The following is a 55806-nucleotide window of genomic DNA, read 5'->3' as shown; positions in this document are numbered from 1 at the left end:
CGACACGTTGGCGTAGACGCCGGCAATCAGGAAAAGCATGGCGCGCACGAGGGTACTCATGCCGATGAGTGTCGATTGCGTGATGCGCATCGCCTCGACGCGCTCCAGACGGCTCGTGAGATAGATCGCGAACAGAAACCCGCCGCTGCCGAACATGGCGCCGAACAGACCGCCCAGCGCGCCGAACGGAATCGCCCACGCCTGCGAGAGTCGTGACTTCGCCTTGGGTCCGGCCAGGGAAAAGATGGCGTAGCCGCAGACGAACCATCCCAGCGCGCGCAACAGGATGTCCGGTTTCAACGTGAGCAGCAGCGCGCCCCCCACGAGGCTGCCGCCGATGATCGCCGGCACGAGGCGGCGCAGTTCGGCCATGTCGGCTGCGCGCGCATTGCGCATCACGTTGCCCGAGGCGGCGCCGAAGTCGAGCAGCGCGAGCATCGGCACGATCTGCGCCACCGGCATGGCATAGGCGAGTACAGGGCTGGCGACGAGTGCGGTGCCGAAGCCCGCGATGCCGAAGATGACGTACGCGATGACGAGTGCCGCGCTCATGAGCACCCAGTGCCCGGGGGAAGGAAGCGCGCCGAGCAGGGCGGCCATGACGGAATCGGGAAGGACATGGATCAGCGTGTCGTGCATGGCGAAGGGTGAGGGCTGGCGAGTTCGAATGGGGCGCATGCGTGCGCGGGATCGTCGCCAGCATAGGGCGGCGGGGCTGGGGCGCGCCAATATAGAATGTGGCGATGTTCGATCTCGAAACGGCATGGTCATGGTGTCGCTGCGGCAGTTGCGGTATTTCCTCGAAGTGGTCGATGCAGGCGGATTCAGCGCGGCCGCGGAGCGATTGTTCGTCGCGCAGTCGGCGCTCAGCCGACAGATCTCGGAGCTCGAGCGCGAGCTTCAGGCGGTCCTGCTCGAGCGCTCGTCGAAGGGCGTGACGCTCACGCCGGCGGGGCGCACGTTCGTGACCGAGGCGCGGCGCGTGCTCACCGACCTCGACGGTTCCGTCGCGCTCACGCGCAGCGTGGCGCGCGGCGAGCAGGGCACCGTGCGGCTCGCGCATTCCAGTTCGGTGCCCTTCACCGGCGCGCTGCCCGCCGCGCTTCATGCGCATTTGCAGGCCCATGCAGGGGTGAGCGTCGATGTCTCGACGCTGTCGTCCGAGCAGCAGCAGGACGAGATCGAAGCCGGGCGCGTCGATCTGGGGCTCGTACGGCTGCCGGTGCTGCGTCCCGCGCCGTCGATCGTGTGCGAGGTCGTTGCCCGGGAACGTCTGCAACTGCTCGTGCCGCCGCAGCATGCGCTCGCCGGGAAAACCTCGGTGAGCGTGGCGGCGCTGGCGGCCGAACCCTTCGTCTCCGTGCCGCACCGCGAGCGCGGCGGACTCAGCTATCGCGTGGCACAGCTGTGCCAGCAGCATGGCTTCTTCCCTCGGGCGGCTGCCGCCACGTCTCGCAAGGCGACGCTCGTGCATCTGGTGGCCGCCGGCTTCGGCGTGGCCATCGTGCCGGACAGCCTCGGTGCGCTTGCGGGTGCTCAAGTGCGCCGCGTGGCGCTCGATGACGAGGGCGCGGACAGCGAAGTCGCACTGCTGCATCGCCGCGATGCCGGCGCGCTCGTGCGCGCCGTGGGCGACGCGCTGCGCGCCGGCATCGGTGCGTCAATGGGACGCAGCGCTCAGTAAGTTTGCTCAGTAAGTCCGGCGTAAGCCGTGCATGAGAGGGTGCGCGGACAATGTCGAAAAGTGCCTGAGCGCGCAGGTGTGGCCGTTGTCCGGCACCAGGGCGAGCGGGCGCGCGGGGGGCACGCGAGGCCGGGAAAACGAGAGGAAACCCTCAAGTCGGCCGTTTTTTCTCCCGTTATACTTTTCGACACTCGGCGCAAGAAAGCGCCGGCGTGCGGCGCAGACGTCTATCCGGGGTGCCTGGCGGTTCTCGCCGTACCGGCGGCGCTCGCGCCCTCGTCATTACAAGCAGATCAGAGACGCGAGGAGACTGACGATGGGGCTATTCACGCGCACGAGGGGAGCCGCGCAGACCGTCAATATCATGAACGAGGTGGCCACCAACGCCGGTACGCTCGGCGTGGAACTCTGCGATATCGCGGGGAATGTCGACGAGATCTCGGTTCGCATCAAACGGCAAGCCGAAGTGTTCCAGGAATTGCGTCGCGCTGCCGCCGACACCAGCGAGGGGAACCAACGCATCGCCGCCGCCGCGCGAGAGGCTCGCGATGTCGCGGATCGCGCCAGTGCCGAGATCGCGGCGTCGCGTGACACCGCGCACGCGTCGCTGGCATCGATCCACGGTCTCGTGGAGGGCGTCTCGGGCATGGCGGACGAAATCGCCGGGCTGCGCGAAGCGCTCGATCACGTCGGGAAGGTGGCCGAAGGGATCTCGGTCATCGCCAGGCAAACCAATCTGCTGGCGCTCAATGCCGCCATCGAAGCGGCGCGCGCGGGATTGGCCGGCCGCAGCTTCGCGGTCGTGGCCACCGAGGTCAAGCTGCTCGCCAGCAAGACTGCCGAAGCGACGCAGCAAATCGAACACACGCTCGCCGCACTGGGCGAGCGCACCGAGCGGCTCATGCGCGAGAGCAACGCCAATGTCGCCCGCGCGAACGAGGCCCGAGAAGGCACGCGCGCCATCGCGAGCGTGATCGAGACGGCGGGCACGGCGCTCGACACGTTCGATCGTCAGGCGGGACAGATCGCACAGGTCAGCGAAGCCATCGAAACGGAGTGCACGACCCTGGCTTCCCATGTCGATGAAATGGCCGACGGCGTCTCGCATTCGGCCGAACACGTCGAGAGCGCGCGCGAGCGAATCAACGGCTTGCTGTCGGTCTCGGAGCACCTGATCGGACTCATTGCCGAAGCCGACGTCGAGACGGAAGACACGCCGTTCATCCGGGCCGTGCGTCGCGCCGCGCGGCAGGTCGGCGAGAGTTTCGAGGCCGCGCTGGCCAAGGGGCGGATCAGCGAGCAGGAGTTGTTCGACCGCAGCTACGAACCGATTCCCGGCTCCAATCCGCAGCAGTTGATGGCCCGTTTCACGCGCTTTACCGACGAGACGCTGCCTGCCATTCAGGAACCATTGCTCGCCCTGAACGAGCGTATTGCCTTTTGCGCGGCCGTCGACGAGAACGGCTACCTGCCAACGCACAACCGCAAGTTCTCGCAGACCCCGACCAACGATCCCGTGTGGAATGCCGCGCATTGCCGCAACCGACGGTTGTTCAACGACCGCACCGGCTCCGCGGCCGGTCGCAATACCAAGCCACTGCTGCTGCAGACGTATCGGCGCGATATGGGCGGCGGAGAGTTCGTGGTGATGAAGGACGCGTCGGCGCCGATCTACGTGAACGGCCGCCACTGGGGAGGTTTTCGTATCGCGTACCGCGTGGCACGCTAGGCGCCACTGCGTGCCGCGTTCGCCTCAATGGCAAAGCGCCACCGATCGCGAAATCGGTGGCGCTTTGCTTTTCGGCAACCGGCCGCCAGGCCGGTCATGGTTGGTCTCAGCGATGCCAGCGGCCGTGGCGCCAGTAGCCGTGGCCGTAGCCGTAGTAAGGGCGACCGTAATACACCGGCGGTGCACCGTAGTAGACCGGCGCGGGGGCCACATAGACGGGCGGAGGCGCCACATAGACCGGCGGAGGCGGCGCAACGTACACCGGGGCCGGAGCGTAGACCGGTGCCGGCGCGATCAGCGGCAAGCCGATGCCGATACCGACCGAGACGTGTGCCTGCGCCGTCCCGATCGCGCCCGCGGCGAGCGCGATCCCGGCGATGGCAAGGGCGGCAAACTTGGTTTTCATGACATTTCTCCTGCGGTCTTGGCAGCGTACTGTTGACGGCACCCGAGCGGCACCATGCCGTTCGACGCGCCCGGTGCCCGCCGGCACCCTGATTCGTCACATTTCCTGACTTCACTTTACTGAAGTTCCGAAATCCGGGGTGGGCACAATTGTTGCAAAGTATGCGCGCCGACCCTAGGCAAGGAACGTCCAGATGATGAAAAGCCGCTGCCAAACGTGTTGATTACGATGCTATTTTATTCATAATCAACGGTTTGCGCTCGTTTCGGTTGACGGCGGCGCTGGCGGAAGGGGGGACGGACACCCCCGAATACGCGACACTTGTTACATTCATTTACACCGATGACACCCCGGTGTGGCGCAAAAACAGCGGCGGATGCCGCTTTCGCAACATCCGCCGCCGACGACGAAGTGGGCCAATCGCGGCCTCACGCCGTCTCCTCCCTGCCAGACCGATACTAGCGCCCGCCCCCGGGGCAGGGCGCCGGATACGATTACTGATGAAAGCGTGCCTTGGCGTCGGCCACGCACGCGTCCTTGCTGTCGCCCGTCATGCTGTCGCAGCGTTCGACCGCCGCCTTGTACTGGGCCTTGTTCGCGTCGGCGTTGGCGTCCTGACGCGCCTCGACAGTGTCTTTCCTGGACGACTCGCGGCTCGTGCGCATGACCTTGGCGTCGCCATAAGCTTTTGTCTTCGCGGCTTCGGCATCCTTCACGCAAACGTCCTTGTCGTTGCCCTTCTTGTCGTCACAGCGAAGCTTGGCGACGCTGTAGTCGGCGTCGGCTTTGGTGATGGCGGCGTCGTAACGGGCCTTGGGGGTTTGCTTGTAGTCGGCTTTCGCGTTGGCCTTGGCCACCTTTTCATTGCCCTTGGCCGTGTCCACGCAGATCTTCTTCGCGTTGTCCTTGAGGTCGTCGCATCGCGCCGCTGCCGCCTTGTAATCGGCCTCGGCGGATTTCTCCGCGGCCTCGTAGCGATCCTTGGCGGCGGCGTCTGCCGCGTTGGCGGCCGCCGCGCCGAGCATGCCGGTAGCGAGGCAGGCGCAGGTCAGAACCTTCATGGCGAATCGATGTGACATCTCGTCCTCCTGTTAAGCGGATGTTTGGGCTTTGGGGGGCGATATAAGCCGAGGTCGTCGGACGGCGTCGACATCGTCGAAACCGCCCGGCGCTATCTCAAGCCGCAGGCGACTTACTTGTTGCGCTCCGCAGCACCCTGGATGGCCTCGCCGCCGCGTTCGACGTCCTTGCCGGCGCCCTGTATCGTGTTGCAGCCCGCGAGGCCCAGTGCAAAGCCCGAAAGCAGTGCGATGGCGATCAGTCGTTTCATTTTGATTTCTCCTTGAGGAAAGATGTCGTCTGTCGCGCGAGCGCGGCGCGATGGCAGCACGAAGAGGGGGAGGCCGCCTCCCGGCGGATGGGAGACCCGCCTCGCGGCGGGCTCGGACAGGCCCGGTTACCAGAGCTTGTGATGGTTGTTCCAGGTGTCGACTTCGCGTTCAGCGTCTTCCTTGGCCTTGCCGTAGCGCTCCTGAAGCACGCCCACGAACTTGTCGCGGTTGCCTTCGATCTTGAGCAGATCGTCGTCGGTCAGGTTGCCCCACTGCTTTTTCGCCTCGCCCTTGAGTTGATTCCACTTGCCCTTCATTTGATCCGAGTTCATGACAACTCCCTTTTGTCGGGTTGGAAAAGGTGCCACTGCACGGCGGGTGCCGTCGGTGGCAGTGATTCCATGTTAGGGAGTGCGAAATGTCGGCGCTGTCAGCCGCGACAGCGTCGCGGTGTAGGCGGAATCGGGTTGCGCTGTCAGCGTATTCCGACGCGGGAGGCGGATGTGCCAGGGTGCGGTGGCGTGTCCGTGGAGGTATCCGACGGCGTGTCGCCGGCGGGGGCGGTTGCCGCCGCGCTCGCAGAGGAAGTCGCCGGGGCCGCCGGCACGGCAGTGCTTTCCGTGACTTCCGTGGCGATTTCGGGGGCGTCCGCCGGATTGCATAGCGGGAGCACGACCTGGATTTCGGTGCCCATACGCTGCGGCAGCGAATGGATGTCGATTCGCCCCCCCTTGGCCGAAACACGTTGCCGCATGCCGAACAGTCCGTGCGTCTTGGGCTTGTTGAACTGGTCGCGCGTCAGGCCGATGCCGTTGTCGATGACTTCGAGTCGCAGGCGCTGATCGTCGTACGCGAGGGCCACACGCACTTGCGTGGCACGCGCATACTTGCCCGCGTTCGTGAGCGCCTCCTGCGCCACGCGGAACAGTACGATCGCGGTGGACTCGGGCAGCGCGAAATCCTCTTCCGGCAAATCGAGATCGAGCTGCCAGTGCTGCTGGTCGGCGGTCTCCTCGGCAAGCGAGCGCAATGCCGTGACGAGCCCGAAATTGATCAACACCGTCGGCCGCAGGTTCTCGATGATGCGGCGTTTGATCTGGATGCCGGCGTCGAGGTTGCGCTGGGCACGCGCCAGCTTTTCCGCGATCACGGGATCGGTGTTGCGCAATTTGTGATGTGCCCATGTCACATCCATCTTGCACGCGGTAAGGATGGCGCCGAGTTCGTCGTGCAGTTCGCGAGACAGCCGTGTCTTCTCGTCCTCGCTCACGTTTTGCAAGTGGGTCGCCAACTCGTCGAGCTGTTCGGTGCGCTCTCGCACGAGCCGATCCAGATGGGCTTGTTGCTCGTGCAGTTGATCGCGCGCGAGTTGCTCCTGCCGCATCTGCTTGCCCAATGAGCGGAACAACATCACGAACAGCAGGATGGTGAGCACGGAAAGCGCGCCCGCGCTCACTGCGGAAATCGCCTGATCGAATCGGCCGTCGCTTTGCGCCGTGCGCGCGCGCGCCACTTCCCGGTTGTAAAGATCGGTAATGCCGTTTTGCACCGGCTCCATGGTGCCTAGGCCGAGATTACTCGGGGAGAGGGCTTCTTCAAGGCTCATGGTGCCTTGCCTGACGCTGGCGCGCGCGGCTTCCATGGCGGCGATGCGCTGCGAGAAGAGCGTCATGACGCGCGCAAAGTCCTCGGTCGCCTGGGTGTCGCCCACGGCTTCGTAATGCGCGATGACGACCGCAGCCAGGTCGCGAATGCGCCGCACGGCAGTCAGGTAGGGGTCGAGGTAGACAGGATCGTTGGTGAGCAGGTAGCCCCGTTGACTCGAAACCACGGTCGATGTGCGCGCCATGATCTCATTGAGCTCGTTGGCCGCGATCATGCTCTGCAGTGCCGCCTCATACGTGGAAGCCAGTCGTCGGTGCGCGGACTCCAGTCCGACCAGACTGCCGACCGTGATCACGATCGCGGCGATCATGGCAATGATCCAGCTTCGGCGACGCAGCCAGGACGTGAACAATCGGGGCATGAGAGGGTGACCGGAGGTAAGACGCGGTTCGATCATACGGCGAAATACGCGACTTTTCCCAAATTGTCAGCCAATTCCTACGTAAAAACCAGCGCCGTCCCGGCAGTTTCGTCGGCGGCGTTTTCCTACCATACATCCAGCGCCCAGGAATTGGCTTGCGCTGCATCCGCCAGCGTCGCCAATTCCCGGGAGCGAGGAAACTCTCCGGGAAACGCTGCTTTGACCAAGGAGAACGCTATGTTGAAGTGGGCTTTGTTGTTCGCACTGATCTCGCTCGTGGCGGGCCTGCTGGGCTTCACGGGAATTGCTGCCGGCGCCGCCGGGATCGCGAAGATATTGTTCGTGTTGTTCCTGGTGCTGTTCGTGATCTTCCTGTTGCTTGGCCTGACCATCGCCAAGAAGATCGTCGACTAGAGCGGTGCGTTGCGGCGGCGCGCTTGCGCCGCGGCGACGCCGTGCAGCGGTGCCGGCACGTCCGGCGTGTCGAGCGCGAGCCGCTCACTTGATAGGAGGTTGCGATGCTTCACTACGCCGTCGTATTTTTCGTGATCGCATTGATCGCCGCGGTTTTCGGCTTTACCGGCATTGCCGCGGGCGCTGCCGAGATCGCCAAGATCCTGTTCTTCATCTTCCTGGTGATTTTCCTGGTCACGCTGCTTTTCGGCGTGGTTCGACGATGAGCCGCGCCTGACCCCGGCATGATCCGGACCTGAGCCGGCCCTGAGCCGGACCCGTCCCTGACGAGCGCCCGGCCTTTGTCGGGCCGCTCCCCCCAAAACACTGACAGGAGGAATCGCTCATGCATACCGCCAAGCACGCCAAGCAGCAGACCGCAACGTCTGGCACACACGCGATGAAAGGCAACGGACACAGCGAGCACGCGGGCGAAGACTTCGAGATCGACGTACGCGCGCTGCGCGAGCGGGCGCGTGAGCATCTCGACGAAGGTGCCGTCACGGAGGACTACCGTGCGGATCGCGACGCGGTCGTGCACATGCTCAACGACGCACTCGCCACGGAGCTGGTTTGCGTACTGCGCTACAAGCGCCACCACTTCATGGCCACGGGCATCCACGCCGAGCCGGTGGCGGCCGAGTTCGCGGAACACGCGGCGCAGGAGCAGGATCATGCGGATCGCATCGCGGCGCGTATCGTGCAACTCGGCGGCGAGCCGGACTTCTCTCCCGACAGCCTCTCCGCGCGAAGCCACGCGGAGTATGTGCCTGCCGCCAACCTGCGCGACATGATCCGCGAAAATCTGGTGGCGGAACGCATTGCGATTGAGAGTTATCGCGAGATGATTCATTATTTGGGCGACCGGGATACCACGACGCGTCGCATGCTCGAGGAGATCCTGGCGGTCGAGGAGGAGCATGCCGACGATATGCGTGACCTGCTCGAGCGCGAGTGACGGTGAGTAGCGGCCATGGCAAGCGCGTCGAGACCACGCAAGCGCTGCCATCCGGCCGATGGGGATAGTTTCTGGAGCTTAGATGTCGCTGACAACAATAAAAATCCTGATTGCCGACGACCACGCGATCGTACGCACTGGCTTCAAGCAGTTCATTGCCGACGAGGCGGACATGGAAGTGCTGGGCGAGGCGGCGAGTGGCGACGAAGTGATCCGTGCCGTTCGCGATACCGCGTTCGATGTCGTGCTGCTGGATATCGCCATGCCTGACAAGAACGGAATCGACACCCTGCGCGTGATCAAGCAGTTGCGTCCCGAGCAGGGCGTGCTGTTCCTTTCCACGTATCCGGAAGCGCAGTACGCGGTCAACCTGCTGCGCGCCGGCGCCAACGGCTATCTGATGAAGGATGCGGCGCCCGAGGAAATCATTCGGGCGATCCGCACGGTGGCGCGCGGCCATCGCTATGTCAGCGAGGTAACCGCCGACCTGCTCGCGCAAAAGCTCGATCAGCCGGTCGACGAGCCGATGCACGAACAGCTCTCGGAGCGCGAATTCCAGGTGTTCTGCAAGCTCGCACAAGGACGTACCCCAACGGAAATCGCCGATGAATTGCACCTGTCGGTCAAGACCGTCAGCACGTATCGCGCGCGCGTGCTGGAAAAGATGCGTTTGAAAACCAACGCCGATCTGACGCTATATGCGCTGAAGAACGGCTTGATCAGTTAAGAGAGAGGCTGTCATGTCAACCGGGAACGCGGCAACGCATACGGGGTCCCGCTTGCCCCTCAAGGTCCTGTTGATCGAGGACTCTGCCGTCATTCGCGAGAGCCTGTCGGAGGCGCTCGGCTCGACCGGCATGCTTCAGGTGACGGGCGTGGCGGAAACCGCGGACGATGCGGTGCGCACACTCCAGGAAGACTCGTTCGATGCGGTCATCGTCGATATTCAGTTGCGGCGGGGCTCCGGCATGGACGTGCTTTCCTACCTGCACCATGCGGGACTGCTCTCGCAGCTCATGGCCATCGTGTTGACGAACTACGCGCTCGCCACCTATCGCAAGCGGTGCCAGCAACTGGGCGTGAAATACTTCTTCGACAAATCGCTCGAGTTCGATCGCGTGATCGAAGTGCTCGACGAGTTCGCCACCAGCCGCCAGGCCTGAGCGCACCCGCATACCCCACCGGGACCTTTGCCCCGTCGTCCCCGTCGGCTATGTCGTCTATGACGTCTATGACGTCCCGTTGCCTCGCCACCCCCGTCATTCCCGGAATGTGGGAATGAAACGCCCGATTAGCGAAATCACCTCATCTTTTCTCGTTTGAGAGGGCAGGCCGGCTGCCTTGGGCGCGTTTCGTGCTGCAATGCGATACGCCGATGGCGCCACTCGCTCTCCGGGCGCAACTTAAGCGGAATTTCCGTATAAAGAGATCAAGTTTTATTATTTTCAACTATTTAGGTGCATGGGCTAGAATGTCGCCTTCACGCTAAATACCGAGTCTCGGCGGCGCACTGCGGGCAGTTTCCGGCAGTGGGGCTGCTATTTTTTTGCATGATCGAACTCCAGAACATTACCCAGCGATTTGCTGGGCCCAAGGGGCCGATCGACGCGCTTTCCAACATCAGCCTGTCGATCGAGCGTGGCGAAGTCTTCGGCATCATCGGCCGAAGCGGCGCCGGCAAGAGCACGCTCGTGCGTGTGATCAACCTGCTCAACCGTCCGAGCGACGGCACCGTGCGCGTCGACGGGCAGGATCTCACGTCGATGGCAGCCGACGATCTGCGCCAGGCGCGCCGTCGCATCGGCATGATCTTCCAGCATTTCAATCTCCTGAGCTCGCGTACCGTCTACGAAAACGTGGCGCTGCCGTTGGAACTCGCGGGCATGCCGAGCGCCGACATTCGCGCCAAGGTGCTGCCGTTGCTCGAATTGGTCGGGCTGACGGCACAAAAGGATCGTTACCCGTCCCAGATTTCAGGCGGCCAGAAGCAGCGGGTGGGTATTGCCCGAGCGCTCGCGAGCGAGCCGCAGGTACTGCTCTCGGACGAGGCGACGTCCGCGCTCGATCCCGAGACCACGCGCTCGATTCTCGATCTGCTCAAGCGCATCAATCGCGAACTGGGGCTGACCGTCGTGCTGATCACGCACCAGATGGAAGTCATCAAGCAGGTTTGCGATCGCGTTGCCGTACTCGACGCCGGTCGCGTGGTCGAGCAGGGTCGAGTGATCGATGTATTCCTGCGTCCGCGCCACGAAGTCACGCGTGCGCTCATCGGCGACGTGATCTCGCAGGAACTGCCTGCCGGCGTTCGTGAGCGTGTCGCCTCGCGCATCGGCAACGGTCACGATCATCTCTATCGTCTGGCCTTCTCGGGCGCGGGGGTGGACCAGCCGCTGTTGTCCGAGGCGATTCGACGCTACGAGCTCGATTTCAATATCCTGCACGGCCAGATCGACGAGATCCAGGGGCAGGCCTTCGGATCGCTCGCCGTGCTGGCGGGCGGTTCCCCGGCCCGCGTGGCCGAAGCCATGGCGTTCCTCGCCAGTCAGGGCGTTGTCGTCGAGGAGCTCAGCCATGTGGAGTGAAATGTTCGATCTGTTCGTCTCGTCGTTCTGGGAGACGCTCGTCATGGTGGGCATCTCGGGCGTCATCGGTGCTGTCGTGGGCGTGCCGCTGGGCGTGCTGCTCTATCTGACGGACCGCAATGGCGTGTTGCAGAACCTGCCGGTCAATCGCATCGTCGGTATCCTCGTCAACGCCGTGCGCTCGACACCGTTCATTATTCTGCTGGTCGCCGTGATCCCGTTCACGCGGCTGATCGTCGGCTCGTCGATCGGCACGATGGCCGCCGTCGTGCCGCTCACGATCGCCGCCGCTCCCTTCGTGGCGCGCCTGGTCGAAACGGCGCTGCGCGAAGTGGATCGCGGGCTGATCGAAGCGGCCCAGTCGATGGGCGCCACGACCGGCCAGATCGTCATGAAGGTGCTGCTGCCCGAGGCGCTGCCCGGCATCGTGGCGGGCCTGACGATCACGTTCGTGAGCCTGGTGGGCTATTCGGCGATGGCCGGCGCCATCGGCGGCGGCGGTTTGGGCGATCTGGGCATTCGCTATGGCTATCAGCGCTTCCTGCCGGAGGTCATGATCACGGTGGTGCTGATCCTGATCGTGTTCGTGCAACTGGTACAGACGTTCGGCGACTGGCTGGTGCGGCGTCTGAGTCACAAGTAATTTTCCGATAACGATATCGCCGGCGTTTGCGTCCGGCATTTCTCACACACGCGAGGTTTTCCATGCAACGTCGTACGCTCTTCAAGCTGCTGGCCGGTGTCGGTGCCGCCACGGTTCTTGCCACGCAATTCGCCGCGCCCGCCGCAGCGGCCGATGCCGTCAATCTGAAGGTGGGTGTCACGGGCGGCCCGCACGCGCAGATCTTCGACGAAGTGAAGAAGGTCGCCGCCAAGGACGGCCTGAACATCAAGGTCATCGAGTTCAGCGACTACGTGCAGCCGAACGCGGCGCTCGCGTCGGGCGATCTCGACGTGAACAGCTATCAGCACCAGCCGTATCTCGATGCGCAGGTGAAGGACCGCGGCTACAAGCTCGAGTCGATCGCCAAGACCGTGATCTTCCCGATGGGCATTTACTCGAAGAAGCTCAAGTCGCTCGCGGATCTGAAGACCGGCGACAAGGTCTCGCTGCCCAACGATCCGACCAATGGCGGCCGTGCCTTGCTGCTGCTGCAAAAGCAGGGCCTGCTCAAGCTGCGCGCCGACGCGGGCCTTAAGGCCACGCCGCTGGACGTGGTCGAGAACCCGAAGAAGCTGAAGTTCGTGGAGCTGGACGCCGCGCAGCTGCCGCGCTCGCTCGACGACGTGGCCGTGGCGGTCATCAATACCAACTTCGCGATGGAAGCCGGCCTGAATCCGAAGCGCGACTCGCTCGCGATCGAGGACGCAAACGGCCCCTACGCCAACGTGCTCGTCATCCGCTCGGCCGACAAGAACAAGCCGTGGGTGGCCAAGCTGATCAAGGCCTACCACTCGCCGGAAGTGAAGGCCTTCATCGAGAAGAAATTCGGCGGCTCGGTGGTCACGGCCTGGTAAATTCCGGTCGTTCGGGACACACCCCGAAAACGGCAGCGCCTCGCGGCGTTGCCGTTTTTTTTCGTCCCGCCGACGGCAAGTCGGCCCACGGCGCGTCGGCATGGCGGGCGCGACCGGTGTGTGGCAATTCCGACACTGTCACGGATTTGTCAAATCCCGGCGATAGCCTGACCGTCAGTAAAAGAGGGCGCCCACGGGCGTCGTCTCCAGACGCGGGCATGGGCCAAAGAGCAGCAACCGCACGTGAAACACGGGGAACTCGGGCGAGACACTTCATCGGAAGCGGCCTCTTGCCTTAGGGGCGCAGGGTTGCGTCCGACATGTGCCCGCACGGCGTAACGCTGCTTGCACGATGGCGACGCACCGCACCGACTTACGGAGCCTCAGTTGAACCCTCTCCCGCCTGTCGCGATACGTCCGCCGGAGCGATTTGCCGCGCCCGCGACTACACGCGACGCGAACGTCGTGTCTCCCGACGCCGCGGTGTCGGCCTCTTCGCCTGTGTCGTACGCGGGCGCTGGCAGGGGGGGCACGGGCCCCCAAAGTGTCGAATCCGACGAGCGGATGCTGCTCGCGCAGTTGTGCGAGGGCATCGGGCTCACCTGCGTGTTTCAGCCGATCGTCGATTTCCGGACCTCGGAAGTGGCCGGTTATGAAGGGCTGGTACGCGGGCCGGCCGGGACGTCGATCCATTCGCCGTTGGCCCTCTTCGCGGCGGCGCGTCGCCACGGCCTGAGCGGCCCGCTCGAACTCGCGTGCCGCCGTGCCGTGTTGCGCGGCTTCGCCGAGCAGGCACTGCCCGAGCGCCTGTTCCTGAACATCGGCCCGGTCACGCGGGCCCAGCCTGGCGGTGGCGTGACCGAATCGCTCGGGCTCGACGAGACGTTTGCCATGCTCGAGTCGTTCCAGCTCACCCCAGAGCGCGTCGTGTTGGAACTCACGGAGCATGCGCCCACGCTGGATCTCGCGAGCACGCGCGCTTCGCTTACGGCGTATCGCGCGCTCGGCTTCGAAGTGGCGCTCGACGACATGGGTGAAGGCTACGCGAGCCTGCGCCTGTGGTCCGAGCTGCGACCCGATTACGTCAAGATCGACCGTCACTTTGTCGATGGGATCGACACCGATACCGTCAAGCTCCAGTTCGTGCGCTCGATGCGGCAGATCGCCGAGACGAGCGGCACGCGTGTGATCGCCGAAGGTATCGAGCACGCTGAAGAGCTTCAGGTCGTGCGCGATCTCGGCATCTTTCTCGGGCAAGGCTATTTCATTGCGCGTCCCGAGGCTCGGCCGCAGCGTGCCATCACGGCGCAGGTGCAGGAAGTGGTGAACGAGCGTCGCGCCTATGTCCACCAGCAGCCCAGCCAGCTGGGCGCGGGCAACGTCACGTTGGAACGCATTGCGTCCTACGTGCAGCCGGTGTCGCCCGACACGCGCAGTGAAGATGTGGTGGCGCGTTTCGAGAGCGATCCCGCACTCGAAGTGCTGCCGGTGGTGGAGCGTGATCGCGCGGTGGGGCTGATTGGGCGTGCGTCGCTCATTGGCCGGTTCGCGCGGCCGTTCACGCGGGAACTGTACGGACGCAAGCCGTGTTCGGCCGTGATGGAGCCGCGCCCGCTCACGTTCGACAAGGGCGCGCGCGTGGAAGAGCTGAGTCGCATGATCGCGGAAGGCGCGAGCCGCCAGATCGCGGCAGGGTTCATCGTGACCGACCAGGGGCGATATTTCGGTGTCGCGCAGGGGCATGCGCTGATGCGCCACATCACCGACATGCAGCTCGACGCGGCGCGCTACGCCAACCCGCTCACGCTGCTGCCGGGGAACGTGCCGATCGACGATTACATGGATCGCATGATCGGCGAGCGACAGTCGTTTCATGCCTGCTACGTCGATCTGGACAACTTCAAGCCATTCAACGACGTGTTCGGCTATCGGCGCGGCGACGACTTGATTCAACTGGTCGCGCGCGTGCTCATGGCGGTGCGCAATCCCGAGCGGGACTTCCTCGGACATATCGGCGGCGACGACTTCCTGATTCTGTTTCGCAGTCCCGACTGGGAAGCGCGCTGCCGCGAAGCCTTGACGCGCTTTGGCGAAGCCGTGACGGAGTACTTTCATCCCGACCAGATCGCGGCAGGCGGATTCGAGGCCGAAGACCGGCGCGGCATGGTCATCTTCCACCCGATCACGAGCCTGTCCATCGGCGTGGTCGCGGTCACGCCCGAGAGCTTTCCCTCGCATGTGGAAGTCTCTGCGGCCGCGGCGGAGGCCAAGAAAATGGCCAAGCGCGCGCTGGGAAACAGTCTGTTCATCGAGCGCCGGCGGGCGCACCGGTAGCGCGTGAGGCAAAAAAAACCCGCCGGATCGGCGGGCTTTTCACATTCGGGCGCCGGGCGACGCCAGACGCTCAGTGCGAGAGCGCGGGCATGCCTTCCATGCCGGCAACGTCCTGCTCGCGTTCTTCCGACAGGTACGGCGTGCGCCAGCCTGCTTTCACGCCCCAGTGATAGAACCCGAGCGACAGGAGGGCGACCACCGCCATGTCCCAGCCGTACGGCAACAGGCCGAGACCGCCGAATTCCTTGCTGCCGAGGTACGAACACAACGCCATGACCGGGAGGTAGCCGATCAGCCACCACGACGCCTTGAGGTCACGCCCGAACCCTTGCCACTTGTCTTTTGCCTGATAGTAGAAGTAGACGGGCAGCGCCACGACGACCAGCACGATGATCTGGCCGGTCAGCGGCCAGCGCGCCCAGTACAGGATCAGCGAAGCACACACGAATGCGAACGGCGCGATGAGCGACAGGCCGGGCAAACGCAGCGGGCGCTCCATTTCCGGTGCCGAGCGGCGCAGCGCCATCACGCTGATCGGGCCGGTCAGGTACGAGATCACGGTCGCGACGGAAATCACCGCGGCAAGCGAATCCCAGCCGCGGAAGAAGAACATGAAGATGAACGAGATGGCGAGGTTGAACCACATCGCCGGGCGCGGCACGCCGTACAACGGGTGCACGCGGCCGAAAATCGCGGGCAGGGTGCGGTTGCGCTCCATGGCGTAGATCATGCGGCTTGTGGTGGCCATGTACGTCGTGCCCGTGCCGCTCGGGCTGAGGAAGGCGTCAAAGTACAGCACGATGGCGAGCCAGTTCAGGCCGAGTGCGATCGCCAGTTCGGCGAACGGCGAGCTGAAGCTCACCATGTGCCATCCGCCGGCGAGTTGCTCGGGCGAGAGCGCGCCAATGTAGGCGACCTGAAGCAGCAGGTAGATGACCGTGGCAAGCAGGATCGAGCCGACCACCGCAAACGGAATGCTGCGGCCCGGATCCCGCGCCTCGCCCGCGAGGTTCACCGGGCTCTGAAACCCGTTGAAGGCGAACACGATGCCCGACGTGGCCACGGCCGTGAGCACGGCCGACATGCCGTTGGGCGCGAAGCCGCCGTGCTCGGCGAGGTTGAAGTTACCCGGGTGGAAGCCCGCGATGATCAGGCCCGCGACCGTCAGGGCGGGGATCGCGAACTTGAACAGCGTAATGGCCGTGTTGGCGCGTGCAAACAGCTTCACGCCCCAGTAGTTCAGCAGGAAGTACACGACGACGAGCAACGCCGAGAGTGTGAGACCGCTCGCGGTGAGCGTGCCGTCCACGAACAGGTTGTGCGCCCATTCGTAGGGCCATGTGCTCATGTACTGAATCGAGGCTTCGGCTTCGATCGGGATCACGGAGACGATGGCGATCCAGTTGGCCCAGGCGGCGATGAAGCCGACCAGGCTGCCGTGCGAGTAACGGGAATAGCGAACCATGCCGCCCGACTCGGGGAACATGGCGCCAAGCTCGGCATAGGTGAGGGCAATGGCCAGAATGACCACGGCGCCGATGACCCAGGCCAGCAGCGCGGCGGGGCCGGCGATCTTCGCGGCTTTCCAGGCGCCGAACAGCCAGCCGGAGCCGATGATCGAGCCGAGACCGGTCAACATCAGGGCGAACGGCCCGATGTTGCGCATGAGAGATTGATTGTTATCCATTCGATGTCTTCTCCACGCCCGGGGGGGACAGGCGCCACCCCGATGAGGGCAGGGCGGCAGACTGCGCGAGGGCGGACAAACTGCCGGCAGGCCGGTCGCCATCACAAGCAGCATGACGGCGCGGGGGCGGCGCTGACGGACACGACTTCTGTTGATCGGCTTCGCGAATCCGGGGCGGTCTCCGGCCTGACGACGCAAACGGGCACACGGGTGAGCGTGTAATCCCGAATTGGGGTCGGAGTCCGGGTTTCGCGAAAAAAGCGCGATTCTACCCGAGCCGGCCCGCGTGTGTGGGACTTTGTAACACTTTTGCAATGGCATCCGGTTCGGCGATGTTAGGCAAAAATGCGTACAACCCAGTCCGGGCGCGGCTCATGGCGTGGGAATCCAACTATTACAAATTATTAAAGGGTCAGATGTGATGGGCGGTGTCGATACCCTGTGGCCCCCACCGGTCGACCCCTGTCAGCCCATGCCGGCCAGGCAGAGATACTTCAACTCGAGATACTCGTCGATGCCGTACTTCGAGCCTTCCCGCCCGAGGCCCGATTGTTTGACGCCGCCGAATGGGGCGACCTCGTTGGAGATCAGGCCGGTATTGATGCCGACCATGCCGGCTTCGATGCCTTCGGCGACGCGCCAGACGCGTCCGACGTCGCGAGCGAAGAAATATGACGCCAGGCCGAAGTCGGTCGCGTTGGCCAGGCGGATGCCCTCGGCTTCATCCTTGAAGCGGAAGACCGGTGCCACCGGTCCGAAGGTTTCTTCCTGCGCGACGAGCATGTCCGCGCTCGCATCGGCCACGACGGTCGGCTCGAAGAATCGACCGTGCAGGACCTTGCCGCCAACCGTCACACGTCCGCCCTTGGCGACGGCGTCGGCCACGTGGCGCTCGACTTTTTCGACGGCGGCGTCTTCGATGAGCGGGCCGATCGCCACACCCGGTTCGAAGCCGTTGCCCACGCGCAGTCGGCTCACGGCGGCGGTGAGTTTTTCGACGAAAGCGTCGTAGATGCCGTCCTGCGCGTAGATGCGGTTCGCGCATACGCATGTTTGCCCGGCATTGCGGAATTTCGAGGCGATGCACCCTTCGACGGCGGCATCGACGTCGGCGTCGTCGAATACGAGGAACGGTGCGAGACCGCCCAGCTCGAGCGCGACCTTCTTGATGGTCGGCGCGCACTGCTCCATGAGTCGGGCGCCCACCGGCGTCGAGCCGGTAAAGGACAGGTGCCGCACGCGCGGGCTGCCGGTGAGCACGTCGCCCACGTCGGACGAGTTTTTCGACGTCACCACGTTGAAGACACCTCGCGGCAGCCCGGCGCGCTCGGCCAGTTCGGCCAGGGCCAGCGCCGAGAGCGGCGTGAGGCGGGCGGGCTTGACCACGATGGTGCAGCCGGCCGCGATGGCCGGCGCGATTTTGCGCGTGATCATCGCGATCGGGAAATTCCAGGGGGTGATCGACGCACATACGCCGATCGGCTGCTTGAGCACCAGCAAGCGCTTGCCGCCCTCGGGGGAACTGAGAACGTCGCCATCCACCCGCTTGGCCTCTTCGGCGAACCACTCGATGAACGAGGCGCCGTAGGCGACCTCGCCCTTGGCTTCGGCGAGTGGCTTGCCTTGCTCGGCGGTCATGATGGCGCCCAGGTCGTCCTGTGCCTGCATGATGAGGTCGTACCAGCGTCGCATGATGCGCGCCCGATCCTTGCCGGTACGGGCGCGCCACTCGGGCAGGGCAGCTTCGGCGGCGACCAGGGCGCGCTCGGTTTCCTTGGCGCCCAGATCGGCGACGCGGGCGATCTCGGCGTCGGTCGCCGGGTCGTTGACCGCGAATGTCGCCTGCGAATCGGCCTGCGTCCAGGCGCCGTCGATGTACGCGTCGAACCTGAGCAGTGCAGGATCCTTCAGACGGGCCAGTGCAGGGTGGGCCTTGGCGGGGGCGGATGGGCGGGGTGTTGACACGATCGGCTCTCCTCTCGATGACCGAGCGAAGCGGCGGGACGCCGCGCCGCGCGGGGACGGAAACGGATACGGCTTGTCGGTGTGTCGGGCCAGCTTACTCCAATGCGGCGAGCGTTTCGTGACGCGCGGCATTGAGCCGCATGATGCGATGCGCCGCGTCGTTCGGCAGGCGAGTGTTGCGCTTGCCGGCAGCCCGTTGGCGGCCGGCGAACGACGCGATCTTCTACAGCGATGAGGGCAGCGCGGTGCACGGGATGGCCGGTTTTACAGGCCGAGATCCCGGTAAAGCGCCGCCATGCGCGCGTCGACGTCGGCAGTCATTTCGATGGGACGTCCCCACTCGCGCGAAGTTTCTCCGGGCCACTTGTTGGTCGCATCGATCCCCATCTTCGACCCCAGCCCGGCCTTGGGCGACGCGAAATCGAGATAGTCGATCGGCGTTTGATCGACGAGCGTGGTATCGCGCGTCGGATCGACGCGCGTGGTGATCGCCCAGATGACTTCCTTCCAGTCGCGAATGTCGACGTCTTCATCGACCACGACGATGAACTTCGTATACATGAACTGGCGAAGGAAGCTCCAGACCCCGAACATCACCCGCTTGGCGTGACCCGGATAGGCCTTTTTCATCTGCACGATCGCCATGCGGTAGCTGCATCCTTCCGGCGGCAGGTAGAAGTCGGTGATCTCCGGAAATTGCTTTTGCAGCAACGGCACGAAGACTTCGTTGAGCGCCACACCGAGCACCGCCGGCTCGTCGGGCGGTTTTCCGGTGTATGTCGAGTGATAGACCGCATTGCGCCGCAGCGTGATGCGCTCGACGGTAAAGACCGGAAACCACTCCTGTTCGTTGTAATAGCCCGTGTGGTCGCCGTAAGGTCCCTCGAGCGCGTGCGCGTATCCTGCGGTCGCACCCCGCGAGGGCGGAGGCGGCACGCCGTCGGGCACGGCCGGTGGCTGGTCGGCGGGGTAAATGAAGCCTTCCAGCACGATCTCGGCGCGTGCCGGCACCCGCAACGACTCGAGGCCCGGCGTGAGGCATTTGGCCAGTTCGGTTCGGCTGCCGCGCAGCAGACCGGCAAACTGGTATTCGGACAAGGTGTCGGGAACCGGCGTCACGGCCCCGAGCATGGTCGCCGGGTCCGCGCCGAGCGCCACGGCGATCGGGAATGGCTTGCCGGGATTGGCCTGCGCAAACTCGCGGAAGTCGAGCGCGCCGCCGCGATGCGCGAGCCAGCGCATGATCACCTGATTGCGACCCATGACCTGCTGTCGATAGATGCCCAGGTTCTGGCGTTTGCGATTCGGGCCTTTGGTGATGACCAGGCCCCAGGTGATGAGCGGTGCGGCGTCGCCGGGCCAGCACGTCTGGATCGGCAGGCGCCCGAGGTCGACGTCCTCGCCTTCCCATACGATCTCCTGACACACCGGGGCACTCACCTCCTTCGGTGCCATGTCCCACACCGCCTTGGCCATGCCGAGCAGCTTGCCCGCATCCTTGAGGCCGCGCGGCGGTTCCGGTTCCTTGAGCGTCGAAAGCAGCCGACCAATGTCGCGCAGCGAGCTCAGGGCGTTTTCGCCCTTCTCGACGCCCATGCCGAGGGCCACTCGTTCAGGGGTGCCAAACAAGTTGGCAAGTACGGGCATGTCGTAGCCCGTCGGCCGCTCGAACCACAGTGCCGGCCCCGCCGCTTTGAGCACGCGGTCGGCGAGCGCGGTCATCTCAAGTACCGGCGAGACCGGCACGTCTACGCGACGAAGCTGGCCGGATCGCTCCAGTTGCGCGGTGAAGTCACGAAGATCGAGATATTTCATGAAACAAACAGTTACCAAAAATTTTTACAAAATTCATACGGGGGATACGAACGACCGTTTGAATCGCATGTAAGACCGGAGAACGCCCTTGTAAACGCGGGGCGCGGCAGGGCATTTTACCGGGCAAGGGGGGCGAACGGCACGGCAAAACGGCTGTTACAAATTACTTTTAGTAATCATTTTGCTGTGAAATAGTATTGACGGTTTATATATCGCTGCTACAATCCGCCCGTTGAATCCAGAAAGGCGGCTTCGCAGACGGGTAGGCCGACCCGCTCGAGCTTAGCGACAACTACAACATCGACGTGGATTTTCAGTGGCTGGTTTTCTCACCGAGGTCGGGAAGCCAGTGTTTTAGGAAGCAGCGCGAGCGATAGCTCGTCAGCGCCGGACACCTGAACAGGTCGGCGCGCTGCGGCGGTAGCGGCATCGTCCATGACAAACACGATGCACCGCCTCGTTCCATATGCCGTAAATAAGCGTTTCACGGGGATGCCTGGCGGGCATACCGGCTTATTTCCTTACGCCCCGGGGCCACCCCGTGGTGACGGCGTAACCGGAGTACGTAGTATGAAGAAGTCTGGTTTATCACCCTGGCTACTGGCCGCGATCCATGCGCTCCGTGCGCGCGGCGCAGCAACGGTAGCCGCGGCTCGCCGCGATTGGCGTCGCCTTGCATGGCATGGCGGTCGTGTCGGACTGTATACGTCCAGCGCGGTCGGTCTGGTTGCCGTGGTCGGTACGCTCGCGTTGTGGGCCCGACCGACGTGGCGCGCCGATCTGGCGTCGCGCGTGGGTCCGCTGCTCGAGGCAGCGACCGGCACGGCCAATGCGGCCGGCCAGAGCGCCAATGGCGCTCCCAATGCAAAGCTTTCGCCGTCCGACTCGGCGATGATGGCCCAGGCGGCGCAGCACGTGCCCTCGGCAGCCGTTCTCGCCGCTTATATCCCGAACCAGCGCGTGGCAGCGGATGCACGCGCGAACAAGGTGCTGGACACGCGCGAGCAGATTGCCGTGGCTGACTACCTCGCTCGCCGCTACCGCGTGGCCGGCGACGTGACGGGTAACCTCGTTCGCGCGGCGTACTCGACCGGCAAGGAAGTCGGCCTCGATCCGCTGCTGTTGCTCGCCGTGATGGCTATCGAATCGGGCTTCAACCCGTATGCCGAGAGCACCGTGGGCGCGCAAGGCCTGATGCAGGTCATGTCGAAGGTGCACCAGGACAAGCTGGAGTACTTCGGCGGACCCGAAGCGGCGCTGCATCCGCTGGCCAACATCAAGGTGGGTGCACTGATTCTTAAGGAATGCATCGCGCGTGGTGGCTCGCTCGCCGGAGGTCTTCGCCTTTACGTGGGCTCGACCAGCGCGGGTGACGGTGGCTACGGCGCCAAGGTGCTCGCCGAGCGCGACCGCCTGCGCGGCGTCGCCATGGGCCGCAAGATCTCGCCGTACGCGCCGCAGGCGCCGGTGATCGTCAGCTCGGCCAAGCCTGTCACCAAGCCGGTCTCGGCAGGCAAGTCGTCGGACGACACTGCGGAATCGACGTCTGCGCCCGCCGCTTCCACGTCGACGGGCAAGGCTGCCGCCGCCGGCAAGTCGATGGAAGCCGACGACAGCACCGCGGCCTGATCCCTTCGGCGGCCGATCTGGCCGCTCCCAGGCATGCGCGATGCGTTCGGCTGACGCATCGACGTGATGCTTCTCTATATATATAGAAGGGCATCGCATAGCCAAGAAAAAACCCATCGAAGCGATTCGATGGGTTTTTTGTTTTTCGCGGGCACCTTGCCCGGCTGGCGAGTCGGCTCGGCGACTCAGCCGTTGGCGAAGACTTTCCCGATCCGGTCCATGGCTTCTTGCAACTGGGCCAGCGAGGTTGCGTACGACAACCGAATGTACTTGCGGGGTTCGGCGAAGCCGAAGTCGAGACCGGGCACGAGTACGACGTCTGCCTGTTGCAGCAACGACTGGGTCAGGCGGTCGCTGTCCGCGGCATCCGGGTGCGACACGCCGGTGCAATCGGCATAGACGTAGAAGGCGCCGTCGGGCATTACCGGTACCTCGAAGCCCAGGCGCTCGAGCGCCGGCACAATATAGTCGCGTCGCTCGCGAAACGCCGCCTTCCGGGTCTCGTAGAGGGCGATCGTCTCCGGAAGAAAACAAGCGGTTGCCGCGTACTGCGCGACCGCCGATGGGCAGATGAACAGGTTCTGGGCGAGCTTCTCGAACGTCGGCACCATCGACGGCGGTACCACGAGCCAGCCGAGCCGCCAGCCCGTCATGTTGAAATACTTCGAGAAACTGCTCACGACGAGCACGTCGTCGCCGAATGTCAGGGCGGTGGTCGGCTTGCCGTCATACGACAGGCCTTGATAGATCTCGTCGACGAGCGTGAAACCACCGCGTGCGCGCACCGTCTTCACGATGCGCGATAGCTCGTCGGGCGCGATCGACGTGCCAGTCGGATTTGACGGCGAGGCGAGCAGCACTCCCTTGGTGGCCTCGCGCCAGTGCGCCTCGATGCGCTCGGCCGTAAGCTGGAACCGCTCGGCCGGGCCGGAGGGGATCAGTACCGGTTTGCCGTCGAAGGTCGACACGAAATGACGGTTGCACGGATAGCACGGATCCGGCATCAGCACTTCGTCGCCCACACCCACGAGTGCCGCACACGCGAGGACGAGGGCAGCCGACGCCCCGGCAGTCACGACGATGCGCGACGGATCGACCTCCACGCCGTAAAAATTGCGGTAGTAATCGGCAATGGCATGGCGCAGCGCTGGAATTCCCATCGCGCCGGTGTACTGCGTACGCCCGTCGCGCATGGCCTTCGCGGCGGCCTCGATCACTGCCTCAGGGGCGGTGAAGTCCGGCTCCCCGATCCCCATGTGAATCACGCGATGTCCGGCCTTCTCGCGCAGTGCCGCCTGCTTCGCCAGCTCCATGACGTGGAACGGTGCGATGTCGTCGACACGTTGTGCCAGTTTCAGCGCGGCGGGCGCGAGTTCGGGGGTGCGGTCCATGATGTCGGGGGGGATGTTTGCAGGTCGGGGGAAACTCGCAGGACGGAACAAACACGAGCCGCTGGGCCCATGCAGGGAGGGCGGTCCGACAAGCGCCGGCATCGTCGGGCCGAAAAGCCCGGGATGCCGGGGGGGCGCGTCGGTCGCCCCAGTCGCTTGCGTTACTTCAGGCGCTCTTGTCGCGCCCGGCGTTGCGGCGATTGGCCGCGACTTCGTCCGGACGAACCTCGGCGGCGAACTTGTCGAGCACGCCGTTCACAAAGCGATGACCGTCGACACCGCCAAAGGTTTTGACAACCTCGACGGCTTCATTGATCACCACGCGGTACGGCACGTCCTGCAGGTGAATCAGCTCGTAGGCGCCGATGATCAATGCAGCGTGTTCGATCGGCGACAGCTGGGCCGCCGGCCGGTCCAGGTAAGGCTGGAGTTGCTTCGACAAGGCGTCCGCCTCGCGAATGCTGCCATGCAGAACCGCATCCAGGTGGGCGTGGTCAGCCTTGTCGTAGCCGGGGGTAGTGCGCAAATGCGCATCGATCTCACCCGCGTGACCGCGCGAAAGCAGCCATTGATACAACCCTTGAAGCGCAAATTCGCGCGCGCGGCGGCGAGCACTCTTCATTACCGATCTTCCTCTTCGTCTTCGTCTTCATCCGATCCGTCGTCGCCGCCGAGCATGTCGATGGCTTCGAGCAGATTGGCCATTTCCACCGCCACGCGGGCTGCGTCGCGGCCCTTCTCGGCGGCGCGCACTTCGGCCTGTTCGTCGTTTTCGGTCGTGAGCACCGCGTTGGCGATGGGGATGCCGAAATCCAGGCCGATGCGCGTGATGCCGGCCCCGCTTTCGTTCGAGACGAGCTCAAAATGATACGTCTCGCCTCGGATCACCGCGCCGAGCGCGATGAGCGCGTCGAACTGACCGCATTCGGCCATCTTTTGCAATGCCAGCGGGATTTCCAGTGCGCCGGGGACCGTCACGAGCAGCACATCTTCGCCTTCGACGCCGAGACGTTCGAGCTCCGCCACGGCAGCGGTGCGCAGCGCCGCGCAAACGGCGTCGTTGAATCGTGCTTGCACGATACCTACGCGCAGGCCTTCACCGTCGAGTTCCGGCTGGTATTGTCCGATGTCCATAATGGGCTTCCTCAAAAAAAAGTACCGTCCAGGCGGTGCGGCCAACGTTGTGCCTGGCATGCCTCATACAGGCAATGCTCGGCTTTGCGACGCCCCGTCGTCGTTGTCCGGCGAGGCATCGATACTTCCAGTCGTCCCGGAATTCGCAACACTTGCGGCAACCACCGCGCGTGCGCAACGGGTCATGCCGGCGACCCGGCTGAATTTCACCGGATCAGACGGTCTCGGCGCCGGGCATCGGTTGGAAACCGGTGACTTCGAGGCCATAACCTGCCATGTTCGGAATCTTGCGCGGATTCGACAGCACTCGCATTTTACCGACGCCGAGTTCCCGGAGGATCTGCGCACCGACGCCATGCGTACGGAAGTCAACCGGGCGACGTTTCGCGCGGGCCGCTTTCTCGGTCTCGTCGAGGGCTTCGAACTGGCTGAAAAGATGCTCCGGCGTTTCCACGCAGTTCAGCATCACCACCACGCCCTTGCCGGCCTCGGCAATCGCCTGCATTGCGCCGGCCAGCGTCCACGAGTGGGTCGACACGCCGGTCTCGAGCAGGTCGAGCACCGACAGGGGTTCGTGCACGCGCACGAGCGTCTCGTCGTCGGGGGTGGGCGTGCCGCGCACCAGCGCCAGATGCGGCGCGCCGCTCGGCTTGTCGCGATACAGCGTGGCCTGGAATGAACCCCAAGCCGTTTGCATTTCGCGCGTCGCGACCGTCTCGATCATCGATTCGGTGCGGCTGCGATAGTGGATCAGGTCGACGATGGTGCCGATCTTGATGTTGTGCTGTTCGGCGAACTCGAGCAACTGCGGCAGGCGTGCCATCGTGCCGTCGTCGTTCATGATTTCACAGATGACGGCCGCCGGCGTCAGTCCCGCCATCGCCGTCAGGTCGCAACCGGCTTCGGTGTGACCCGCGCGCACCAGCACGCCGCCGGGCTGCGCCATGATCGGGAACACGTGCCCCGGCTGGACAATGTCTTCCGGACGCGCGTCGCGCGCGATGGCGGTCTGGACCGTGTGGGCACGATCGGCGGCGGAGATGCCCGTGGTGACCCCTTCGGCCGCCTCGATCGACAGCGTGAACGCCGTGCCGTACTGCGTGCCGTTGCGATAGGTCATCAGCGGCAGGTTGAGCTGCTTGCAACGCGCTTGCGTGAGCGTCAGGCAAATCAGGCCCCGGCCGTACTTCGCCATGAAGTTGATGGCTTCGGGCGTCGCGAATTCGGCCGCCATGACCAGATCGCCTTCGTTTTCACGATCTTCCTCGTCGACGAGGACAACCATGCGGCCGGCCTTCAGCTCGGCAATGATTTCTTCTGTAGTGGCCAACGGCATAGGGGACAACGCGGGGCTGAATTTGGAAAGGCTCTATTCTACGCCAAGCCGGTGCACGGCTGCGCCCGAATCTCGCGCGGTATGGCCCGGAAAATCGATTGACGATGACATTTTGAGGACCGTCCGAATCGGTCGACGGACAAATCTTGCGAGGCCCAGCCCGACGCCCGCCATCGTCGTCGGAAAATGCTCAATATAAAGGTGTTGACCTTAGTGTTTGAGCTGCCTATAGTTAGGCATATGGCTAACCAATCCATTCCTCTCGACCGGATCTTCCAGGCGCTGTCGGATCCCACGCGACGCGCGGTCGTCGAGCGACTCACGCTCGGCCCGGCATCGGTGAGCGAGCTGGCGCGTCCGTTCTCGATGGCGTTGCCGTCGTTCTCGCAGCATCTGAACGTGCTGGAGGAGAGCGGTCTCGTGGTCTCGCGCAAGACCGGACGCGTGCGAACCTATGCCCTCGAGACGGAGACATTGGCGGGGGCGCAGGATTGGCTCCAGTTGCAGCGCGACAAATGGACGCGCCGCCTCGATCAACTCGACAGCTACTTGCTGCAAATGAAGGAGACGTGAACATGAGTCGTGCCAACCTTTTCTCCGTCGACCCGAAGCTGGATCTGGTACTCGAGCGTTATGTCGACGTGCCTTGCGAGCGCGTGTGGGCGGCCTGGACGCAGCCGGAGCACATCAAGAAGTGGTTCACGCCCGCGCCGTGGCAGACCGTGGAGTGCGAAATCGATCTGCGCCCGGGCGGCTTGTTCCGCACCGTGATGCGCTCGCCCGAAGGGCAGCAATTTCCGAACGTGGGCTGCTACCTGGAAGTGGTCGAGAACACACGCCTCGTCTGGACGAACGCGGTGCTGCCCGGCTTTCGTCCGGCGCCGGCACCGGTCGAGGAGCACGGCGGCTTTCAGTTCACCGCCGCCGTGCTGATGGAGGCGCAGGGCAAGGGGACACGTTACACGGCCATCGCGATTCACGGGAACGAAGCGACGCGCGCGCAGCATGAAGCCATGGGCTTCCATGATGGCTGGGGCAAGGCGCTCGATCAGTTGGTGGCATTGATGAAGTGAGCGGCGTCAGTCGCACCGGTGCGGACCGAAGCGTACTCGTCTGACCGTATCCGGTCGCGGTGACCGGACCGGACCTCGATGGTGCCTTGACGGTGCCGCGAACGGCATTTCGCCCCGCCCCCCAGAACGAACAAAGGACGCACCTGCCGAACTTGTCCTCCGAAATTCGTGGAGGGCAGCGTTCGGGGTGCGTCCTTCTTGCGGCCTCGAGCCGCGGCGCCGGGCGCCACGACGGGAGGGCTTCAGGCGCCGAGATAGGCGCGCTTGATATCGTCGTTCGCCAGCAGATTCGCGGCCGAGTCGGCGAGCACGACGCGACCGGTCTCGAGCACGTATCCGCGGTCGGCCACGTGCAGGGCCTTGTTCGCGTTCTGCTCCACCAGAAACACGGTCACGCCTTCCTCGCGGATCGCGCGAATGATGTCGAAGATCTGCGCGATAACGAGCGGCGCGAGGCCGAGCGTGGGTTCGTCGAGCAACAACAGTCGCGGACGGCTCATCAGCGCTCGCCCGATCGCCAGCATCTGCTGCTCGCCGCCCGACATCGTGCCGGCGCGCTGCTTGCCCCGTTGCGCGAGTCTCGGAAACAACTTGAAGACGTGGTCCATGCCGGCTTCGATGTCGTCCTTCGACGCAAAGAAGCCGCCCATCTTCAGGTTTTCGATGACGGTCAGGCTCGGGAACACGCGACGGCCCTCCGGCGAGATCGCCAGGCCCATGCGCATGATCTCGTGCGTGGGGCAGCCGGTGATGTCGTTGCCTTCGAACATCACGCGTCCACTCGAGGCACGCGGCGTGCCGCACACGGTCATCATCAGTGTCGTCTTGCCGGCGCCGTTGCTGCCGATGAGCGTAACGATCTCGCCCTTGTTCACTTCGATCGACACGCCCGAGAGCGCCTCGACGGCCCCATAGTGGGTGTGGATCTGTTCCAGCTTGAGCATTATTCCTCCCCGAGGTAGGCCTTGATGACGCGAGGATCGTTGCGCACCTCGTCGGGCTTGCCGGTCATGATCGGCTTGCCGTGCTCCATCACGAGGATCCGGTCCGAGACGCCCATCACGAGACTCATGTCATGTTCGATGAGCAGCACCGAGATACCGAACTCGTGACGCAGATTGTCGACGAGTTGCTGCAGTTCGACCTTCTCCTGCGGGTTCAGACCGGCGGCCGGTTCGTCGAGCATGAGCAGCCGCGGTTCGGTGATCATGCAGCGCGCGATCTCGAGGCGTCGCTGATGACCATAGGACAGCGTGCCCGCTTCCCGGTTGGCGACCGCGGTCAGCCCCAGCCGGTCGAGCCACTGTTTGGCACGCTCCAGGGCCGTGCGCTCGGCGCGGCGAAACGCGCCCGTCGAGAGCAGTCCTTGCAGAAAGCCGCTGTGCACGCGCATGTGCTGTGCAACGAGCAGGTTTTCCACGACGGTCAACTGACGGAACAGACGAATGTTCTGGAACGTGCGCACCAGGCCGCGACGCGCGACCATATGACTCGGCAAGCCCGTGATGTTCTCGCCGTCGAGCGTGATCGAACCGCCGGTCGGGCGGTAGAAGCCGCCCACGCAGTTGAAGACGGTCGTCTTGCCGGCCCCGTTCGGGCCGATGATCGCGAAGACTTCGTTCTTGCGGACGTCGAACTCGACGCCGTCGACTGCCAGCAGACCGCCGAAGCGCATCTGAAGGCCGGAGAGTTTCAACAGTTCTGCACTCATTGCGGCAACTCCACATGCGGGCGGGTGGCGGGCAGCAGCCCTTGCGGACGCCACATCATCATCAGCACCATCACGAGACCGAAGATCAGCATGCGGTACTCGGCGAAGTCGCGGGCGACTTCGGGCAGCACCGTGAGCAGCACGGCCGCGAGGATCACGCCGATCTGCGAACCCATGCCGCCGAGCACCACCACCGCGAGAATCAGCGCCGACTCGATGAACGTGAACGACTCGGGCGTGACCAGCCCCTGACGCGCAGCGAAGAACGCGCCGGCAAGTCCGGCGAACGACGCCCCCAGCGTGAACGCCGAGAGCTTGATTCGGGTGGGATTCAGGCCGAGCGAGCGGCAGGCGATTTCGTCTTCGCGCAGCGCTTCCCATGCGCGGCCGATCGGCATGCGGATCAGACGGCTGGTGACGAACAGGGTGAAACCGACGAGCGCGAAAGCAAGCAGGTACAGCCAGATCACCATGTGCGAACCGCTGTAGTCGAGCCCGATCAGCTCGTGAAAGGTCTTCGCGCCTTCCACGCTTGACGAGCGCGCCATCTCGAAGCCGAATACGCTCGGTTTCGGAATGCCCGATACGCCGTCCGGGCCGCCGGTGAGACTCGTCAGGTTGTTGAGCAGCAGCCGGATGATTTCACCGAAGCCAAGCGTCACGATCGCCAGATAGTCGCCGCGCAAGCGCAGCACCGGGAAGCCGAGCAGGAAGCCGAACGTGGCCGACATCAGCGCGGCAATCGGCAGGCATTCCCAGAACGTGAGTCCGAAATACTGGTTGAGCAGCGCGTATGTATAGCCGCCGACCGCATAAAAGCCGACGTAGCCCAGATCGAGCAGCCCCGCGAACCCCACCACGATGTTGAGGCCGAGGCCCAGCACGCAGTAGATGAGCGCGAGCGTGGCCACGTCCACCGCGCCGCGCGAGCCGACGAACGGCCATACGAGACCGACGGCGAGCAACACCCACATGGCAGTGAGTTGCTGGCGACGTCCCATCGTAGGCATGGCGGGTAACCTGATGGCGCGCCGTGAGCGCACGAGCATTGGCTTGATCAACTGGAACACGAACACGATGGCGGTCGCGATCCAGACCGGACGCCAATGCTGTTCGAGCACGACCTTGTAGCCGTCGAGCTTCAGTTGCAGGCCCAGGATGGGGGCCGTCAGAATGATCGTCACGATCGCGGCGATGACCGCGCCCTTGAGCGTTTCGCCCGCCGGTGAGCGGTTCGCCGCACCGGACTTGAGAGTGAGTTGTTGTGTCATGGTCAACCTCAGACTTTCTCGACGTCGGGCTTGCCCAGCAGGCCGGTCGGTCGGAACAGCAGCACGAGCACCAACAGGCAGAACGCCACGATGTCCTTGTACTCGGAGGGCATGTAGCCGGACGCGAGCGTCTCCGCCAGGCCCAGCAGCACGCCGCCCAGCATGGCGCCGGGAATGCTGCCGATGCCGCCCAGCACGGCGGCGGTGAAGGCCTTGATGCCCGCGATGAAGCCGATGTACGGGTTGAGCTTCCCGATGGTCAGCCCGATCAGCACGCCGCCCACGGCGGCGAGCATGGCGCCGAGCACGAACGTGAACGAGATCACGCGGTTCGTGTCGATGCCGAGCAGGTTGGCCATGCGCATGTCCTCGGCGCAGGCGCGGCAGGCGCGTCCCATGCGCGAGTTGGCGATGAACAGCGTGAGCAGGATCATCAGCGCGACGGTGACGCCGACGATCAGCATGCGGGCGTAGGGAATCGTCACGGTGAAGTCGCCCATCGGAATGTCGATGGCACCGGAGATCAGCATCGGCACGGAAACGTCACGCGCGCCCTGGCCGATCTGCACGTAGTTCTGCAGAAAAATGGACATGCCGATCGCGGAGATCAGCGGTCCCAGGCGAGGTCCGCCGCGCAGCGGGCGATAAGCGACCCGCTCGATCGCGAAGCCGTAAAGGCCCGTGATCAGCACCGATACCAGCAGCGCCGCGCCCAGCACGAGCGGCAGGGGGTAACCCGCCGCCGTTCCGATCGCAGTCAGAGTGACGAGCCCGACGTACGCGCCGATCATGTAGATCTCGCCGTGGGCAAAGTTGATCATGCCGATGATGCCGTAGACCATTGTGTAGCCAATGGCGATCAGCGCATAGATCGCACCCAGCGTCAGGCCATTGACCAGTTGCTGGGCGAACTGTGGGAAAAATTCGTTCATGCGGGAAGCCTCGCGACGAGCGGGGGCCGAGCGCGAATGCGAGCCGCCCGCCGGGAGCGGCGGGCGGCTGGGGGAGATTCGCTGGCCGGTAAAGCGTCAGGGAATCAGTTGGCGGCGGTCTTGGTGGCGTCCTTGTGCCAGGTGTAGACGACGAACTTGAACGACTTCAGATCGCCGGCAGCGTTATAGGCCACCTGGCCGATCGGCGTGTCGAACGTGTTCGCGTGCAGGTAATTGGCCACCTTTTCCGGGTCGGTGCTCTTCGCGCCGGCAATGCTCTTGGCGATCAGTTGCACGCCCGTGTAGGCCGGCATCTGGAACGGACCGTTCGGGTCGCGCTTGGCGTCGGCGAACGCCTTCACCAGCTTGGCGTTGGCCGGGTCGGCGGCGAAGTCGGCCGGCAGCGTGACCAGCATGCCTTCCGAGGCCGGGCCGGCAATGGCCGTCACGTCCTTGTTACCCACGCCTTCCGGTCCCATGAACGTCGCCTTCACGCCCTGCTCGCGCGCCTGACGCAGCAGCAGGCCCATTTCCGGGTGGTAGCCGCCGAAGTACACGAAGTCCACGCCCTGCGACTTGAGCTTGGTAATGACCGCCGAGTAGTCCGAGTCACCGGCGTTGATGCCCTCGAACAGCACCACCGGGATCTTGGCGGCGTCGAGATCCTTCTTCACCGAGGTGGCGATGCCCTGGCCGTACGACTGCTTGTCGTGAAGCACGGCAACCTTCTTCGGCTTGACCTTGTTGATGATGTACTGGGCGGCCGCCGGACCTTGCTGATCGTCGCGACCGATGGTGCGGAAGATGAAGTGGCGCTTCTTGCCTTCGGTCAGTTGCGGGGCGGTGGCCGACGGCGTGATCATCACCACGCCTTCGTTTTCGTAGATGTCCGATGCCGGGATCGTCGAACCCGAGCACACGTGACCGATCACATACTTGATCTTCTGGCTGACGATCTTGTTGGCGACGGCGACGGCCTGCTTCGGTTCGCATGCATCGTCCATCATCACGGCTTCCAGCTTGTTGCCGTTCGCGCCGCCTGCTGCGTTGATTTGTTCGATGGCGGTCAGCGCACCGGCCTTGACCATGTCGCCGTACTGGGCCACCGAGCCGCTGAACGGGCCGGCGATGGCGATCTTGACGGTCTCGGCGTTGGCCGCCGTACCGATGAAGGCGAGGGCAGCGGCGACGAACAGGGATTTGTGACGGAACTGCATTGTGGACATCTCCTTGATTTGTATTTTTTGACGACCCGGGCGTGCGGGACGCCTCAATCGACTGCTGGACCTGGTCGGTATTGGATCATTCTGCCGTGGCCGGCGAGAACGATGCGCCATAGTAGCGTAATAAGGCGTCAAATTGGAACAGCAATGCGCGGACCCATCAAAACCCGCATGGATAAAGGATTTCAAAAGGGTCGGAAGATGGAAATAAGAGTCGTCACATCGATACTCCGTAGTACTACGCAGATGATGTGAGGGAGGAAAACGGTGCGATTGCCGGAATCGGGGCCATGATGACCGGCGGCTTTGGATTACGCGTCTGTACATTTTGGATACAATTTTTTGGGAATTGAAATCCAATCAATTGCCATTGCATCCGATCCGATAGTTCGATGCCCATGCCCGCGAGATCCTCGCCTTGGGGGGGCGTGGCGCCGCAAAGGATGCGAATGCATCCTCGACGGTGCCGTGGTCGAAAGGAGTTACATCGCGAGCGCGTGACGACGGGTGCGCGAGTGCCGGATCAGCGCGAGAAACGCGGCGAGGATCGGTGATTCGTCGTCGCGTCGGTACATGCAGTTCAGTTCGATGGCACGCAACCGCCGCGACTTGAGCGGTCGGTAAACCACGCCGGGCAGGCGCAGATTCGCTGCCGACTCGGTCGTCACGCAAATGCCGAACCGGCTCGCCACGAGCGCCATCGACGTCACGACATCCTCCACCTCCTGTTCGACCCGCAGCGTTACGCCTTCATCGCGAAACGCGGCCGCGACCTCTTCGGCAAGGCCCGGCACCGGAGCGTTCGGATAGAGGATCATGCGTTCGTTGTCGAGGTCGGCGAGCGTGAGCGATGCACGCGTGCACAGCGGGTGACCTTCATACAGCGCGACGAGATACGGTTCCCGATGAATCCAGTCGACGATGAGGTCGGGCTCGTCCGGGATCAGCCGGTTGAAGCCGATGGCGATGCGACGCTCGCGCAGCGCCGCGATCTGCTCGGTCTTCGACAGATTGTGCAACCCGATCTTGACCTCCGGACGCTCGGTGTGAAAGCTCGCCAGCAACCTGGGAATCGCATTGAGAATGCCCGAGCTGAAAATGCCGACGTCGAGTCGCCCGATATAGCCGGCACCCGCCAGGCGCGTCTGCTCCTCGGCACGGCGCGTGAGCGACAGAATGTTCGGCACCTCGTCGAGCAGCGTTTGCCCGGCGGCCGTCAGCGTCGCCCCTTTGGGCGTGCGCACGAACAGCGCGGTGCCCAACTGTGCCTCGAGTGCATGAATGTGCCGCGTGAGCGGTGGCTGGGCCATGTTCAGCCGCTGGGCGGCCCGCCCGAAATGACCTTCCTGCGCCACGGCAAGGAAGTAGCGCATCTGTTTGATGTCCATGAAAGCCTCGTCCGATGCTGAACGGGCGCCGCGCACGCCCGTCACTCAATACCGGAATGGTATCGGAATCTGGAAATTTGGTATTGGACGGTATCTTATCGAGCGCGCATCATAAGGCACGACGCCGCTCAATCCGGCATTTTCAGGGGACAGCCTCATGCCAATCGTACATATCAATCTGGTGGAAGGTCGCGACGACGCCACCGTCAAGGCCTGCGTGAAGGCCGTGGCACGCACCGTGCATGAAACGCTCGGTGCACCGCTCGAATCGATTCGTGTCTATGCTACGCAAGTGCCGGCCGCCCACTGGGCAGTGGGCGAGCGCACCAAGGACGAGCCGGCGGCGCCGGCCAAGGCTGGCGCGTGATGAGCTCGATCGAACGACACGACGAGGCGACGCGCGCGCGTCTGCAGCAGGCCGCCGACGCGTTGCACGAAGCCGAGCGCTCGCATCGGTTCATCGCCCCGTTGCGCGAGACATATGCGCCCTTGAGCATCGACGAGGCCTACGCGATTCAGCGCATCAACACCGAGCGCCGTCTGGCCGCGGGGCGCCGCATCGTGGGCTGCAAGATCGGCCTGACGTCGGTCGCGGTGCAAAAGCAACTGGGCGTGGACCAGCCGGACTTCGGCATGCTTTTCGACGACATGGGGTATGGCGACGGCGAGCCGATTCCCGCCTCGATCCTCACGCAGCCGAAGATCGAAGCCGAGATTGCGTTCGTGATTGGCCGCGACCTGAACCTCGACAATCCCGGACAGCTCGACGTGCTCAACGCGATCGACTACGCCTTGCCGGCGCTGGAGATCGTGGGCAGCCGCGTGGCCGACTGGAACATTCGGATTACCGACACGATCGCCGACAACGCGTCTTCGTCGGCTTTCGTCATCGGCAACACGCCGAAGAAGCTCTCCGAGTTCGACGTGCGCATGTGCGGCATGGTCATGGAGCGTCGCGGCGAGCCGGTGTCGGTGGGGGCCGGCGCCGCGTGCCTGGGCAGTCCGATCAACGCCGTGGTGTGGCTCGCCCGCACGATGGCGGCCGTGGGCACGCCGCTCAAGGCCGGCGACCTGGTGCTCTCCGGCGCGCTCGGCCCAATGGCGGCCGTGACGCCCGGCGATATTTTCGAGACCCGTATCAATGGCCTGGGTTCGGTGCGCGCCGTCTTCGCCCCGGCCGACTCTGCCAGCGAGGCTGCACGATGAGCCACATTCAAGACTACGCCAAGCTGCTCGACGACGCGGCGCACTTCGCCCACGAAGTCGAACAGTTCGATACCGACAATCGTCTGTCGCTCGACGACGCCTACGCCATCCAGGCCGCCTCGCTCGCCCGGCGTGCCGAACGCGGCGAGACGCGCGTGGGTGTGAAGATGGGGTTCACCAGCCGCGCGAAGATGATCCAGATGGGGCTGTCCGACGTGATCTGGGGGCGCCTGACGTCCGGCATGCAGGTCGAGGAAGGTACGACGATCGACTTCAAGCGCTACGTGCATCCGCGAGTCGAACCGGAAATCGCGTTCATTTTGAAGAAGCCGCTCGAAGGCAACGTCACGGGCCCGCAGGCGCTCGCGGCGGTCGAAGCCATCGCGCCGGCCATCGAGATCATCGATTCGCGCTACAAGGATTTCAAGTTCACGCTGCCCGAAGTGATCGCGGACAATGCGTCGTCCAGCGGCTTCGTGATCGGTGCGTGGCACGATCCGCACGTCGACTTCTCGAACCTCGGGCTGGCGATGACGCTCAACGGCCGCACGGTGCAGGTCGGGTCGACGGCGGCGCTGCTGGGGCATCCACTGCGTTCGCTGGTGGCGGCGGCGCGTTTGTCCGCGGCGGCCGGCGAACCGCTGCAGGCGGGCTGGATCGTGATGGCCGGCGGCGCCACGCCGGCCGAGTACATCCAGCCGGGGCAGTACGTCTCGGTCGAGATGGAAACGCTCGGTCGCGTGGGATTCCACGTCTGAGTCCGGCGGCGGGCAACGCGGCGGCGCCATGCGCCGATGCGACGCTCGCGCGGCATGGAAAAACACGGGGCGCACCTCAACGGGCGCCCCGTGTTTTTCCGGGCAATTCGAATCGTGGGGCGACGAAGGTGCAATGCACCGCTGCGTCGCGCTTCAGTGCCGCACGAGGCGGGCCATGACCCGCAGATCGTCGTCGATCGTGCGCACATCGGTGAAGCGGAACGTCAGCTTGTCGTCGAGCGACGACAGCGCCGGCAGATGGAACATGCCTTGCGCATCGCCGAGAACACAGGGTGCGAAATAGGCGAGCAGTTCGTCGACACAGTGCTCGCGCAACAGCGAGCCGTTGAGCTTGTACCCGGCTTCCACGTGGATTTCGTTGAGCTGACGCTCGCCTAGCACGCGCAGTAGCGCAGGCAGCGAGACTTTGCCGTTTGCGTTCGGCAAATCGAGCACTTCCACCCCGAGATCGCGCAGGCGCGCCACTCGCGCGGCGTCGCCGTTGGCGCACACCACGAGAGCGTTGCCGTCGGCGAGCACTCTCGCGGCCGGAGAAATGTCCAGATGCGAGTCGACGACGATGCGCAGCGGCTGGCGCGTGGTCTGCACCTCGCGCACGGTCAGCGAGGGATCGTCTTCGCGCACCGTACCGATACCCGTCAGGATGGCGCAGGCGCGTGCGCGCCACGCATGCCCGTCGGCGCGCGCGGCCGCACCGGTGATCCACTGACTCACGCCGTTGTTGAGCGCCGTCTTGCCGTCGAGGCTCGCGGCCACTTTCAGACGTACCCACGGCGTGCCGCGCGTCATGCGGGCGACGAAGCCGATGTTCATTTCGCGGGCTTCCTGTTCGAGCAGGCCGCAGCGCACGTCGACGCCGGCGTCGCGCAGCATGGCCAGTCCCCGCCCTGCGACGACGGGATTCGGATCTTCCATCGCGGCGATCACGCGCTTGACGCCGGCCTCGATGAGTCCTTTCGCGCAGGGCGGCGTGCGCCCGTAATGGCTGCACGGTTCGAGTGTGACGTAGGCGGTGGCGCCGCGGAGCGATTCGCCGCGTGCGCGAGCGTCTTTCATCGCCTGCACCTCGGCGTGGTCCTGTCCGGCGGGCTGGGTGAAGCCCTGGCCGATGACACGCCCGTCCTGCACGATCACACAGCCCACGCGCGGGTTCGGCGTGGTCGTGAACATGGCTTGCTCGGCAAGGGCGAGCGCGCGGCGCATGTAGGCGAAATCCTGTTCGGAAAACATGAGGCGTCAGAGCATCAATGGGCGGTCGGTCAAGGCATTGGCCGACGCAGCGCCGGCGTGCGCCGGCAGGGATTCGCGCGCGATCGCGCGCAGGGTCTCCAGGGCGTCGAGCACGCTCTGGACGTATCGTTCTTCGCGAAAACCGCCGCTCATCCGGGTCACGACGGCCTCCCACGTGCTCGCGGGCACCAGCGCGTTGACGCCCTTGTCGGCGATGAGCTCGATGTCGTGATCGGCGAGGTTGATGTACAGCAGAATACCCGTGCGCTCGTGCGTGTGCGCGATCCCGAGCTGGCGGAACAGATGCACCGCGCGTTGCCGGCACGTTTGACCGTGCCAGACGGCCGCGAGCGGCATGGCGGCTTCGATGACGAGCCGGATCTCGCAGCGGTGCTCCGATTCCGACGCCCGGATCGCGGCCTCGAGTGTGTCGAGCGCCTTGTCCGGGAAGATCCAGCGGGCATGAGCGCGCCACGTGCCGAGGTGTCGTAGCCAGCGCGAGAGGTTGTGCGCGCCGTTCGCGTCGGACGCCGGCGCGCACGCCCGATCGGGAGACGCGTCGCCGTGGTGAGGGTCTCTCGCGTGCGTGGGGGCAGTCGAGTGCGTTTCGTGTGCCATGGTGATCACCAGTTCCCCGACGAGCCACCGCCGTCGAATCCGCCGCCTCCGCCACCGCCGAAGCCGCCGCCACCGCCGCCGCCAAAGTCGCCACCGTCATTGCGGCCCCAGCCGCCGCCGAGTCCGCCACCCAGCCCGCCGCCGAGAACGCCGCCGAAACCGCCGGGGCCAATGCGGCCACCGCGGCCGCCGGTGAGCACGCGCGAGCGCGGATCGTTCACGTCGGCGCCGGGCAGGCCGGGGCCGCGGAAGCGCCGGCGGCTTTCCATGAGCACGACCATGCCGATGATGAACACGATGAATAGCAGTGGCAGGAAGTCGGACAGATCCGAGTGCGGCGCGCGCGTCGATGGCAGGTTCGGCGCAGGTAACGGCTCGTTGTTCATGGCGGCTTCCACGGCGGCCACGCCGGCGGCCAGGCCGCCGAAGAAGTCGCCGCTGCGGAAGTGGGGCGCCATCACGTCGCGCAGAATGCGACCGGAGATCGCGTCGGTGAGCGAGCCCTGCACGCCACGCCCGACTTCGATGCGCATCTTGCGCAGGTCGTTTGGATTTTCCTTGGCGATGAGCAGGATCACGCCGTCGTCGACACCCTTACGGCCCGCTTTCCACGCATCCGCCACGCGAATACTGTATTGATCGATGGTCTCCGGCGCTGTGGTGGGCACCATCAGGATGAAGATCTGACTGCCGCGCTGCTGTTCGTACTGCGCCAGTTGTGTCTCCAGAGCGTTTCGCTGCTCAGGCGTGAGCGTACCGGTAAGATCGGTCACGCGTGCCGTGAGCGCGGGCACGGCCACCAGGTCTTGCGCGTCGGCGGGCAGCGCGAGCCAGCACAGGCAAACGAGCGTCAGCGCCAGCAGGGCCCGGAACGCGCGCGCCGCCCGGCCATGGGCAGCACGCGGGGCATCCGGCCCGGGGAGGAATGCATGCCGGGCGGAATGCACCGACCGCGCCGAATTTGCCGCAATCGCCCGGATGGCCGGAACAGTCGCCATGACGGGCTCCTTAGAACTTGACCGCCGGCGCCGTCGAAATGGCCTTTTCGTTCTCGACCGTGAAGTTCGGTTTCGGGCCGTAGCCGAACATCTTCGCCGTCAGGTTGTTCGGGAACTGGCGCACGTAGACGTTGTAGTCCTGTACCGCCTGAATGTAGCGATTGCGTGCCACCGTAATGCGGTTCTCGGTGCCTTCGAGCTGCGACTGGAGGTCGCGGAACAGGCCATCGGCCTTCAGGTTCGGATAGTTCTCCGAGACGGCCATCAGTCGCGAGAGTGCACCGGAGAGCTCACCCTGCGCCTGCTGGAATCGCTTGAATGCCTCGGGGTCGTTCAGCGTCTCCGGCGTGACCGTGATGCTCGTGGCCTTCGCGCGCGCGTTGATCACTTCGGTCAGTGTCGATTGCTCGTGCGCGGCGTAGCCCTTGACCGTGTTCACCAGGTTGGGGACCAGATCGGCGCGGCGCTGGTACTGGTTCACGACCTCGCTCCAGGCCGCCTTGACGGCCTCGTCCTTGACCTGAATCTCGTTGTATCCGCAGGCGGAGAGCAGCGACGTGAGCAGCCCGAGGGCGAGCCAGCGCAGGAACGACTGACGAAGCTTGGTCGGCAGCGGCATTTGCATGATGTTTCCCCTTGTAATGTTCGAACAGGACGATGGGCGGCGCGCGGACGCCACGACGCAAAGCGTACGCCACCGACCCCGGGCGCTCACGCGAGCGTCCCAAACGCCTCGCGGGCGGCGGCGATCGTCGCGTCGATGATCGTGTCGTCGTGCGTGGCGGAGACGAAACCTGCCTCGAAGGCGCTCGGGGCGAGATAGACGCCGCGATCGAGCATGCCATGGAAGAATTTGTTGAAGCGGGCGACGTCCGACGTGGTCACTTCGGCGAAGCTCTGCGGTACGTTGGCGCGGAAGTACAGACCGAACATGCCGCCCACGCTGTCGGCCGAGAACGGCACGCCGGCCGCCTGCGCCGCGTCGACGAGGCCCTTCACCAGCCGCGACGTGCGGGTGGCCAGGTCTTCGTAGAAGCCCGGCGCCTGGATCAGTCTGAGCGTGGCGAGTCCGGCCGCCACGGCCAGCGGGTTGCCCGAGAGCGTGCCGGCCTGATAGACACCGCCCAGCGGCGCGAGATGCGACATGATGTCGCGTCGTCCGCCGAAGGCCGCCGCCGGCATGCCGCCGCCGATGACCTTGCCCAGGCAGGTGAGGTCGGCCGTGATGCCGTAGAGCGCCTGCGCGCCGCCCAGCCCCACGCGGAAGCCGCACATCACCTCGTCGAAAATGAGCACCGCGCCGTGCGCGGTGCACAGCTCGCGAAGCGATTGCAGAAAGTGTCGCGAGCCGCGCACGAGATTCATGTTGCCGGCGACCGGCTCGACGATCACCGCGGCGATTTCGCTACCCTGACCGGCAAAGAGCTCGCGCAGTTGCTCGACATTGTTGTACTCGAGCACGAGCGTGTCGCGCGTGACTTCGGGCGGCACGCCGGCCGAGGACGGCGCATTGCGCGTCGAATCGGCAAACGTGAGCAGACCGGAGCCGGCTTTCACGAGCAGGCTGTCGGCATGGCCGTGGTAGCAGCCTTCGAACTTCACGATCTTGGTGCGGCCCGTGAAGCCGCGCGCGAGACGCAGTGCGCTCATGGTCGCCTCGGTGCCCGAGGACACCAGTCGCACCTGTTCGATGGACGGCACGAGACGGCAGATTTCCTCGGCCATGACCACTTCGGCTTCGGTCGGCGCGCCGAAGCTGAAGCCTTGCGACATCGCGGTCTGCACGGCGGCAACGACGTCGGGATGCAGATGGCCGACGATCATTGGCCCCCACGAGCCGATGTAGTCGATATAGCGCGTGCCCTCGGCGTCCCACATGTAGGGACCCTGGGCGCGGGCGATGAAACGCGGGGTGCCGCCGACGGAGCGGAAAGCGCGAACGGGCGAGTTGACCCCGCCGGGAATGGTTTGCTGGGCGCGCTCGAAAAGGGCGGCGTTGGTGGTGGAATCGGACATGACTTCAGTTAGGCGGCGTTGACGGGCACACGGGCCCCAATGCGTCGATTCTAGCGGATGCCGCCCGGCAGCGGGACTTCTCGCGGGGCGGGGCATCTGTTAGATTGGGGGCAACTTTCTCAACGTCAAGGAAAAACAGGCCCGTCGACATGTCCACCGTGAACTCCCAACGTCCCTCGATCACCGTCTCGACGCTAGATGTCGAACGCCTCGAATCGCTCATGGCGCAGGCGCCGCGCGCGGCATTGCCGTATGTGGAGGCACTCGAAACAGAGCTTGCCCGGGCGAGTGTCGTTGACCCGGAGCAAATGCCGGCCGACATCGCCACCATGAATTCGGTGGTGCGCTATCGTGATCTGGCCACGCAGCAGGCCCACCGTGTGACGCTCGTGTATCCGCAGCATCTTGCAAGCACGGAGAACGGCCTGTCGGTGCTCGCGCCGGTGGGCAGCGCGCTGCTCGGACTGCGCGTCGGGCAGTCGATCCACTGGCAGGTGCCGGGCGGACGCCTGATCGAGCTCGAACTGCTAGGCATCGACTACCAGCCGGAAGCGGCTGGCGATTATCACCGCTGATTCACGTCTTCCGCAGCATCATTGGGAGATTCGGATCTCCCGAGTCTCCCAAACATCCCCCGTCGCACACAACGTCTTCCTCGGGCTCGACTGTCGGCTCGTCGTTCCGCGCAGTCTCGGCCACGCCGAAACTTCCCGCTTGCTCCCCGGCGCCTTTCCCCTGGCGATGTCCACGGTCGTTCGAAGCGTTACGCGCGACACGTAGCCGCGCCTCGTTCACCGACGCAGCCAGCCGCGCGCGATCGGCCATGCCAGCAGGCGTCGATAGATGCCTTCGAACACCGCGGTCACGATGCGGCTGGTCTCGCGCGCGCCGGCGCTGCGCATGATCAGCGCGACCACGATCGAGACGACGAGCCCGCCGAGCATGTCGACGGGCCAATGCACGCCCAGGTAGACACGCGCCCAGCACACGGGCAGGGCACAGAGCAGCAGCAGCTTGCCGAGCAGTCGCGGCGTGCGTGCGACCGTGCCCATCAACACGAACGCGGACGTGAACATGATCGAGGCGTGATTGCTGGGAAATGCACTGGTGGCAGCGTGCGGGAGCAGGTTAGTGCCCAGTCCGGCAACGAAGGGGCGCGGCTCGAACCAGGCCAGCCCGATGACGAAGTTGACCAGCAGCACCAGGCCTACGCCCAGCAGGCCGTGCACGGCCCCTTCGCGGTCGCGTCCGCCCGCGAGCCAAAGCGTCGCCAGACCGACGGGCAAGAGCAGAATCAGGTACTTGGCGAGAAAGACGGCGACGGCCAGTTCGCCTTCGCTGACGTTGGGCGACGCGTTGATGGCCAGAAAGAGAGCGCGATTGATCGAATCCATTGAGTCCGGAGGGCGAAAAAATAGCCGCCGGCCCCCACGACCCCACCGGACTGCCCCGGGGGGCGGTGCCAGCGCATCGACGGCCGCCGGCAGGCGGATTATGACGAAAACATGACGGATTCTGACTGAGCCGCCGGCCGGTGGAAAGTTTCCATTGTCATCATTTTGTAACACGTTGAATTGTCACTTTTCTTTCGACGCTCTCGGGGGTAGAATCGCGCCGTCTTAGTTCTCAGGAGGTCCTTCCGTGGACAGTAGTTCCAGTGGTAGTTGCCGGTCGACGCAGGTCGACGCCAATATCGCGAGTTAGTCCCCGGGATCTTCCCCGCCGCTGACTCGCATCGTCGGGTCGGCGCGCTCCTCAGACATTCCTCTTGATTGCCCATCATTCCTGGCCGTCGCGCCGGGGGACCGGTTTGGGCTATATCGATGGCGGGTGTCTTTCGTAGCACGCTCCCTAGCAAGTTTTACGTATGCCGTTCGGGCTGTCCTGCCGTGCGCGTGCGTTCGCGTTTCGTTTCCACCGCCTCGCGGGCGGAGAACGCGAACCCGGCGCCCGCGCGGGTCGGATCGCCGCGCGGCCGGGGGATTTAACGTGTCCCGCTACTCCATGACCCTTCGCGGAGGCAATCCGCAAGCCCTGATGCTGCCGTCGCAGTGTCTGCATCACTTTCACGTCGATCCGCATGCCGAGAGCGCTGGCGTTGCCCGACCGGGCGCGCGAGCACGCGTCGTGCAGTGGTTGCGCGCGGTGATGCGCCGGGGGTGAAAAGCACGCGGGCTGATCCGCGCTGATGACGTTTCCGGGGCGCCGGCGATCCGCCGGCGCGCCCAATGGCTCTCCAAGGATGTATCCGATGCAACAAGCTCTCACGCTCAGCGAGCGTCTGATTGCGGTGCTTGGCGCGCGCCTCGGCCTGCGCTTCTTCCGCCGTCGCGACATGCTCGAAACCCTCGATGCGCCCGCCCATGGCCACGAGGCACCGCCAGGTCTGGCCGACGCCGCGCGCGACGCGGGGCCGGACCTGCTCGCGCGTCTGCACACCACTCGCGACGGCCTGTCCGACGACGAAGCGGCGACCGTGCGCGAGCATGTGGGCGCCAACGAAGTCGAGCACGAGAAGCCGCTGCCCTGGTGGCGCCATCTCTTCAACTGCTACCGCAATCCGTTCAATCTGCTGCTCTCGGCCCTGGCCGCGGTCTCGTACGCGACCGACGACACCGAGGGAACGATCATCATCGCAACGATGGTGATCATTTCCACGGTGTTGCGATTCGTGCAGGAAGCGCGTTCGAACAAGGCGGCCGAGAAGCTCAAGGCCATGGTCCGCACCACGGCCACCGTGCTGCGTCGCGACACCGCGATCGACGCGGCGAATGTGCGCCCGCTGGGCCGCATGGGCCGCGAGATCCCGCTCGCCGACCTCGTGCCGGGCGATATCGTGCTGCTCGCGGCGGGCGACATGATTCCGGCGGACGTGCGCATCCTTAGCGCCAAGGACCTGTTCGTCTCGCAGTCGGCGCTCACGGGCGAGGCGCTTCCGGTCGAGAAGTTCGCGCACGCTTGCGAATCCGGCGGCAGCAACCCGCTCGCTTACGACAATCTCGCGTTCATGGGCACGAACGTGGTGAGCGGCTCGGCCACGGCCGTCGTGGTTGCGACGGGTGCGCGCACGTTCTTCGGGTCGCTCGCGCAGCGCGTCACCGCGCAGCAGCCCACGGTCACGTCGTTCCAGCAGGGCGTGAACCGCGTCTCGTGGGTGCTCATCCGCTTCATGATGGTCATGACGCCCATCGTGCTGCTCATCAACGGCTTTACCAAGCATGACTGGCTCGAAGCCTCGCTCTTCGCGCTGTCGGTGGCCGTTGGCCTCACGCCCGAAATGCTGCCGATGATCGTGACGGCCACGCTCGCCAAGGGTGCGGTAGTCCTCTCGCGCAAGAAAGTCATCGTCAAGCGCCTCGACGCGATCCAGAACTTCGGCGCCATGGACGTGCTGTGCACCGACAAGACAGGCACGCTCACGCAGGACAGGATCTGCCTGGAGCGCCACACCGACGTCTGGGGCCACGCCTCGGAAGATGTGCTCGAGTACGCGTACCTCAACAGCTTCTATCAGACGGGGCTCAAGAACCTGCTCGACGTAGCCGTGCTCGACCATGCCGAATTGCACCAGCGGCTCGACGTGGTCAACCGCTATCGCAAGATCGACGAAATCCCGTTCGACTTCCAGCGCCGTCGCATGTCGGTGGTGGTGAGCGAGAACGGCGAGCATCACGAGTTGATCTGCAAGGGGGCGGTGGAAGAAGTGCTGGCCGTGTGCGACCGGGTGCAGCACGGCGCGAATGTGGAGCCGCTCACGCCCGACGTGCTCGCACGCCTGCGCCGCGTGACGGCGGACCTGAATGCCGAGGGGCTGCGCGTCGTGGCGGTGGCCACGCGCCATCTGCCGCCGGTGCGCGAGCGCTACGGCATTGCCGACGAGAGCGCCCTGGTGCTGGTCGGCTACATCGCGTTTCTCGATCCGCCCAAGGAGTCGACGGCCCCGGCACTGAGCGCGCTCGCCGCGTCGGGCGTCGACGTCAAGGTGCTGACCGGCGACAACGATCTCGTGACGGCCAAGGTCTGCCGGGAGGTCGGCCTGAAGGTGACCGGCTGCGTGCTGGGCGACGACATCGAATCGATGAGCGACGCCGAACTGGCGCAGTCGGTCGAGCGGGCCAACGTCTTCGCGAAGCTCACGCCGGCGCACAAGGAGCGCCTGGTGCGCACGCTGCGCGCGAACGGCCACGTGGTCGGCTTCATGGGCGACGGCATCAACGACGCGCCCGCGCTGCGCGCGGCCGACATCGGCATTTCGGTGGACACCGCCGTGGATATTGCCAAGGAGGCCGCCGACCTCATCCTGCTGGAAAAGAGCCTCATGATGCTCGAGCAGGGCGTGATCGAAGGGCGGCGTACGTTCGCGAACATGCTCAAGTACATCAAGATGACCGCCAGTTCGAACTTCGGCAATGTTTTCTCGGTGCTGATCGCAAGTGCGTTCCTGCCGTTCCTGCCGATGCTCCCGCTGCAGCTGCTCACGCAGAACCTGCTCTACGATCTGTCGCAGACCACGATTCCGTTCGACAACGTCGACGACGAGCAACTGACGAAGCCGCAACAGTGGAATCCGGCGGATCTGTCGCGCTTCATGGTGTTCTTCGGCCCGATCAGCTCAATTTTCGACGTGCTGACGTTCGTCGCGATGTGGCACCTGTTCGGCGCGAACAGTGCGGAACATCAGTCGCTGTTCCAGTCGGGATGGTTCGTCGAGGGGCTGCTCTCGCAGACGCTCATCGTGCACCTGATCCGCACGCGCCGTCTGCCCTTCATTCAGAGCCGCGCCGCCTGGCCGCTGATGCTGATGACGGGCGCGGTCATGCTGATCGGCCTGATGCTGCCGATGTCGCCGTTTGCCGACACGTTCAGGATGCAGGCGCTGCCCCTCGCGTATTTCCCGATGCTCGCCGCGATCCTGCTCGCCTACGCCGTGCTCACGCAGATGATGAAGGGCATGTTTGCACGCCGCTTCGGCTGGCAGTGATACGGCACGCCCTGCGCACCGATCCGATTCAGTTGGCGCGTGGGCGCAACGTGTGCGAGGGCCAGGCGGACGCGCCGAGTTCCGCCTCAAAACGATCCGGACGAGCTGGACGGCCCGCATGCGTCGACGGCGCCAGGCGACGTCTGGGCGGTACCGAGATGTCAAGTTCGGCATACAGCTCGTCCAGCGCTTCGCGCGTGCCCACGAGCAGGGCGGTCGTGCAACCCGTCACATCGGTGACGACGCTGACGAGCGTGCGGCCCTGGCAGGTTTCGCGCGCGGCCACGAACCGTGTCGAGGTCAGTGCGGCGAGGGTGGCGAACCGTTCGGCCTGCAAGATGCCGGTGATCTGAAACATCGGCTGCGACGCGCCGGTCGCGCGCGCCGCCAGGCGCACATTCGTGCCGTCGGTGCGTGCGCCGAGCGCGGCGAAGAGTCGGTCGCGGCGCTGTGCACCAAGGGCGCAACCGTCGCCGTGCACCCAGCGGGAAATCGTGCCGGCGGCGATGCCGGTCGCGTAAGCGAGCCGGGCGAGCGTGGTGCCGGAGAGCTTGATGAGCAGACGTGCAACGGTGCGGTGATGGCGTTCGAGGTCGTCCATGGCGATGGGTGTGTGGGTGAGAGGGGCGACGTCGAGCCGCGTCAGAAGGCCATGGTCACTTCGAGTTGCGCATCGAGTTCCTTGCGCAGCGACGTCGTGCACGGCATCAGGGGGCGGCGCACCGTCTGCGCGCACAGTCCGAGCGAGGCGAGCGCGGCCTTGATCGCCACCGGATTGGGCTCGGCAAACAGCCGCCGCATGAGGGGCTTCATGCCGTTGAACAGTGCCGTCGCGTGCACCATGTCGCCGTCGCGCGCATAGCGCAGGAGCTTGAGGAACAGGTCCGGCCGCACATGAGCGGCGGCCGAAATGCAGCCCGTCGCACCGGCCTGCAATGCGGGCAGCAGTTGCAGGTCGTCGCCGCACAGCACCGGCAGGTCGACTTGCGACGGCAGACGCACAAGCGCATCGGCGTCGCACTCCTTGATGGCCGCGAAGCGCTCGTGCGACGCCAGTTCGCGGATCGTTTCGACGTCGAGCGCCACACCGGTGCGCAACGGCACGTCGTAGAGCACGATCGGCTTGCGCGTGCCGGCGGCGAGCGCGCGGTAGTGCCAGAGGATGCCCTCCTGCGACGGACGCAGATAGTAGGGCGGCGAGACGAGATACCCCGAGAGGGGCAAATCGTCGAGCTGGCGCATCTGCCGCGCGGCGTGGCTCGTGTCGGCCGCGCCGATACCCGCGAGTATCGGCGCGTGACCGCGAGCGAGATGGCAGGCGGCTTCGACGAGCCAGCGGCGCTCCTCGTCGTCGAGCAGCGCGCCTTCGCCGGTGGTGCCGGCCACCACGAGGCCGTCGACGCCCGCGGCGAGGTAGTAGTCCACGAGGCGTGCGAACGCGTGGCGATCGATCCGGTCGCCGTTGGCGCCGGTCATGGGCGTGACGAGCGGAATCCACACGCCGAGAAAGCGGGTTGAATGCATAGGATGGGTGGCGAATTAAGGGGACGGCTGGCGCAATGGCACAGGATCGTTACAGGCGGTCCGCGCCGGACGTCAGGCGGCGGGGCGCAGTCGCAGCACGCCGAATTCGGCCTCGGGCAGCGACTGCATCACCGCATGCATGGCGTGCGAGGCTTCGACGCGCGGCAAGGCAATCGACACCACGGCGGCCGTATCGCGCCGGATCGGGCGAATCGTCTCGACGCGCCAGGGCGGGGGCAGGCGCATGGCGAGCGTGACCGCCAGCGTCGAGACAGCGGTGCGGCTGAGTGTGATGTCGAGCGTCGCGTCGAGGCGAACGCGGGGGCTGTGGCGATTGCGTTGACGCGCGATGTTGCGCTTGGCCGCGATGCCGGGCATGCCGCCGATGCGCGGCATCGCGGCGTTGGCAGCGGGAGGTTCGAGGTTGGCGGGCTGGGCAAGCGTGGGCATGGCAACGTGTCGGATGACGACGGAAGTGACGACGAAGCCAGTCTAGGGACGCACGAATAAAAAAGGCGTCAAGATTTCCTGACGCCCTGGTGCGGCGAATGCGACGCGACGCGAAGGCGTCGTCGTCAACTGTCCTTCGGATACTCGGCGTCGTCGAAGAGCACGCAGGCGCCGTGCGGCGCGGCGCCGACATTGCGGCGGAACAGCGAGAAGACGTTGCGCCAGGGATCGAACGGGCGTTGCGGCGGCGACGCCGGGCGGCGTGCGGCGAGTGTGGCGTCGTCGATTTCGCAATGAAGGAGGTTCTTTTCGCAGTCGATGGTGATGATGTCGCCATCCTGCACGCGCGCGAGCATGCCGCCCTGCTCGGCTTCGGGCGACAGATGAATGGCGGCGGGTACCTTGCCGGACGCGCCCGACATCCGGCCGTCGGTCACGAGCGCCACATGGTGACCTTCGTCCTGCAGCAGGCCGAGCATCGGCATGAGCTTGTGCAGCTCCGGCATGCCGTTCGCGCGGGGCCCCTGAAAGCGCACCACCACGACCACGTCGCGCGTCAGTTCACCCGCCTTGAACGCGGCCTGGGCGGACTCCTGATCCGAGAACACACGTGCCGGTGCGCGCACTTTCTGGTGCTCGGGTTTGACGGCCGACGACTTGATGACGGCACGTCCGAGATTGCCGGCGAGCATGCGCAGGCCGCCCTCGGGCGCAAACGGACGCGAGGCCGGACGCACGATGTTCTCGTCAAGCGATTCGGCGGGGGCGTCCTGCCAGCACAGCACGTCGTCGCGCAGGCAGGCTTCCTGTGTGTACGCGCGCAGACCGTGCCCCATGACCGTGGTCACGTCGTTGTGCAGGAAGCCGGCGTCGAGCAGTTCGCGAATCAGGAAATTCAGCCCACCCGCCGCCTGGAACTGGTTCACGTCGGCCTTGCCGCTCGGGTAGATGTGAGCGAGTAGCGGCGTGACGTCGGAGAGATCCGCGAAGTCCTGCCAGTCGAGCAGGATGCCGCCCGCGTGCGCCATCGCGACCAGGTGCAGTGAGTGGTTGGTCGAGCCGCCGGTCGCGAGAAGGCCGACCACGCCGTTGACGAAAGCGCGCTCGTCGAGAATCTGCGACGTGGTGATGCCCGATTTCGCGAGGGCCACCGCGCGCGCCGTGGCGGCTTGCGTGAGCGCATGACGCAGCGGCGTATGCGGGTTGACGAATGACGCGCCTGGCAGATGCAGGCCCATGAATTCCATGAGCATCTGGTTGCTGTTCGCCGTGCCGTAGAACGTGCAGGTGCCTTCGGCGTGATAGGCCGCGAGTTCGGCGTCGAGCAGCGCGGCGCGCGTGACGCGCCCCGCGGCGTACTCCTGGCGGATGCGCGACTTCTCGTCGTTGGGCAGTCCCGAGGGCATGGGGCCGGCCGGACTGAACACGGCGGGCAGGTGGCCGAACGCCTGTGCAGCAATCACGAGACCCGGCACGATCTTGTCGCATACGCCGAGGAACATGGCCGCGTCGAACATCTGGTGCGAGAGCGCGACCACCGACGCCATGGCGATCACGTCACGGGAGAAGAGCGACAGTTCCATGCCGGCATAGCCTTGCGTCACGCCGTCGCACATGGCGGGCACGCCGCCGGCCACCTGGGCGCTTGCGCCATGCGAGCGCGCCGCCGACTTGATGATGTCGGGGAACTCGGCGAACGGCGCGTGCGCCGAAAGCATATCGTTGTAGGCGGTGACGATGCCGATGTTGGGGGTGCGTTCGGAGCGGATCCTGAGACGGTCGTCGGCGGGCGCCGCGGCCAACGCATGAGCGAGGTTGGCGCATCCGATCCTCTCCCGTCCGGGCTGTCCCTGCGCGGCGCGGTCCACGCCCTCCAGATAGGCCTGACGGGACGTCCGGCTACGCTCGATCAGGCGCGCTGTCACGCGCTTGACCACCGGATGCAGCGACACGTTGTGCGAAGACTGGGTCATGTTGATTCCGGGACGTTGTGGGGCTTGTGGGGATTCCGATGTTTCGGGTCTTCCGTGGATGCCTGGCCTTCCGGGGATTGCGGGGCTTTCGAGCCTTTCGCGTGTTTCGGCCACTCGAGCCTCAAGTTCACCCACGCGGGACGTGCGCCGGCGGCGTCTGCTTCGGGCGGGCTCATCCCGCGCCGCCGGGCCTCGTCATGCTGGCCTCGAGGCGTAGTCAAAGCACGAGATTTGGTTGATTTGCAGTGTAGTTAAACTACAATGCAGTGTCAAAGTTGCGCTCTTTCGGTGCCATCCTCTCTGCCATGCATACGCCTTCACCCTATACCTTTGTGTTGTTCGGTGCCACCGGCGATTTGTCGCTGCGCAAGGTGCTCCCTTCGCTGTTCCGGGCGTTCCGCACGGGGCAGCTCGGTTCCGACGCTCCGGTCGATGACCCGGACGCGAGCGCCACCGGCCGCATTCTGGCCGTCTCCCGCAAACCGATGGATGCCGCCGGTTACCACGCCTGGTGCGAGGCGCACGTGCGCAGCCATATCAAGCCCGACGTGTGGGACGAGGCGGCGTGGAAGCGGTTTCTGGCGACGATCGATTACATGCCGCTCGATCTCGGGCGCCAGGCGGAATTCGACGTGCTGGCCGCACGGCTGGCGAAACGACCCGGCGTGCGCATCTTCTATCTGGCCACCGGGCCATCGTTGTTCATTCCGATTTGCGAAGGGCTGCGGAGCGTGGGGCTCAACGAGAACGGGCGCATCGTGCTGGAGAAGCCGCTGGGCCACGATCTCGCATCGTCCGAGGCGATCAACGACGCCGTGGGTGGGATCTTCCGCGAAGACCAGATTTACCGCATCGACCATTACCTCGGAAAGGAGGCGGTGCAGAACCTGCTCGCGCTGCGTTTCGGCAACGCCATTTTCGAACCGCTGTGGCGGCGTGACCTGATCGAGAACATTCAGATCACGATTGCGGAGGAGATCGGGGTGGAGGGGCGCGGCGAGTTCTATGAGCAGACGGGCGCGCTGCGCGATATGGTGCAGAACCACTTGCTGCAACTGCTGGCCATCGTGGCGATGGAGCCGCCGTTGTCGATGGACGCCGATGCCGTGCGCGACGAGAAGCTGCGCGTGCTGCGTTCGCTGCGCCGGCTCGACGACGAGTCCGTGGCCCGCAACGTGGTGCGCGGGCAATACGGCGGCGGGGCCATCGGCAAGTCGGCCGTATCCGCTTACCTGGACGAGCCGGGTGTGCCCGCCGACAGCCAGACCGAAACGTTCGTGGCCCTGAAGGCGGACATCGACAACTGGCGCTGGGCCGGCGTGCCGTTTTTCCTGCGTACGGGCAAGCGCCTGGGCGAGCGCGTGGCGGAGATCGTCGTCAACTATCGCGCCACGCCGTATCCGCTGCTCGGCGAGGCAACGACGCACCCCGGCGTGAACCGTCTCGTCATTCGTCTGCAACCGAACGAATCGATCCGCCTCTACTGCCTGGCGAAGCAGCCGGGCGAGGGAATGAACCTGCAATCGGTTCACCTCGATCTCGCGTTCGATCAGTTCTTCAAGGGGCACCGCATGGATGCCTACGAGCGCTTGTTGCTCGACGTCATCAACGGACGTCTGGCGCTGTTCGTGCGACGCGACGAACAGGAGCAGGCCTGGCGCTGGGTCGCGCCGATCCAGGCGTACTGGGCGCGCCAGCACAAGGGGCCGAAGCGCTATGCCGCCGGTACCTGGGGGCCGCCTGCCGCGAGCGCGCTGCTCACGCAGTACGGCACGAGCTGGGTGGAAGAAGACAACTGAGACGGATCGCGGCGCGCGGTGGCGGCCGCCCGGCGCTGTTGCGTGCAGCGCGTTGCGTCCACCGCCAACGCAAACGGAGGTAGACACCCATGATCCACTGGCGAATTTTCCCATCCCGCGAAGCGCAGGCCCAGGCACTCGCGAACGCGGTCGTCGCCGGACTCGACGAAGCCTTGACGATCCGCCCGCGTGCGCTGCTCGCCGTGTCTGGCGGCACAAGCCCGCGGCCCTTTCTCACACAACTCGCCCGGCTCCCGGTGGCATGGCGCGATGTCGACATCACGCTGGTCGACGACCGCTGGCTGCCGTCCACGCACGACGAGAGCAACGCACGGCTCGTGGCCGAGACGCTGCTGCCCCATGCGAGCGGCGCGCATTGGTTGCCGCTCGTCGACACGCGCACGGACGCCTCGTTGCAGGTGCGCACGCTCAACGACACCTGGACGCACGGCGTGCCGCAGGTGTGTGTGCTGGGCATGGGCGAAGACGGGCATACGGCGTCACTCTTCGCCGATGCTCCGCAGTGGCGCGAAGCGATCACCACCCGTGAGAAGTTCGTGCTCGTGCATCCGCAACGCGCGCCGCACGTGCGGGTGTCATGGTCGCTGGCGGCGCTCGCGGCCAGCGATCGGCTCATGCTGCAGATTCAGGGCCCGGCCAAGCGGGCCGTACTGGAAGCGGCGCAGGACGAGGTGCAGGACAACGCCATTTCCCGGCTGATCCACCATGAAGGAGTGAGTCTCGATGTCTTCTGGAGTGAGGAATAATCCGCCGCATCTGAGCGGGCCGCGTCTGCTTGCCGACATCGGCGGCACCAACGCTCGCTTTGCCCTGGAAATTTCGCCGGGCGACCTCGTCGAAATTCGCGATTACGCGTGCGACGATTACGCCGGCGTTCCCGAAGTCATTCGCGCCTATCTCGACGATGCCGATCACGCCGAGCCCGTGCGGCATGCGGCGATCGCCATCGCCAACCCGATCGAAGGCGACGAAGTGCGCATGACGAACCGCGACTGGCACTTCTCGATCGAAGCCACGCGACGTGCGCTGCGTTTCGAAACGCTCCTGGTGGTCAACGATTTCACCGCGCTGGCCATGGCGCTTCCGTATCTTAGCGACGCGCAAAAGCACCAGATCGGGGGCGGCGAGCCGCGTCCGAACGGCGTCATCGGTTTGCTGGGGCCGGGCACGGGCGTGGGCGTATCGGGACTGATCCCGGCCGCGGACCGGTGGATCGCGCTGGGCAGCGAGGGCGGCCACACGACGTTCGCGCCGGTCGACGAGCGTGAAATCGACGTCCTGCGCTACGCGTGGACGCATTTTCCGCATGTGTCTTTCGAGCGCCTCGTGGCGGGGCCGGGCATGGCGCTCGTCTATCAGGCGCTGGCCGCGCGTGAGGGCCGCGAGGTGCCGGCGATCGAGACCCCCGAGATTGCGAAACTCGCGCATGCGGGCGACCCGCTTGCGCGCGAGACCGTCGACTGCTTCTGCGCGATGCTCGGTACCCTCGCGGGCAATGTGGCGGTGACGCTGGGGGCGGTCGGCGGCGTCTATCTCGGCGGCGGCGTGATCCCCAAGCTCGGCAAGCTGTTCGAGGACTCCCCGTTTCGCCGGCGCTTCGAAGCCAAGGGGCGCTTCGAGGCCTATCTGAAGAAGATTCCGACGTACGTGATCACGGCCGATCATCCGGCGTTTCTCGGCACGTCCGCGATTCTCGCCGAACAACTCGGCACGCACGCGGCGGGCGCGGGGGCATTGATCGACCGACTGCATCGTCTGCGTGACCGGCTGAGTCCGGCGGAGCAGCGCGTTGCCGAACTCACGTTGAAGCAACCGCGTGCGTTGCTGGCGGAACCGGTGGCCGAGATCGCCCGACTGGCGCGAGTGAGTCAACCCACGGTAATCCGATTTTGCCGCAAGCTCGGCTGCCAGGGCCTGTCGGACTTCAAGCTCAAGCTGGCGAGCGCCCTTACCGGCACGTTGCCGGTGCGCCACGGGCAGGTGCACGTGGGCGACTCGGCGGCGGAGTTCAGCGCCAAGGTACTCGACAACACCGTCTCGTCGATTCTGCAGATGCGCGAGCACCTCGACGCCCGGACGGTCGAGTCCGCTGTCACATTGCTCGACGGGGCGCGTCGCATCGAGTTCTACGGCCTGGGAAATTCGGGCGTGATCGCGCAGGATGCGCACTACAAGTTCTTCCGCTTCGGCATGCCAACCATCGCCTACGGTGACCCGTATCTGTTGCAGGCCGCCGCGGGTTTGCTGGGTGAGGGCGACGTGGTGGTGGCAATTTCCGCGTCGGGCCGCTCGGCGGATCTCAATCGTGCCGTGGATATTGCCGTGGGGCGCGGGGCGAAGGTCATCGCGCTCACGGCGCGAAACTCGCCGCTGGCGCGCAAGGCCACGCTGGTGCTGCCGAACGATCACGTCGAGACGATGGGCGCGCACGTGACGATGATCGCCCGGATACTGCATCTGGCGGCCATCGACGTGCTGGCCGTCGGTGTGGCGATCCGGCGCGCCGGTCCGGGCGGGCAGGCCGGGGGCGAGGGCGCACTCGACTGGCTCGGTCACGGCAGCGGACAGGATACCGACAGCAAGCAGACCGCAAGCCGACAGGAACCTGCCAGGAAGCTCGCATGATGCGGCTCGGGGCCTCAACGCGCCGAGGGGCACTGCGCAGGATTCGGTTTCAGACGGCGGCCGGCGGACGTCGCTTGAAATTCCTAAACCTGTTTATCATAATGCGGCATATGAAAATGTCCGATTCCGCCCGACGATTCGGTTTTCTCGTGGCAGACGTCCAGCGTCTGTTCGGACGCCGCTTCGAACAGCTCGCGCAGCGCACGCTGCCGCTCACGCGCGCGCAGTGCCGCTTGCTGGTCTATCTCGCCGACAATCGCGGCGTGAGCCAGACGGTGCTGGCCGACATCCTGGAGACCCCCATGCAGACGCTCGCTCGTACGCTCGAGCGCATGGAGGAGGCGGGGTGGGTACGGCGCCGGCCGGACGCGCGCGATCCTCGCATCGAACGTTTGTTCGTCACGCGCGCGGCGGTGGCGCAGCTCGAAGTCGCCCGCGCGCTCTCGGACGAAGTGCGCAACGAGGCGATGCAGGGTCTCACGGCATTCGAATGCGTCCAACTGACGCAGTTGTTGCAGAAGGTGCGTCGAAATCTCGCCAATGTCGTGCCGATGCCGCTCGACACCGTGGTGCCTGCGGCGTTGCGCCGCGAGGGGCCGAGCGATGGGCCGCATCGCGAACCGGCGGCCTCGAACGCTGCCGTCTGCCCGAGTGCGCACCGTCTCGACGGTCCCGACGACGGGCCGTCGGAATGCACCGACTTGCGGCCGCGGTAGGACGCGCCTAGCATGGGAGTCTCCTAACCCGACGCCGGAGACTGACATGTCGAATCACGTGTACAAGCAGATCGAGCTGACCGGCTCGTCGACGCAATCGATCGACGATGCCGTCAAATGTGCCATCGAGCGCGCGAGCAAGACGTTGCGCAACCTGAACTGGTTCGAAATCACGGAAACCCGAGGCCACATCGAGGACGGCAAGGTCGCTCACTGGCAAGTCACGCTCAAGGTCGGCGTGCGACTGGAAGACTGATCGGGCGAGGTTCGCAGGCATCGGAGCCACCGACCGGATGCGTGTCCCGCGACTGCCCCCAGACCCCGCGTGTTCTGCCTTTTCCCGTGTCGATGCGAAGCGGATCGTCACGGGAATTCGCCTCGTCGCAGGCATACGCTGGTGCCGTATAGTCGTGTCACAATAGGCGCATACTCGAGATCATGAAAAAGACAGAAGAGGTTTGCGCATGTCCGAACAAGAACCGGTCCATGCCACCCGATCGATTGCGGATCCGGTGGAAGCCGTCGCCTACCTGAAGACGATTTACGACGCCAACACGGCGTACCTTCGCGCCGCGTTCGAGCGCTTTTCGACGCAGAAAGATACCGCGCGGCGGGTGAGCGCGCATTACCCGTTCATTCGCATCACCACCGAAGACATCACTCAGCTCGACAAGCGCCTGTCCTACGGCTTCGTGTCGGGGCCGGGCACCTACCAGACGACCGTCACGCGTCCCGACCTGTTCGAGAATTACTACATCGAGCAGCTTCGCCGCCTCGCGCACAACCACGGCGTGGCATTCGAAGTGGGGGTGTCGGACGAGCCGATTCCCGTTCACTTCGCCTATCAGGACGGTGTGTACCTCGAGGGCGATCTCGACCAGACTCACCTGCGTGCCATGCGCACCGTGTTCGACGTGCCCGATCTGGCGGCGATGGATGACAGTATCGTGAACGGCACGCGCGACCCGCTGCCCGACGAGATTCTGCCGCTCGCGCTGTTCACGGCGCCGCGCGTGGACTATTCGCTGCACCGCCTGCGTCACTACACGGCGACCTCACCCGAGCATTTCCAGAACTACGTGCTCTTCACCAACTACCAGTTCTATATCGACGAGTTCGTCGAATTGGGACGGGAATTGATGAGCGAGACCGACGATCCGGCGCTGCGCGAATACCGCAGCCAATACACGGCGTTCGTCGAACCCGGCAATGTCACGCACTGGAACCAGAACATCGGGGCGCGCCCGCCCGAGGGCACTTCGCCTTCGCGGTTGCCGCAGATGCCGGCCTA

Annotated in this window: 55 protein-coding genes (2 of these 55 running past the window's edge); 26 read left to right on the top strand and 29 right to left on the bottom strand. The window is 65.0% G+C overall.

All coding sequences use genetic code 11. The annotated features are described in order from the left end of the window. Positions 1–678 carry the 5' portion of a sulfite exporter TauE/SafE family protein gene (locus PMO31116_RS14935; protein WP_246185305.1) on the bottom strand. The gene continues 153 nt to the left of window position 1, outside the view, so the window shows 678 of its 831 coding nt (coding positions 1–678); its start codon is at positions 676–678; the stop codon falls past the left edge of the window. A gap of 85 nt (positions 679–763) precedes the next feature. Here PMO31116_RS14935 and PMO31116_RS14930 point away from each other — a divergent pair, with 85 nt between their 5' ends. Then, entirely contained in the window at positions 764–1684 is a 921-nt protein-coding gene (locus PMO31116_RS14930; RefSeq protein WP_246185304.1) for a LysR family transcriptional regulator, read from the top strand. A gap of 316 nt (positions 1685–2000) precedes the next feature. Next, positions 2001–3413 (top strand): methyl-accepting chemotaxis protein, encoded by a 1413-nt coding sequence (locus PMO31116_RS14925; protein WP_150567402.1) that lies wholly within the window; start codon positions 2001–2003, stop codon positions 3411–3413. A gap of 106 nt (positions 3414–3519) precedes the next feature. Here PMO31116_RS14925 and PMO31116_RS14920 read toward each other — a convergent pair whose 3' ends face one another. The 5 genes from PMO31116_RS14920 to PMO31116_RS14900 form a co-directional block, all read right to left on the bottom strand. Then, entirely contained in the window at positions 3520–3819 is a 300-nt protein-coding gene (locus PMO31116_RS14920; RefSeq protein WP_246185303.1) for a hypothetical protein, read from the bottom strand. Between the two features lie 494 nt (positions 3820–4313). Further along, entirely contained in the window at positions 4314–4898 is a 585-nt protein-coding gene (locus PMO31116_RS23750) for a hypothetical protein (protein ID WP_174971359.1), read from the bottom strand. Between the two features lie 113 nt (positions 4899–5011). After that, positions 5012–5149: an entericidin A/B family lipoprotein gene (locus PMO31116_RS14910; protein WP_150567400.1), complete on the bottom strand. Its 138-nt coding sequence runs from the start codon at positions 5147–5149 to the stop codon at positions 5012–5014. Between the two features lie 126 nt (positions 5150–5275). Continuing rightward, positions 5276–5482 (bottom strand): CsbD family protein, encoded by a 207-nt coding sequence (locus PMO31116_RS14905; RefSeq protein ID WP_150567399.1) that lies wholly within the window; start codon positions 5480–5482, stop codon positions 5276–5278. Positions 5483–5625: 143 nt separating this feature from the next. Beyond that, positions 5626–7176, bottom strand: a complete 1551-nt coding sequence (locus PMO31116_RS14900; protein WP_174971356.1) for a sensor histidine kinase — start codon at positions 7174–7176, stop codon at positions 5626–5628. Between the two features lie 237 nt (positions 7177–7413). Between PMO31116_RS14900 and PMO31116_RS14895 the strand changes: the two genes are divergently transcribed. From PMO31116_RS14895 to PMO31116_RS14855, 9 genes are all read left to right on the top strand, one after another. After that, positions 7414–7590 carry a DUF1328 family protein gene (locus tag PMO31116_RS14895; protein WP_023597267.1) on the top strand — a complete coding sequence of 59 codons (177 nt, stop codon included), beginning with the start codon at positions 7414–7416 and terminating at the stop codon, positions 7588–7590. Positions 7591–7694: 104 nt separating this feature from the next. Next, complete coding sequence (locus tag PMO31116_RS14890; protein WP_039374862.1) at positions 7695–7856, top strand: DUF1328 domain-containing protein; 162 nt, start codon at positions 7695–7697, stop codon at positions 7854–7856. A gap of 173 nt (positions 7857–8029) precedes the next feature. Next, positions 8030–8587: a ferritin-like domain-containing protein gene (locus PMO31116_RS14885; protein ID WP_150567468.1), complete on the top strand. Its 558-nt coding sequence runs from the start codon at positions 8030–8032 to the stop codon at positions 8585–8587. An 82-nt stretch (positions 8588–8669) separates the two neighbouring features. After that, positions 8670–9314 carry a response regulator gene (locus PMO31116_RS14880; RefSeq protein WP_150567397.1) on the top strand — a complete coding sequence of 215 codons (645 nt, stop codon included), beginning with the start codon at positions 8670–8672 and terminating at the stop codon, positions 9312–9314. Positions 9315–9327: 13 nt separating this feature from the next. Beyond that, positions 9328–9750, top strand: coding sequence for a response regulator (locus tag PMO31116_RS14875; RefSeq protein WP_150567396.1), 423 nt, complete (start codon positions 9328–9330; stop codon positions 9748–9750). A gap of 387 nt (positions 9751–10137) precedes the next feature. After that, the gene (locus PMO31116_RS14870; protein ID WP_150567395.1) at positions 10138–11172 is read left to right on the top strand and encodes a methionine ABC transporter ATP-binding protein; all 1035 of its coding nucleotides are present in this window, start codon (positions 10138–10140) and stop codon (positions 11170–11172) included. Next, the gene (locus PMO31116_RS14865) at positions 11162–11815 is read left to right on the top strand and encodes a methionine ABC transporter permease (RefSeq protein WP_150567394.1); all 654 of its coding nucleotides are present in this window, start codon (positions 11162–11164) and stop codon (positions 11813–11815) included. Before PMO31116_RS14870 ends, PMO31116_RS14865 begins: the two co-directional genes overlap by 11 nt. 62 nt (positions 11816–11877) lie before the next feature. Then, complete coding sequence (locus tag PMO31116_RS14860) at positions 11878–12690, top strand: MetQ/NlpA family ABC transporter substrate-binding protein (RefSeq protein ID WP_150567393.1); 813 nt, start codon at positions 11878–11880, stop codon at positions 12688–12690. Positions 12691–13155: 465 nt separating this feature from the next. Next, a complete protein-coding gene (locus PMO31116_RS14855) occupies positions 13156–15024 on the top strand; it encodes a GGDEF domain-containing protein (protein ID WP_246185302.1) in 1869 nt (622 codons plus the stop codon). 70 nt (positions 15025–15094) lie between these two features. Here the strand turns inward: PMO31116_RS14855 and PMO31116_RS14850 are convergent, their stop codons facing one another. The 3 genes from PMO31116_RS14850 to PMO31116_RS14840 all read right to left on the bottom strand — a co-directional run bounded on the left by PMO31116_RS14850 (position 15095) and on the right by PMO31116_RS14840 (position 20491). Further along, entirely contained in the window at positions 15095–16711 is a 1617-nt protein-coding gene (locus PMO31116_RS14850; RefSeq protein WP_150567391.1) for an APC family permease, read from the bottom strand. A 465-nt stretch (positions 16712–17176) separates the two neighbouring features. After that, positions 17177–18676: an NAD-dependent succinate-semialdehyde dehydrogenase gene (locus PMO31116_RS14845; protein WP_246185301.1), complete on the bottom strand. Its 1500-nt coding sequence runs from the start codon at positions 18674–18676 to the stop codon at positions 17177–17179. 264 nt (positions 18677–18940) lie between these two features. After that, the gene (locus PMO31116_RS14840; protein ID WP_150567389.1) at positions 18941–20491 is read right to left on the bottom strand and encodes a UbiD family decarboxylase; all 1551 of its coding nucleotides are present in this window, start codon (positions 20489–20491) and stop codon (positions 18941–18943) included. Between the two features lie 570 nt (positions 20492–21061). On the opposite strand from PMO31116_RS14840, the gene PMO31116_RS14835 reads away from it, so the two are divergent. Next, positions 21062–22120: a lytic transglycosylase domain-containing protein gene (locus tag PMO31116_RS14835; protein ID WP_150567388.1), complete on the top strand. Its 1059-nt coding sequence runs from the start codon at positions 21062–21064 to the stop codon at positions 22118–22120. Between the two features lie 185 nt (positions 22121–22305). Here PMO31116_RS14835 and PMO31116_RS14830 read toward each other — a convergent pair whose 3' ends face one another. The 4 genes from PMO31116_RS14830 to ribBA form a co-directional block, all read right to left on the bottom strand. Further along, the gene (locus tag PMO31116_RS14830; RefSeq protein WP_150567387.1) at positions 22306–23511 is read right to left on the bottom strand and encodes a pyridoxal phosphate-dependent aminotransferase; all 1206 of its coding nucleotides are present in this window, start codon (positions 23509–23511) and stop codon (positions 22306–22308) included. A gap of 166 nt (positions 23512–23677) precedes the next feature. Beyond that, the gene (nusB, locus tag PMO31116_RS14825; RefSeq protein ID WP_023597253.1) at positions 23678–24133 is read right to left on the bottom strand and encodes a transcription antitermination factor NusB; all 456 of its coding nucleotides are present in this window, start codon (positions 24131–24133) and stop codon (positions 23678–23680) included. Then, positions 24133–24645, bottom strand: a complete 513-nt coding sequence (ribH, locus tag PMO31116_RS14820; protein ID WP_023873325.1) for a 6,7-dimethyl-8-ribityllumazine synthase — start codon at positions 24643–24645, stop codon at positions 24133–24135. Before ribH ends, nusB begins: the two co-directional genes overlap by 1 nt. A 214-nt stretch (positions 24646–24859) precedes the next feature. Beyond that, positions 24860–25981, bottom strand: a complete 1122-nt coding sequence (gene ribBA, locus PMO31116_RS14815) for a bifunctional 3,4-dihydroxy-2-butanone-4-phosphate synthase/GTP cyclohydrolase II (RefSeq protein ID WP_150567386.1) — start codon at positions 25979–25981, stop codon at positions 24860–24862. 240 nt (positions 25982–26221) lie between these two features. Here ribBA and PMO31116_RS14810 point away from each other — a divergent pair, with 240 nt between their 5' ends. After that, the gene (locus PMO31116_RS14810) at positions 26222–26554 is read left to right on the top strand and encodes an ArsR/SmtB family transcription factor (RefSeq protein WP_150567385.1); all 333 of its coding nucleotides are present in this window, start codon (positions 26222–26224) and stop codon (positions 26552–26554) included. A 2-nt stretch (positions 26555–26556) separates the two neighbouring features. Beyond that, positions 26557–27054, top strand: a complete 498-nt coding sequence (locus PMO31116_RS14805; protein WP_150567384.1) for an SRPBCC family protein — start codon at positions 26557–26559, stop codon at positions 27052–27054. Between the two features lie 242 nt (positions 27055–27296). On the opposite strand, the gene PMO31116_RS14800 is transcribed toward PMO31116_RS14805, so the two are convergent. From PMO31116_RS14800 to PMO31116_RS14775, 6 genes are all read right to left on the bottom strand, one after another. Continuing rightward, on the bottom strand, positions 27297–27998 hold the full coding sequence (locus PMO31116_RS14800; protein ID WP_150567383.1) for an ABC transporter ATP-binding protein: 702 nt from the start codon (positions 27996–27998) through the stop codon (positions 27297–27299). Beyond that, complete coding sequence (gene livG, locus PMO31116_RS14795) at positions 27998–28765, bottom strand: high-affinity branched-chain amino acid ABC transporter ATP-binding protein LivG (protein WP_150567382.1); 768 nt, start codon at positions 28763–28765, stop codon at positions 27998–28000. The genes PMO31116_RS14800 and livG overlap by 1 nt, the downstream gene beginning before the upstream one ends. Then, positions 28762–30036: a high-affinity branched-chain amino acid ABC transporter permease LivM gene (locus PMO31116_RS14790; protein ID WP_150567381.1), complete on the bottom strand. Its 1275-nt coding sequence runs from the start codon at positions 30034–30036 to the stop codon at positions 28762–28764. The genes livG and PMO31116_RS14790 overlap by 4 nt, the downstream gene beginning before the upstream one ends. Positions 30037–30044: 8 nt before the next feature. Then, positions 30045–30968 carry a high-affinity branched-chain amino acid ABC transporter permease LivH gene (gene livH / locus PMO31116_RS14785; protein ID WP_150567380.1) on the bottom strand — a complete coding sequence of 308 codons (924 nt, stop codon included), beginning with the start codon at positions 30966–30968 and terminating at the stop codon, positions 30045–30047. 104 nt (positions 30969–31072) lie between these two features. Continuing rightward, positions 31073–32185 (bottom strand): branched-chain amino acid ABC transporter substrate-binding protein, encoded by a 1113-nt coding sequence (locus PMO31116_RS14780; RefSeq protein ID WP_150567379.1) that lies wholly within the window; start codon positions 32183–32185, stop codon positions 31073–31075. A 488-nt stretch (positions 32186–32673) separates the two neighbouring features. Next, positions 32674–33579 carry a LysR family transcriptional regulator gene (locus tag PMO31116_RS14775; RefSeq protein ID WP_150567378.1) on the bottom strand — a complete coding sequence of 302 codons (906 nt, stop codon included), beginning with the start codon at positions 33577–33579 and terminating at the stop codon, positions 32674–32676. Between the two features lie 157 nt (positions 33580–33736). Between PMO31116_RS14775 and PMO31116_RS14770 the strand changes: the two genes are divergently transcribed. The 3 genes from PMO31116_RS14770 to PMO31116_RS14760 are packed head-to-tail and all read left to right on the top strand — an operon-like array spanning position 33737 to position 35543. Continuing rightward, entirely contained in the window at positions 33737–33946 is a 210-nt protein-coding gene (locus PMO31116_RS14770; RefSeq protein WP_023597244.1) for a tautomerase family protein, read from the top strand. After that, on the top strand, positions 33946–34785 hold the full coding sequence (locus tag PMO31116_RS14765; protein WP_150567377.1) for a 2-keto-4-pentenoate hydratase: 840 nt from the start codon (positions 33946–33948) through the stop codon (positions 34783–34785). Before PMO31116_RS14770 ends, PMO31116_RS14765 begins: the two co-directional genes overlap by 1 nt. Further along, positions 34782–35543: a 2-keto-4-pentenoate hydratase gene (locus PMO31116_RS14760; protein ID WP_150567376.1), complete on the top strand. Its 762-nt coding sequence runs from the start codon at positions 34782–34784 to the stop codon at positions 35541–35543. The genes PMO31116_RS14765 and PMO31116_RS14760 overlap by 4 nt, the downstream gene beginning before the upstream one ends. Before the next feature lie 153 nt (positions 35544–35696). On the opposite strand, the gene ribD is transcribed toward PMO31116_RS14760, so the two are convergent. The 5 genes from ribD to hemL all read right to left on the bottom strand — a co-directional run bounded on the left by ribD (position 35697) and on the right by hemL (position 40426). Beyond that, positions 35697–36794 carry a bifunctional diaminohydroxyphosphoribosylaminopyrimidine deaminase/5-amino-6-(5-phosphoribosylamino)uracil reductase RibD gene (ribD, locus tag PMO31116_RS14755; protein ID WP_150567375.1) on the bottom strand — a complete coding sequence of 366 codons (1098 nt, stop codon included), beginning with the start codon at positions 36792–36794 and terminating at the stop codon, positions 35697–35699. 6 nt (positions 36795–36800) lie between these two features. Next, a complete protein-coding gene (locus PMO31116_RS14750; RefSeq protein WP_150567374.1) occupies positions 36801–37412 on the bottom strand; it encodes a TPM domain-containing protein in 612 nt (203 codons plus the stop codon). 5 nt (positions 37413–37417) lie between these two features. Continuing rightward, a complete protein-coding gene (locus PMO31116_RS14745) occupies positions 37418–38410 on the bottom strand; it encodes a TPM domain-containing protein (protein WP_150567373.1) in 993 nt (330 codons plus the stop codon). Positions 38411–38420: 10 nt separating this feature from the next. After that, positions 38421–39035, bottom strand: coding sequence for a LemA family protein (locus PMO31116_RS14740; protein ID WP_150567372.1), 615 nt, complete (start codon positions 39033–39035; stop codon positions 38421–38423). A gap of 86 nt (positions 39036–39121) precedes the next feature. Further along, on the bottom strand, positions 39122–40426 hold the full coding sequence (gene hemL / locus PMO31116_RS14735) for a glutamate-1-semialdehyde 2,1-aminomutase (protein ID WP_150567371.1): 1305 nt from the start codon (positions 40424–40426) through the stop codon (positions 39122–39124). A 149-nt stretch (positions 40427–40575) separates the two neighbouring features. On the opposite strand from hemL, the gene rnk reads away from it, so the two are divergent. Next, positions 40576–41001 carry a nucleoside diphosphate kinase regulator gene (gene rnk / locus PMO31116_RS14730; protein ID WP_023597236.1) on the top strand — a complete coding sequence of 142 codons (426 nt, stop codon included), beginning with the start codon at positions 40576–40578 and terminating at the stop codon, positions 40999–41001. 216 nt (positions 41002–41217) lie between these two features. Here rnk and PMO31116_RS14725 read toward each other — a convergent pair whose 3' ends face one another. After that, positions 41218–41820: a phosphatase PAP2 family protein gene (locus PMO31116_RS14725; RefSeq protein ID WP_150567370.1), complete on the bottom strand. Its 603-nt coding sequence runs from the start codon at positions 41818–41820 to the stop codon at positions 41218–41220. A gap of 610 nt (positions 41821–42430) precedes the next feature. Here PMO31116_RS14725 and PMO31116_RS23745 point away from each other — a divergent pair. Both PMO31116_RS23745 and mgtA read left to right on the top strand, forming a co-directional pair. Beyond that, positions 42431–42589 carry a hypothetical protein gene (locus PMO31116_RS23745; RefSeq protein WP_174971353.1) on the top strand — a complete coding sequence of 53 codons (159 nt, stop codon included), beginning with the start codon at positions 42431–42433 and terminating at the stop codon, positions 42587–42589. An 88-nt stretch (positions 42590–42677) separates the two neighbouring features. Beyond that, positions 42678–45407, top strand: coding sequence for a magnesium-translocating P-type ATPase (gene mgtA, locus PMO31116_RS14720; protein WP_150567369.1), 2730 nt, complete (start codon positions 42678–42680; stop codon positions 45405–45407). A gap of 28 nt (positions 45408–45435) precedes the next feature. Here the strand turns inward: mgtA and PMO31116_RS14715 are convergent, their stop codons facing one another. The 4 genes from PMO31116_RS14715 to edd form a co-directional block, all read right to left on the bottom strand. Further along, positions 45436–46008, bottom strand: a complete 573-nt coding sequence (locus PMO31116_RS14715; protein WP_150567368.1) for a hypothetical protein — start codon at positions 46006–46008, stop codon at positions 45436–45438. A 41-nt stretch (positions 46009–46049) separates the two neighbouring features. Beyond that, positions 46050–46931: a 4-hydroxy-tetrahydrodipicolinate synthase gene (gene dapA / locus PMO31116_RS14710; RefSeq protein WP_150567367.1), complete on the bottom strand. Its 882-nt coding sequence runs from the start codon at positions 46929–46931 to the stop codon at positions 46050–46052. Positions 46932–47003: 72 nt separating this feature from the next. Beyond that, positions 47004–47381 carry a hypothetical protein gene (locus PMO31116_RS14705; protein ID WP_150567366.1) on the bottom strand — a complete coding sequence of 126 codons (378 nt, stop codon included), beginning with the start codon at positions 47379–47381 and terminating at the stop codon, positions 47004–47006. Positions 47382–47506: 125 nt separating this feature from the next. After that, positions 47507–49354: a phosphogluconate dehydratase gene (gene edd / locus PMO31116_RS14700; RefSeq protein ID WP_150567365.1), complete on the bottom strand. Its 1848-nt coding sequence runs from the start codon at positions 49352–49354 to the stop codon at positions 47507–47509. A 305-nt stretch (positions 49355–49659) separates the two neighbouring features. Here edd and zwf point away from each other — a divergent pair, with 305 nt between their 5' ends. The 6 genes from zwf to PMO31116_RS14670 form a co-directional block, all read left to right on the top strand. Next, complete coding sequence (gene zwf, locus PMO31116_RS14695; protein WP_150567364.1) at positions 49660–51153, top strand: glucose-6-phosphate dehydrogenase; 1494 nt, start codon at positions 49660–49662, stop codon at positions 51151–51153. Positions 51154–51242: 89 nt separating this feature from the next. Beyond that, positions 51243–51920, top strand: a complete 678-nt coding sequence (pgl, locus tag PMO31116_RS14690) for a 6-phosphogluconolactonase (protein WP_150567363.1) — start codon at positions 51243–51245, stop codon at positions 51918–51920. Further along, positions 51898–53799 carry a bifunctional transcriptional regulator/glucokinase gene (locus tag PMO31116_RS14685; RefSeq protein ID WP_150567362.1) on the top strand — a complete coding sequence of 634 codons (1902 nt, stop codon included), beginning with the start codon at positions 51898–51900 and terminating at the stop codon, positions 53797–53799. Before pgl ends, PMO31116_RS14685 begins: the two co-directional genes overlap by 23 nt. Positions 53800–53915: 116 nt before the next feature. After that, positions 53916–54515 carry a MarR family winged helix-turn-helix transcriptional regulator gene (locus PMO31116_RS14680; RefSeq protein WP_174971350.1) on the top strand — a complete coding sequence of 200 codons (600 nt, stop codon included), beginning with the start codon at positions 53916–53918 and terminating at the stop codon, positions 54513–54515. A gap of 46 nt (positions 54516–54561) precedes the next feature. Continuing rightward, positions 54562–54771: a dodecin gene (locus tag PMO31116_RS14675; RefSeq protein ID WP_023597227.1), complete on the top strand. Its 210-nt coding sequence runs from the start codon at positions 54562–54564 to the stop codon at positions 54769–54771. A gap of 208 nt (positions 54772–54979) precedes the next feature. Then, a protein-coding gene (locus PMO31116_RS14670) for an AMP nucleosidase (RefSeq protein ID WP_150567360.1) crosses the window boundary here: on the top strand, positions 54980–55806 show its 5' portion. The gene runs 673 nt beyond the window's last position; only the first 827 of its 1500 coding nucleotides appear in the window; its start codon is at positions 54980–54982; the stop codon falls past the right edge of the window.

This window comes from Pandoraea morbifera (genome assembly GCF_902459575.1).
In the GTDB taxonomy this organism is placed as follows: domain Bacteria; phylum Pseudomonadota; class Gammaproteobacteria; order Burkholderiales; family Burkholderiaceae; genus Pandoraea; species Pandoraea morbifera.
This window is presented reverse-complemented; position numbering and strand designations above follow the sequence as displayed.

Bases quoted from the DNA above. Each gene is read 5' to 3' on its own strand.
- PMO31116_RS14930 (WP_246185304.1), top strand. From the start codon at position 764: ATGGTCATGGTGTCGCTGCGGCAGTTGCGGTATTTCCTCGAAGTGGTC.
- PMO31116_RS14925 (WP_150567402.1), top strand. From the start codon at position 2,001: ATGGGGCTATTCACGCGCACGAGGGGAGCCGCGCAGACCGTCAATATC.
- PMO31116_RS14920 (WP_246185303.1), bottom strand. From the start codon at position 3,819: ATGAAAACCAAGTTTGCCGCCCTTGCCATCGCCGGGATCGCGCTCGCC.
- PMO31116_RS23750 (WP_174971359.1), bottom strand. From the start codon at position 4,898: ATGTCACATCGATTCGCCATGAAGGTTCTGACCTGCGCCTGCCTCGCT.
- PMO31116_RS14910 (WP_150567400.1), bottom strand. From the start codon at position 5,149: ATGAAACGACTGATCGCCATCGCACTGCTTTCGGGCTTTGCACTGGGC.
- PMO31116_RS14905 (WP_150567399.1), bottom strand. From the start codon at position 5,482: ATGAACTCGGATCAAATGAAGGGCAAGTGGAATCAACTCAAGGGCGAG.
- PMO31116_RS14900 (WP_174971356.1), bottom strand. From the start codon at position 7,176: ATGCCCCGATTGTTCACGTCCTGGCTGCGTCGCCGAAGCTGGATCATT.
- PMO31116_RS14895 (WP_023597267.1), top strand. From the start codon at position 7,414: ATGTTGAAGTGGGCTTTGTTGTTCGCACTGATCTCGCTCGTGGCGGGC.
- PMO31116_RS14890 (WP_039374862.1), top strand. From the start codon at position 7,695: ATGCTTCACTACGCCGTCGTATTTTTCGTGATCGCATTGATCGCCGCG.
- PMO31116_RS14885 (WP_150567468.1), top strand. From the start codon at position 8,030: ATGAAAGGCAACGGACACAGCGAGCACGCGGGCGAAGACTTCGAGATC.
- PMO31116_RS14880 (WP_150567397.1), top strand. From the start codon at position 8,670: ATGTCGCTGACAACAATAAAAATCCTGATTGCCGACGACCACGCGATC.
- PMO31116_RS14875 (WP_150567396.1), top strand. From the start codon at position 9,328: ATGTCAACCGGGAACGCGGCAACGCATACGGGGTCCCGCTTGCCCCTC.
- PMO31116_RS14870 (WP_150567395.1), top strand. From the start codon at position 10,138: ATGATCGAACTCCAGAACATTACCCAGCGATTTGCTGGGCCCAAGGGG.
- PMO31116_RS14865 (WP_150567394.1), top strand. From the start codon at position 11,162: ATGTGGAGTGAAATGTTCGATCTGTTCGTCTCGTCGTTCTGGGAGACG.
- PMO31116_RS14860 (WP_150567393.1), top strand. From the start codon at position 11,878: ATGCAACGTCGTACGCTCTTCAAGCTGCTGGCCGGTGTCGGTGCCGCC.
- PMO31116_RS14850 (WP_150567391.1), bottom strand. From the start codon at position 16,711: ATGGATAACAATCAATCTCTCATGCGCAACATCGGGCCGTTCGCCCTG.
- PMO31116_RS14840 (WP_150567389.1), bottom strand. From the start codon at position 20,491: ATGAAATATCTCGATCTTCGTGACTTCACCGCGCAACTGGAGCGATCC.
- PMO31116_RS14835 (WP_150567388.1), top strand. From the start codon at position 21,062: ATGAAGAAGTCTGGTTTATCACCCTGGCTACTGGCCGCGATCCATGCG.
- PMO31116_RS14830 (WP_150567387.1), bottom strand. From the start codon at position 23,511: ATGGACCGCACCCCCGAACTCGCGCCCGCCGCGCTGAAACTGGCACAA.
- nusB (WP_023597253.1), bottom strand. From the start codon at position 24,133: ATGAAGAGTGCTCGCCGCCGCGCGCGCGAATTTGCGCTTCAAGGGTTG.
- ribH (WP_023873325.1), bottom strand. From the start codon at position 24,645: ATGGACATCGGACAATACCAGCCGGAACTCGACGGTGAAGGCCTGCGC.
- ribBA (WP_150567386.1), bottom strand. From the start codon at position 25,981: ATGCCGTTGGCCACTACAGAAGAAATCATTGCCGAGCTGAAGGCCGGC.
- PMO31116_RS14810 (WP_150567385.1), top strand. From the start codon at position 26,222: ATGGCTAACCAATCCATTCCTCTCGACCGGATCTTCCAGGCGCTGTCG.
- PMO31116_RS14805 (WP_150567384.1), top strand. From the start codon at position 26,557: ATGAGTCGTGCCAACCTTTTCTCCGTCGACCCGAAGCTGGATCTGGTA.
- PMO31116_RS14800 (WP_150567383.1), bottom strand. From the start codon at position 27,998: ATGCTCAAGCTGGAACAGATCCACACCCACTATGGGGCCGTCGAGGCG.
- livG (WP_150567382.1), bottom strand. From the start codon at position 28,765: ATGAGTGCAGAACTGTTGAAACTCTCCGGCCTTCAGATGCGCTTCGGC.
- PMO31116_RS14790 (WP_150567381.1), bottom strand. From the start codon at position 30,036: ATGACACAACAACTCACTCTCAAGTCCGGTGCGGCGAACCGCTCACCG.
- livH (WP_150567380.1), bottom strand. From the start codon at position 30,968: ATGAACGAATTTTTCCCACAGTTCGCCCAGCAACTGGTCAATGGCCTG.
- PMO31116_RS14780 (WP_150567379.1), bottom strand. From the start codon at position 32,185: ATGCAGTTCCGTCACAAATCCCTGTTCGTCGCCGCTGCCCTCGCCTTC.
- PMO31116_RS14775 (WP_150567378.1), bottom strand. From the start codon at position 33,579: ATGGACATCAAACAGATGCGCTACTTCCTTGCCGTGGCGCAGGAAGGT.
- PMO31116_RS14770 (WP_023597244.1), top strand. From the start codon at position 33,737: ATGCCAATCGTACATATCAATCTGGTGGAAGGTCGCGACGACGCCACC.
- PMO31116_RS14765 (WP_150567377.1), top strand. From the start codon at position 33,946: ATGAGCTCGATCGAACGACACGACGAGGCGACGCGCGCGCGTCTGCAG.
- PMO31116_RS14760 (WP_150567376.1), top strand. From the start codon at position 34,782: ATGAGCCACATTCAAGACTACGCCAAGCTGCTCGACGACGCGGCGCAC.
- ribD (WP_150567375.1), bottom strand. From the start codon at position 36,794: ATGTTTTCCGAACAGGATTTCGCCTACATGCGCCGCGCGCTCGCCCTT.
- PMO31116_RS14750 (WP_150567374.1), bottom strand. From the start codon at position 37,412: ATGGCACACGAAACGCACTCGACTGCCCCCACGCACGCGAGAGACCCT.
- PMO31116_RS14745 (WP_150567373.1), bottom strand. From the start codon at position 38,410: ATGGCGACTGTTCCGGCCATCCGGGCGATTGCGGCAAATTCGGCGCGG.
- PMO31116_RS14740 (WP_150567372.1), bottom strand. From the start codon at position 39,035: ATGCAAATGCCGCTGCCGACCAAGCTTCGTCAGTCGTTCCTGCGCTGG.
- hemL (WP_150567371.1), bottom strand. From the start codon at position 40,426: ATGTCCGATTCCACCACCAACGCCGCCCTTTTCGAGCGCGCCCAGCAA.
- rnk (WP_023597236.1), top strand. From the start codon at position 40,576: ATGTCCACCGTGAACTCCCAACGTCCCTCGATCACCGTCTCGACGCTA.
- PMO31116_RS14725 (WP_150567370.1), bottom strand. From the start codon at position 41,820: ATGGATTCGATCAATCGCGCTCTCTTTCTGGCCATCAACGCGTCGCCC.
- PMO31116_RS23745 (WP_174971353.1), top strand. From the start codon at position 42,431: ATGACCCTTCGCGGAGGCAATCCGCAAGCCCTGATGCTGCCGTCGCAG.
- mgtA (WP_150567369.1), top strand. From the start codon at position 42,678: ATGCAACAAGCTCTCACGCTCAGCGAGCGTCTGATTGCGGTGCTTGGC.
- PMO31116_RS14715 (WP_150567368.1), bottom strand. From the start codon at position 46,008: ATGGACGACCTCGAACGCCATCACCGCACCGTTGCACGTCTGCTCATC.
- dapA (WP_150567367.1), bottom strand. From the start codon at position 46,931: ATGCATTCAACCCGCTTTCTCGGCGTGTGGATTCCGCTCGTCACGCCC.
- PMO31116_RS14705 (WP_150567366.1), bottom strand. From the start codon at position 47,381: ATGCCCACGCTTGCCCAGCCCGCCAACCTCGAACCTCCCGCTGCCAAC.
- edd (WP_150567365.1), bottom strand. From the start codon at position 49,354: ATGACCCAGTCTTCGCACAACGTGTCGCTGCATCCGGTGGTCAAGCGC.
- zwf (WP_150567364.1), top strand. From the start codon at position 49,660: ATGCATACGCCTTCACCCTATACCTTTGTGTTGTTCGGTGCCACCGGC.
- pgl (WP_150567363.1), top strand. From the start codon at position 51,243: ATGATCCACTGGCGAATTTTCCCATCCCGCGAAGCGCAGGCCCAGGCA.
- PMO31116_RS14685 (WP_150567362.1), top strand. From the start codon at position 51,898: ATGTCTTCTGGAGTGAGGAATAATCCGCCGCATCTGAGCGGGCCGCGT.
- PMO31116_RS14680 (WP_174971350.1), top strand. From the start codon at position 53,916: ATGTCCGATTCCGCCCGACGATTCGGTTTTCTCGTGGCAGACGTCCAG.
- PMO31116_RS14675 (WP_023597227.1), top strand. From the start codon at position 54,562: ATGTCGAATCACGTGTACAAGCAGATCGAGCTGACCGGCTCGTCGACG.